Annotated in this window: 39 protein-coding genes, 1 pseudogene and 1 riboswitch (2 of these 41 cut by a window edge); of the genes and pseudogenes, 29 read left to right on the forward strand and 11 right to left on the reverse strand. The window is 46.3% G+C overall.

Annotated features, from left to right (window positions below; all coding sequences use genetic code 11):
• The 6 genes and pseudogenes from ACRRNK_RS03390 to folE all read left to right on the forward strand — a co-directional run.
• On the forward strand, positions 1-31 hold the 3' portion of the coding sequence (locus tag ACRRNK_RS03390) for a GNAT family N-acetyltransferase (RefSeq protein ID WP_433945408.1). 407 nt of this gene lie to the left of the window's left edge; only the last 31 of its 438 coding nucleotides appear in the window; its start codon lies beyond the left edge, outside the window; it ends in the stop codon at positions 29-31.
• Between the two features lie 118 nt (positions 32-149).
• Positions 150-743: a signal peptidase I gene (gene lepB / locus ACRRNK_RS03395; RefSeq protein WP_433945409.1), complete on the forward strand. Its 594-nt coding sequence runs from the start codon at positions 150-152 to the stop codon at positions 741-743.
• A gap of 33 nt (positions 744-776) precedes the next feature.
• Positions 777-1,955, forward strand: a pseudogene (gene queG / locus ACRRNK_RS03400) (tRNA epoxyqueuosine(34) reductase QueG); the annotation flags it as partial.
• Between the two features lie 79 nt (positions 1,956-2,034).
• Positions 2,035-3,072, forward strand: coding sequence for an HD-GYP domain-containing protein (locus tag ACRRNK_RS03405; protein ID WP_433945410.1), 1,038 nt, complete (start codon positions 2,035-2,037; stop codon positions 3,070-3,072).
• A gap of 98 nt (positions 3,073-3,170) precedes the next feature.
• The gene (locus ACRRNK_RS03410; protein WP_433945411.1) at positions 3,171-3,401 is read left to right on the forward strand and encodes a YneF family protein; all 231 of its coding nucleotides are present in this window, start codon (positions 3,171-3,173) and stop codon (positions 3,399-3,401) included.
• A 48-nt stretch (positions 3,402-3,449) separates the two neighbouring features.
• Positions 3,450-4,043: a GTP cyclohydrolase I FolE gene (gene folE, locus ACRRNK_RS03415; RefSeq protein ID WP_433945412.1), complete on the forward strand. Its 594-nt coding sequence runs from the start codon at positions 3,450-3,452 to the stop codon at positions 4,041-4,043.
• A 103-nt stretch (positions 4,044-4,146) separates the two neighbouring features.
• On the opposite strand, the gene ACRRNK_RS03420 is transcribed toward folE, so the two are convergent.
• Entirely contained in the window at positions 4,147-5,400 is a 1,254-nt protein-coding gene (locus tag ACRRNK_RS03420; RefSeq protein ID WP_433945413.1) for a Fe-Mn family superoxide dismutase, read from the reverse strand.
• 86 nt (positions 5,401-5,486) lie between these two features.
• Positions 5,487-6,509, reverse strand: coding sequence for an alpha/beta hydrolase (locus tag ACRRNK_RS03425; protein ID WP_433945414.1), 1,023 nt, complete (start codon positions 6,507-6,509; stop codon positions 5,487-5,489).
• Positions 6,510-6,740: 231 nt separating this feature from the next.
• Between ACRRNK_RS03425 and ACRRNK_RS03430 the strand changes: the two genes are divergently transcribed.
• Positions 6,741-7,484, forward strand: coding sequence for an IclR family transcriptional regulator (locus ACRRNK_RS03430; protein ID WP_433945415.1), 744 nt, complete (start codon positions 6,741-6,743; stop codon positions 7,482-7,484).
• 120 nt (positions 7,485-7,604) lie between these two features.
• Positions 7,605-7,913 carry a hypothetical protein gene (locus ACRRNK_RS03435; RefSeq protein WP_433945416.1) on the forward strand — a complete coding sequence of 103 codons (309 nt, stop codon included), beginning with the start codon at positions 7,605-7,607 and terminating at the stop codon, positions 7,911-7,913.
• Positions 7,914-7,994: 81 nt separating this feature from the next.
• On the opposite strand, the gene ACRRNK_RS03440 is transcribed toward ACRRNK_RS03435, so the two are convergent.
• From ACRRNK_RS03440 to ACRRNK_RS03450, 3 genes are read right to left on the reverse strand one after another with little or no spacing between them, the layout of a single operon-like run.
• Positions 7,995-9,635, reverse strand: a complete 1,641-nt coding sequence (locus ACRRNK_RS03440) for an alpha/beta hydrolase family protein (RefSeq protein WP_433945417.1) — start codon at positions 9,633-9,635, stop codon at positions 7,995-7,997.
• A gap of 43 nt (positions 9,636-9,678) precedes the next feature.
• Positions 9,679-10,779 (reverse strand): DUF1648 domain-containing protein, encoded by a 1,101-nt coding sequence (locus ACRRNK_RS03445; protein WP_433945418.1) that lies wholly within the window; start codon positions 10,777-10,779, stop codon positions 9,679-9,681.
• Between the two features lie 2 nt (positions 10,780-10,781).
• Positions 10,782-11,183 carry a GntR family transcriptional regulator gene (locus tag ACRRNK_RS03450; RefSeq protein ID WP_433945419.1) on the reverse strand — a complete coding sequence of 134 codons (402 nt, stop codon included), beginning with the start codon at positions 11,181-11,183 and terminating at the stop codon, positions 10,782-10,784.
• A 174-nt stretch (positions 11,184-11,357) separates the two neighbouring features.
• Here ACRRNK_RS03450 and cysK point away from each other — a divergent pair, with 174 nt between their 5' ends.
• Positions 11,358-12,293, forward strand: coding sequence for a cysteine synthase A (cysK, locus tag ACRRNK_RS03455; protein WP_433946793.1), 936 nt, complete (start codon positions 11,358-11,360; stop codon positions 12,291-12,293).
• Between the two features lie 342 nt (positions 12,294-12,635).
• Here cysK and ACRRNK_RS03460 read toward each other — a convergent pair whose 3' ends face one another.
• Entirely contained in the window at positions 12,636-13,817 is a 1,182-nt protein-coding gene (locus ACRRNK_RS03460; protein WP_433945420.1) for a copper amine oxidase N-terminal domain-containing protein, read from the reverse strand.
• A 155-nt stretch (positions 13,818-13,972) separates the two neighbouring features.
• Complete coding sequence (gene acnA / locus ACRRNK_RS03465) at positions 13,973-16,696, reverse strand: aconitate hydratase AcnA (protein WP_433945421.1); 2,724 nt, start codon at positions 16,694-16,696, stop codon at positions 13,973-13,975.
• Between the two features lie 328 nt (positions 16,697-17,024).
• On the opposite strand from acnA, the gene ACRRNK_RS03470 reads away from it, so the two are divergent.
• The 8 genes from ACRRNK_RS03470 to ACRRNK_RS03505 all read left to right on the forward strand — a co-directional run bounded on the left by ACRRNK_RS03470 (position 17,025) and on the right by ACRRNK_RS03505 (position 24,145).
• Entirely contained in the window at positions 17,025-18,026 is a 1,002-nt protein-coding gene (locus ACRRNK_RS03470; protein WP_433945422.1) for an amidase domain-containing protein, read from the forward strand.
• Positions 18,027-18,053: 27 nt separating this feature from the next.
• A complete protein-coding gene (locus ACRRNK_RS03475; RefSeq protein ID WP_433945423.1) occupies positions 18,054-19,148 on the forward strand; it encodes a D-alanine--D-alanine ligase in 1,095 nt (364 codons plus the stop codon).
• 2 nt (positions 19,149-19,150) lie between these two features.
• Positions 19,151-19,471 (forward strand): hypothetical protein, encoded by a 321-nt coding sequence (locus tag ACRRNK_RS03480; RefSeq protein ID WP_433945424.1) that lies wholly within the window; start codon positions 19,151-19,153, stop codon positions 19,469-19,471.
• A gap of 114 nt (positions 19,472-19,585) precedes the next feature.
• Positions 19,586-20,587, forward strand: coding sequence for a UV DNA damage repair endonuclease UvsE (gene uvsE, locus ACRRNK_RS03485; protein WP_433945425.1), 1,002 nt, complete (start codon positions 19,586-19,588; stop codon positions 20,585-20,587).
• Positions 20,588-20,678: 91 nt separating this feature from the next.
• Positions 20,679-21,449, forward strand: coding sequence for an enoyl-ACP reductase FabI (gene fabI / locus ACRRNK_RS03490; RefSeq protein WP_433945426.1), 771 nt, complete (start codon positions 20,679-20,681; stop codon positions 21,447-21,449).
• Between the two features lie 236 nt (positions 21,450-21,685).
• Entirely contained in the window at positions 21,686-22,576 is an 891-nt protein-coding gene (locus ACRRNK_RS03495) for an inositol monophosphatase family protein (protein WP_433945427.1), read from the forward strand.
• Positions 22,577-22,598: 22 nt separating this feature from the next.
• Positions 22,599-22,847 carry a hypothetical protein gene (locus ACRRNK_RS03500; RefSeq protein ID WP_433945428.1) on the forward strand — a complete coding sequence of 83 codons (249 nt, stop codon included), beginning with the start codon at positions 22,599-22,601 and terminating at the stop codon, positions 22,845-22,847.
• 17 nt (positions 22,848-22,864) lie between these two features.
• Positions 22,865-24,145, forward strand: a complete 1,281-nt coding sequence (locus tag ACRRNK_RS03505) for a stalk domain-containing protein (protein ID WP_433945429.1) — start codon at positions 22,865-22,867, stop codon at positions 24,143-24,145.
• A 184-nt stretch (positions 24,146-24,329) separates the two neighbouring features.
• Here ACRRNK_RS03505 and ACRRNK_RS03510 read toward each other — a convergent pair whose 3' ends face one another.
• Complete coding sequence (locus tag ACRRNK_RS03510) at positions 24,330-25,538, reverse strand: hypothetical protein (RefSeq protein ID WP_433945430.1); 1,209 nt, start codon at positions 25,536-25,538, stop codon at positions 24,330-24,332.
• 342 nt (positions 25,539-25,880) lie between these two features.
• Between ACRRNK_RS03510 and ACRRNK_RS03515 the strand changes: the two genes are divergently transcribed.
• Positions 25,881-28,142, forward strand: coding sequence for an alkaline phosphatase PhoX (locus ACRRNK_RS03515; RefSeq protein ID WP_433945431.1), 2,262 nt, complete (start codon positions 25,881-25,883; stop codon positions 28,140-28,142).
• Positions 28,143-28,185: 43 nt separating this feature from the next.
• The gene (locus ACRRNK_RS03520) at positions 28,186-29,643 is read left to right on the forward strand and encodes a multicopper oxidase domain-containing protein (protein ID WP_433945432.1); all 1,458 of its coding nucleotides are present in this window, start codon (positions 28,186-28,188) and stop codon (positions 29,641-29,643) included.
• A gap of 122 nt (positions 29,644-29,765) precedes the next feature.
• On the opposite strand, the gene ACRRNK_RS03525 is transcribed toward ACRRNK_RS03520, so the two are convergent.
• Positions 29,766-31,076 (reverse strand): glutamate-1-semialdehyde 2,1-aminomutase, encoded by a 1,311-nt coding sequence (locus ACRRNK_RS03525; protein WP_433945433.1) that lies wholly within the window; start codon positions 31,074-31,076, stop codon positions 29,766-29,768.
• Between the two features lie 65 nt (positions 31,077-31,141).
• A complete protein-coding gene (locus ACRRNK_RS03530; protein WP_433945434.1) occupies positions 31,142-32,185 on the reverse strand; it encodes an LCP family protein in 1,044 nt (347 codons plus the stop codon).
• A 127-nt stretch (positions 32,186-32,312) separates the two neighbouring features.
• On the opposite strand from ACRRNK_RS03530, the gene bcp reads away from it, so the two are divergent.
• Positions 32,313-32,789: a thioredoxin-dependent thiol peroxidase gene (gene bcp, locus ACRRNK_RS03535; protein WP_433945435.1), complete on the forward strand. Its 477-nt coding sequence runs from the start codon at positions 32,313-32,315 to the stop codon at positions 32,787-32,789.
• Between the two features lie 57 nt (positions 32,790-32,846).
• On the opposite strand, the gene ACRRNK_RS03540 is transcribed toward bcp, so the two are convergent.
• Complete coding sequence (locus tag ACRRNK_RS03540) at positions 32,847-33,506, reverse strand: DedA family protein (RefSeq protein WP_433945436.1); 660 nt, start codon at positions 33,504-33,506, stop codon at positions 32,847-32,849.
• A gap of 233 nt (positions 33,507-33,739) precedes the next feature.
• Here ACRRNK_RS03540 and ACRRNK_RS03545 point away from each other — a divergent pair, with 233 nt between their 5' ends.
• The 9 genes from ACRRNK_RS03545 to ACRRNK_RS03585 form a co-directional block, all read left to right on the forward strand.
• Positions 33,740-34,933, forward strand: a complete 1,194-nt coding sequence (locus ACRRNK_RS03545; RefSeq protein ID WP_433945437.1) for a polysaccharide deacetylase family protein — start codon at positions 33,740-33,742, stop codon at positions 34,931-34,933.
• Between the two features lie 93 nt (positions 34,934-35,026).
• Positions 35,027-36,013 carry an AAA family ATPase gene (locus tag ACRRNK_RS03550; protein ID WP_433945438.1) on the forward strand — a complete coding sequence of 329 codons (987 nt, stop codon included), beginning with the start codon at positions 35,027-35,029 and terminating at the stop codon, positions 36,011-36,013.
• Entirely contained in the window at positions 36,010-37,197 is a 1,188-nt protein-coding gene (locus tag ACRRNK_RS03555) for a DUF58 domain-containing protein (protein WP_433945439.1), read from the forward strand. Before ACRRNK_RS03550 ends, ACRRNK_RS03555 begins: the two co-directional genes overlap by 4 nt.
• Positions 37,197-39,506, forward strand: a complete 2,310-nt coding sequence (locus ACRRNK_RS03560) for a transglutaminase-like domain-containing protein (RefSeq protein ID WP_433945440.1) — start codon at positions 37,197-37,199, stop codon at positions 39,504-39,506. The genes ACRRNK_RS03555 and ACRRNK_RS03560 overlap by 1 nt, the downstream gene beginning before the upstream one ends.
• 77 nt (positions 39,507-39,583) lie before the next feature.
• Complete coding sequence (gene guaA / locus ACRRNK_RS03565; RefSeq protein WP_433945441.1) at positions 39,584-41,122, forward strand: glutamine-hydrolyzing GMP synthase; 1,539 nt, start codon at positions 39,584-39,586, stop codon at positions 41,120-41,122.
• A gap of 214 nt (positions 41,123-41,336) precedes the next feature.
• Positions 41,337-41,436: riboswitch (purine riboswitch) on the forward strand.
• A gap of 155 nt (positions 41,437-41,591) precedes the next feature.
• On the forward strand, positions 41,592-42,962 hold the full coding sequence (locus ACRRNK_RS03570; RefSeq protein ID WP_433945442.1) for an NCS2 family permease: 1,371 nt from the start codon (positions 41,592-41,594) through the stop codon (positions 42,960-42,962).
• Between the two features lie 567 nt (positions 42,963-43,529).
• Positions 43,530-50,768 carry an amino acid adenylation domain-containing protein gene (locus ACRRNK_RS03575; protein WP_433945443.1) on the forward strand — a complete coding sequence of 2,413 codons (7,239 nt, stop codon included), beginning with the start codon at positions 43,530-43,532 and terminating at the stop codon, positions 50,766-50,768.
• Positions 50,743-55,050, forward strand: a complete 4,308-nt coding sequence (locus tag ACRRNK_RS03580) for a condensation domain-containing protein (protein WP_433945444.1) — start codon at positions 50,743-50,745, stop codon at positions 55,048-55,050. Before ACRRNK_RS03575 ends, ACRRNK_RS03580 begins: the two co-directional genes overlap by 26 nt.
• A gap of 15 nt (positions 55,051-55,065) precedes the next feature.
• Positions 55,066-57,671 carry the 5' end (the start) of an amino acid adenylation domain-containing protein gene (locus ACRRNK_RS03585; RefSeq protein ID WP_433945445.1) on the forward strand. It continues 7,447 nt past the right edge of the window, so the window shows 2,606 of its 10,053 coding nt (coding positions 1-2,606); its start codon is at positions 55,066-55,068; its stop codon lies beyond the right edge, outside the window.

Genomic DNA, 57,671 nt, shown 5'->3' on the forward strand with positions numbered 1-57,671 from the left:
AGCGGCTACCCACACTTTATCTAGATCTTAGAATAAGTCCGAACTTTATCTCTTTTTAGGCATATCTTTCCGTTCATTGCAATTGGCGGATGGATATGCTTTTCTATTATTGTAGGACAAAGGTGAAATTAATCAGGGCGAGGTGCCGTATGGAACCCGTATTTCCATCAAGCAAAGACTCAGATGGCAGACAGCAAGCCACATCTGGCAGTCAGAGGGGGTTGCGTGCTGAACTCTGGGACGTAATCAGAACGATAGGGATTGCTTTCATTATATTGCTGCTGCTTAATATATATGTTTTTAATTTGTCGGTGGTTAAAGGACAGTCTATGGAACCGACGCTGGAAGAGAGCGAGAGGCTGTTCGTGAATAAGATAATTTACGATTTCAGAGATCCGAAGCCAGGTGATGTCGTGGTTCTGAAGGATCCAAGCATTGGGCCGGATAAGAAGGAATACCTCGTTAAGCGTATTGTTGCCGCACCTGGAGATACCGTAGAGGTAAGGGGTCACCAGTTATTTGTGAATAACACGGCGCTGAATGAGCCGTACACCGATATTCAGATTGAGGATGCGGACTTCGGGCCAGTAATCCTTAAGTCTGACGAGTATTTCGTAATGGGCGATAACCGGCATGCTGGACGGAGCAAGGACAGCCGGTATTTCGGGAATGTGAAGAAGAAGGAGATTATAGGCCGGGCCGAATTTGTATTCTGGCCGTTAACTAAGATCCGCGGCTTGTAGCGGTTGATCCATCAGGAATATGAGGTGAGAAGTATGGCGCGAGAGGAACATTCCAGGGAACCGGTAAGTTCCCCCTGGGCGGGGCTGAAGCGTGAAATACAAGATGCGGCGTCATCCCTTGGCATTGACGATATCGGATTCGCTACGGCGGACCCTTTTTTATCTTTAAAGGAAGTGCTGCTGGATCGGCGCCGCAAAGGTTATGAATCTGGCTTTGAGGAGCCGGACATTGATAAAAGAATCTACCCGGAGCTTTCGCTTGCGAACCCCGCTTCGCTCATCTCTATCGCAGTGGCTTATCCATCCAAGATGGAGAATCCGCCGAAGTCGGAGCCTGGAGCCAATCGGGGAATTATGGCTCGTTCCGCTTGGGGAAGAGACTATCATCAGGTTCTCCGCGAGGCGATGAAGAAGCTTGAGGAATTCATTAAAGAACGGGTCCCAGATGCCCGGATCGAGAGTATGGTGGATACAGGGGCACTGAATGACCGGGCGGTTGCAGAGCGCGCGGGCATTGGCTTTCGCGGGAAGAACAGCCTGATTATCTCGCCCAAGTGGGGCTCTTGGATCTATCTTGGCGAGCTGATTACGAATATTCCATTTCCTCCAGATACCCCAGTCACAGAGGATTGCGGAGAATGTACGAAATGTCTCGATGCCTGCCCGACGGGTGCTCTGGTAGGTCCGGGGGAGCTGAATGCTCAGCGCTGCGTATCCTTCCTTACCCAGACGAAGGGATTTCTTGAAGAGGAGTTCATGCTGAAGATCGGGAACCGCCTGTATGGCTGCGATACCTGTCAGACTGTCTGCCCGAAGAACCGCGGTAAGCATTGGAGCCACAGGCCCGAGCTCCTGCCAGATCCGGAGGTGGCCAAGCCGCTGCTGCTGCCGATCTTGGATATCAGCAACAAAGAGTTCAAAGAGCGGTTCGGAGAGAGCGCTGCAGCTTGGAGAGGCAAGAAGCCGATACAGCGAAATGCCTTAATTGGTCTCGGGAACTTCAAAGATCGGCTGGCTGTGCCGAAGATAATAGAAGTGCTGCATCAAGATCCGCGGCCCGAACTACGGGGTACAGCGGCCTGGGCGCTCAGCCGGATTGGCGGCCAGGAGGCTATGGATGGTCTGGAGAGTGCAGCTGAGACTGAGCAGGATGAGGCTGTGCAAGTTCGGATAAGCCGTGCTAAAGCCAAGCTTCTGGCAACTGATCTTGCCGGGGATTCCAAGCGCCCTTCAGCTAGTCCGAAGAGGAATTAGAACAGCTGCGTGTCAGAATAGTGCGGGGGGATCATGCATGAGGTACGTTAGCATAGAGGACATCGAACCAGGACAGCATCTTGGAAGAACAGTGTACTCTGCGAATGGAACAGTTTTATTGTCCAGCGGTGTTCAATTAACAGTGTTTATGATTAACACGCTTAACCGTATCGGTGTCACGATGCTGTACATCCAGGATGAACAGTACGCGGATATTGAGATTGAGGATGTGCTCAGCGAACAGACCAAGCAGGCCATCTTCAAGGAGATGAGTGAGACTCTGGAGGCCGTTCGCTCCGGCAAGGAGTGGAGTTCACGCAAGCTCAGCCTGTCCATTGACCAGCTTCTTAGAGAGGTGCTGGATCAAAAGGGTGTTCTTGTTCATCTGACCGATATTCGGACAGCGGATAATCACCAGTACCTTCACGCGGTAAATGTCTGCTTGCTGTCTTCTCTCATTGGACTTAACATGGGGCTTAATTACTCACAGCTTAAGGACCTTGCAATAGGTGCCATGCTGCATGATATCGGCAAGATTGTGCCAGTCTCAGCGGGATCCGCGGATGAGATGGGGAAATCCCATCATACCTGGCGGGGATTTGAACTGCTTAAGCAGAAAAGGGAGCTCAGCCTGCTCGTGGCTCATACAGCGCTTCAGCATCATGAGAAGCCCAGCGGGACCGGGGTTCCGCGTGGACTTATAGATGAAGAGATTCATTTGTATGCCAAGATTGTTGCTGCAGCGAACCGATATGACAACCTGATTGGAGAAGGAATGGACGGTTTTGTCGGAAAGCTGCTTCCTCATGAGGCGTGTGAGAATATGATGGCTGCATCAGAGCACGATCTCGACCGGAAGGTTCTGATCGAATTCACGCGAATTGTATCCATTTATCCCAATGGTACTTCTGTCCGGTTATCCACGAAGGAGACGGGGGTCGTTGTGCGTCAGCACCGCGGACTTCCAGGGCGTCCGGTTATCCGCATCATTCGCGGTTCAGATGAAGATTTGGAAGTGAAGGAAGTCGATTTGGCCAGCGAAACAACCCTGTTCATCGAAGCGGTTCTTATGTGATTTTCGGTTTGCCTCGTAAGGTTAAAGAATGCTATTATTAGTGAGTGCGTCCGCATGTCCGGATGCTTAGAAGAATCATAACTTAGAGGTGATCGACCGTGGTTTATGTCGTTGGTATTATTGCGCTTATCGTTGGTTTGATCGGCGGCTTTTTCATCGGTGTCGTATATTTACGCAAGCAGCTGACGAAGATGCAAAGTGATCCGCAGATGCTCCAGAAAATGGCCAAGCAAATGGGCTATAACTTAAATGGTAAGCAAATGCAGCGTGCGCAGCAAATGATGAAGAATCAAGGCGGAATGCCGCCAATGAATCGCAAGAAGAAATAAGTCAGGATAAGCCTGTATCAGGCTTTTTTTGGAAGGAGGGGGTCCAGCATGGCAGGCGTTAAAGATTACTTGAATACCCAGGTCGGGAAGAACCGGGAACAAGTCGAACACCATGTGCGTGAGATATTGAAGCTGATTGGTGAAGATGTGGAACGTGAAGGGCTGCTGGACACACCGGCCCGCGTTACCCGCATGTACGAAGAGATTTTTGGCGGTTATGAAGTAGATCCTAGAGAAGTGCTCGGGGTTACGTTCGAGGAGAACCACGAGGAGCTTGTCATTGTGAAGGACATCGTCTACTACAGTCAATGTGAGCATCATATGGCGCCTTTCTTTGGCAAGGTGCATATTGGTTATATTCCAAGTGGAAGAATAGCCGGGCTCAGCAAGCTGGCTCGTCTTGTCGAGGCGGTTACCCGCCGTCTGCAGGTTCAAGAGCGTATTACTTCACAAATAGCGGATATTATGGACGAGGTTCTTAGCCCTCAAGGGGTTATGGTCGTTGTCGAAGGTGAGCACCTGTGCATGTGCGCGCGGGGTGTGAGGAAGCCGGGAAGCAAGACGGTGACGTCTGCAGTACGCGGAACATTCCGCAGCGACGCGGCATCCCGCGCCGAGTTCTTGTCCTTGATTAAGTCCTAGGATACAGTAGCGTATATTAAGATAGTTAAGAGGAGCATGCCAAGCAGTGAATTCTGCCTTGGACATGCTCCTTTTATTCGTGTGAATAACCGGGAATCCTTGCTTAGAACGGCTGCCATTTCAGCTTGCGGGCTTCGTTATAGCGGGCAGCAACTTCGGGCCAGTATACGACTTTCCACCAATCGGCAATGTATTTCTTGCGCTCATTCTGATGTTTAAGGTAATAGGAGTGTTCCCACACATCAATGGGAAGCAGGGGAACTACATCCCACTGAGACAGGTTCTGATGCTTCTCGGCTTGCAGAATCTCCAGCCGGTGGCTTCTCGGACTCCAGACCAGAATGGTCCATCCTCCGCCTTCTACCTCTTCGGCCGCTTTGGTGAATTGCTTCTGGAAGGCTTCATAGCTACCGAAATCTCTCCGAATCTGGTCAGCGAGGGGTCCTTCTGGCCGGCCACCGCCTTTCGGATTCATGGTTGACCAATAAATCGTATGCAGATAATGTCCGGCTCCGTTGAAGGCCAGTTCCCGCTCCCAGTGCTTAACCAGGTCAAAGTTGCCAGTTCTGCGAGCCTCCTCCAGCTTCTTCTCCGCCTTATTCAGGTTGTCTACATAGCTCTGATGATGCTTGTCATGATGAATGCGCATCGTTGTCTCATCAATATGGGGCTCAAGGGCGTTGTACGGATAGGGAAGAGGCGGCAGCTTGTGGCCTCCTATCGGAACAGGCTGGTCCTGTATGCCAGCGGCAATAGGGGCATCATTCTTGGAGGCCCCAGAGATAAGTTCGGCATGGTTCTCAGGAGCGCCTGTGCCTGAATTTGGCTCGGGTGCCGTTCCTTCAGAGGCCGCCTCTCCACGGGCATATTCGATCTCCTGCTGATAAGGGTCCAGAATATGCGGTGGATGATGCACGGCATCTTCGATAACGCCCGGTCTGTTAAGTGTCTCAAGCACCCCGAGGAAATACTCGGATTCCCGAATGATATGAAGGATAACGGCGTTGGCTAAAGGAATAGCCTTTACAGCAGCGCTTTGATCCAGAAGAATATAGAGCTGGCGAACCCATTCGCGCGATTGGCGGAAGGAAGCATCCAGCAGCCGCTCAATCTGCTTCAGAAGCTCGGGATGCAGATGATCCTGCTGAACATGGATAGTATGCTGAAGCAAGTCGTTGGCTGCCTTTTCGGTTTCTTCGAATACTTTGGACCAGTCATCCAGCAGCTTGACATATGGCTGTTCCAGCGTAGGTACAATGGCTTTAATTACATCGGTATGTTCTCTCTCCTGCTGCTTCCAGAACCTGATTTCTTCCAAGATACGAACAGGCAGATAAGGCCCGTAAACGTAGAGCATATCAAGCGTACCTCCTCCAAAAATAACCTCAATAATGAAGGTATGCGGAAGAGAGTTTGGCCTATGCTACCCGTTTCGGGCCTTATTTATTCTTGTTTTTCCTTCAGATAAGCCTGCGTCTGTCCAAGAAAAGTAGAGACGCGGCGCAAATATTCTCTCGGATGCTCACGGAAGATGAGCTCATGATGGGCTTTATCCACGATCCAGACACTGGATATCTTATTCGTCTGATTGGAAGCAAGCTTCTCGGCGATCGGATAAGGTGCCTTCTCATCTTCTGTACCGTGAATGAACAGGATCGGGAAGGGATAGTCCTTCTTCTTGACTTCCTGATAAGGAATTTGACGCAGACTTGTACCGTTCTGTATGGGGAGAAGCAGTTCAAGAATTTCAATGGACGGATGCTGCGGCAGGTTCATTTTTTGACGAATGTTATGATACAACGTGTCAGGTTCAAGCAGGAATGTACTGTCCAGAATCATGGCGTCGATATCTTTGCTGACGAGGCCTGCCTGCAGCGCGGTACCTGCTCCCATGGAGAATCCCCATACGACAATCTCCTTGGCACCACGGTGTTTGGCGAGCTGAATGGCCCCGAGCAGCTGCTTGGTCTCCTTCTTGCCCCCGGTGGCCACCTCTTTGCTGTTCTGGGCGGCAAATCCATAGTCGAACATAATGACATTGAAATTCAGCCGATGTGCGTAATGAGCAAGATCGTACATAGGAATCCAGCTCTCTTCCCGGTTGGCGCCATAGCCATGACTGAATACAATCGTCTTCTTGGAATTAGTGGCGGGAATGTACCAGCCCTGCATAGAGCGGCTTCCGTCAATAGCCGGAAAGGATACATCCTCGTACTTCATCCCCTTGGCCATTAGAGGATTGGAATATAAAGGTGCAACGGTAGGATTTGAGAGTACCCATGCAATATATCCATGCAGTGCAACAAAGCAGAAAATCAAGAAAAATATAATGGACAGTACCAGAGCGACCAGTACATGCTTGAATTTGATGAAGCGGGCCCGCAGGAGCGGCGGTGTCTGAGAGCCTCCGGTCACACCGGAGGACAGGGAAGCATCGCTCCGCGTTGTAGTTGTAGTCGGGTTCATGCGTTCCCTCCTTAAGAACATTATCTATGGTGATTACCCGATGAGGGGCTATTAAATCAGCATGATTTTATAGATTATCGTATGACGGGGAATGGGTAAAGTCAATGCCGGGAAAAATGTGGGCCTTTATTGAAGGAATAGGAATGAGCTGTAGACGGAACGTCATAGTTTGGGATATACTTTATGTAACTGGGTTTCATAGAGTGAAACATTGGGGAGGGGCTTTCGGAAATGGAAGACCGGAAATTAACCGTACGTGCCGTGGAAAGGGCACTGGATATATTAATGTGTTTTACCAAAGCTGAAGATCTGGGACTTACGGAAATTTCCAGCCAGATCGGGCTTCACAAAAGCACGGTTCACCGCCTAATGGCTACACTGGAAGAGAAGGGATTTGTCATTCGGGATGCCGCTACGGAGAAGTACCGTCTTGGGCTGAGAATATGGGAGCTATCGGCACATCTGTCCCATAGCGATAACCCTGCTGTATTGCTGCTGCCTCAGTTGGAGCAGCTTCGTGACCGGCTTGGCGAGACAGTGAGTCTGTATCTTCTGGACGGTATGGAGCGTCTGCGCATCCAAGCAGTTCAGAGCAACCAGGCTATACGCAGAGTGGCTACGGTCGGAGCCCGGCTTCCGCTCTACGTGGGAGCCTCCAGCAAGGTGCTTGTAGCTTTTGCGGATCCGGGAACGCTGCAGGCCGTGTTAAACAGTCCGGACTGGCCTGCTTCGGTGGACAAAGAGGACTACATCCGCCAGATGGAGGAGATCCGCAGCAAAGGCTTTGCTACCAGTTATGAGGAACGCGAGCCTGGAGCCGCCGCCGTCTCGGCTCCGATCTTCAATCATGCGGGCCAAGCTGTTGCGGCATTGTCCGTCTCTGGTCCGGTCAGCCGCTTGTCTCCGCAGACCTTGGTCGAGTTCGGACCTGTCCTTGTACAGGCTGCACGGGAAATGGGCATGATGATGAATTGATCAGTCGCAAATGAGGAAAACTTAAGAGACCTGTATCCGGTTAACTACGGAGAGGGTCTTTTATTGAGAAATGCACCGTGCATTGGATAATTACTCCACGTTTAGAGAGGGGGAGAATTGTTGATCCTATGGTTACTCTTTTGGAGCATTGTACTGGTTGCCGGATTCTCTGTGAGCCGCGGCAAGCTGTACAGCCTTGTGACCAAAGGCCGCAGGGACATTACTCCGGGAATGGTATTGAACCGAGTTTTTAAATGGATTGGATTATATTGTTACTCCATCGCCACAGTAGGCGCTTTAAGAGAAATTGCTCCTTTAGTGGTAAATATGAACCCTTATATCCCCATGCTTAACATTATTCTGGTCTCTTATGTATTTACAGCAACGCTGATTATGCTTGTAAGACTTCGTCAGTTGAAAGTGGAATAATAACATTTTCTAAATGCATGTTTATAAAGAACCAAGGCCAACCTATTGAGGTTGGCCTTGGTTCTTTCTGTTCATTAGTACTTAGTTCTTCGAGATATTCTTCACCCAAGCCGTAATGTCATTGACCATTGATTCAGCCACATGGGCTGTTTGAGCGTATTCGGCACCAGTCGATACACCTTCATATTCACTGAGCAGATGATTGACCTTCGGATAAGATTTGAATTCTACATCCGTCCGGTTCTTCAGCTCGCTCTTCCAGGTGCTAAATTGATCCATAGGTACCTGCCAGTCATTCTCGCCCGCAAGAATAAGAAGAGGTCCCGTCTGGGTCTTGGCCACATCTACTGGTTTGTAATCCTTGAGGGTGTACCACCAATAAGCTGAACCCACCGGGAAGCTGCTTGGCAGATGATCCGGGGAATACTGCGGATCATTGAGCAGCTTGGCTACCGCCGTCCATACCTCAGCATTCTTCTCATAAGGGGCAGGGTCTCCGCCCAAGCTTTTCACACGATTGATGAGCTCTTGCTGCTGCTCCAGAGCCACATCGATGAAGGAACTGCTTGGACCGGCAAGCATGATGGAGCCTTTGATATTGCGTTCGTCCTTATCGGCATTCAAAATAAGTGGAAGGGCGAAGCCGCCTTGGCTGTGACCCGCAACGAAGATATGGGAGCGGTCAATATCTTTGCGTGTGCTGAGGAAGCGGACGGCCGAGATGGCGTCATCCACAGTCTCCTGTTTGATCGTAGCTCTCGGATTAGCTGCGGACTTGAATGTATGCTCATAGGAAATTTTATCATAGCGTAGAACAGCAATTCCCTGGCTGGCCAGACCGTTAGCCAGATCCCGAAATGGCTTCGAGCCGCCGATAGTAGAATCTCTGTCATTAGGTCCCGAACCGTGGACAAGCACAACCACCGGAGCAGGTCCACCGGACACAGGCTTGGTCAATACGCCAGGCAGAGCGAAGACACCTTCCCCAATCGTAACTTCCTCTTCTGTATAGGAAGAAGGATTAACGTAAGATGGATTTGTATAGGCTGCCATACTTGCAGGTCCAATGAACAGATCATCTACCTTTCCTTCTTTGTTCAGACGCAGCGTGTAGTTAAGCGGAGCTCCAGCCGTCTTGAAAGAATAGGTGATATTCGTATGCACGCTATTGGGAGTTACCGTTCTTGACAGCTGAGTAGTTGGAGTCCCATAGACCTGAGCATACCCTTTCCACAGACCTTGGAGCTGGGGACCGGTTATGGATAATTGGAAAGCCGGGCTCATCAGCTTCTGGGCCTGCGCAGAGTCACCTGATCTTAGAGCCTCAATAAACGAGTCCCCCGGAAGGCCAGCTTCTGCAGGGGGAGCTGTGACCACAGGGCTGTCTGTGAACCATTTGGTAACCGCATCCGGCGAGATCAGGGCCTGGTTCCGAACAACCCGTAATGTATCGGAGAGTGTAACGGGTTTGCCGTTTAATTTTGCGGTCTTCTTCCCGGCTGTCATAACAAGAGTTATGCTCTTTTTTGTAAGGGTTACGGTTTGGGTCTTTTGATTCCATGTTACTGCTGCCCCGATCCTAACCGCGGTATCCCTTACGGGAGCTATGGATGAAGAGCTCTTGGCCGCTGCACCCGCGGAAGCGGGAAGGGAGAGACTAAGTGCAATAGATGCTGCTACTGCGGTATGCAGTATTTTGATGCGTGTACTTTTCGACATCATGGTTGCCTCCTATAAATTAAGTAATATATGAGTGAATACTGACCTAGGGGGCCAGAAAGCTGATGACAAGTATAATAATCACAAATGGAGCTAATAAGATCAACCAAGCAAGCGGCCTTGCCATGTTCAGAGTCCAGCCAATGCCCATTCTTTTCTCTACAAAAAGGGAAGGGTCCTTCGGGTTATAGTACATGTTGCCAAGCTTCCAATAGGCATCGTCATTTACGGCTTCAGCACTCGAAATATCCGAAGAACGGCCGATCCGGCTGCCGCCCTGTCCGGTCTGAATAGACATAATAAGGGCTGAGATAACGATAACGACTGGAATAGTCAATGTTAAGGGCATCAGCACCTCCGGGCTAATCTGGTGGAACATGCTAAGCTGCATTAACGAGAATAGGAGGATCATGAGAAGACCTGTCATAAGCGTGAACATGGACCATTTACGCCGGAAAATAATATTTTGCTGGGCAGATGCTTCTGCTTTTCTAGGATCAAGCTGCTGTTTGCTCTTATGAATACTGCGATTCACCGTATAGAATAGGAGCAGCATGATGACCTGCATGATGTTCGGGAAGAACATGGACGAATACGACTTGTCTGCGGATCTGATCACCTCTCCGGTCAAGCTGTATTGCATCGCAATGGAATCCGGTGCTTGATCGTAATACATCCATGTCAGAAGAAAGCTTACTACGATGATAACAAGATGGATGAGAAACCATGTGTTCGAGTAGACTAGTCTTTGCTGGCGAAAGCTTGTATCGATGACCAGTCGTTCCCTGGTATGAGGTACCGCTGGCTGAGCGGCTTTATAGCGTTTCATTCTTATATAGAAGAACCCTTGGATTAAAATAATACTAGCAATGAGAATGACCAAGTAGGCGGGAAGCGCGTAACGCAGGACTTGCTCATTCATGGTGAACAGAGCTGCAGCCATCGCCAGAAATAACAGGAAATGAATGATTCCAGTTACCCAGGCATAAGATCTGCGCATCCGGCGAACAGGCTCACTGTAATACATCTCCTCAGACACGGAGATACCAAAGCTTACCGTCCTTCTGGTGAGATAGGGAGTCGCAATTAGAGCGGCAGAGATCGCCGCGAACATAATAATCAGGATTAAGGCTGAGAGCCAATACATGGTTAGATACCCCTTTCATGCTCTGTAGGTTTGAGTTCATCATAAATATGTCCTGCAATAGTTAGAAGCTGCTCCTTCGTCATTCCTCTGCAGATCGCTTCGGCAATTATGGATCTGAGCTGCCTTTGCTGCTGCTGAACATATTCCTCCGTGATCGGCGGCATGCCTTCCGGATTGATGACGACCCCCTTCTGACGATGGACCAGAATGAAGCCTTCCTGTTTGAGCAGAGTATAAGCTTTGTTCACCGTGTGGAGGTTTATTCCAATATCAGACGCCATACTTCTAACTGAAGGTAGCGCGTCTCCCGGCTCTAGGCGCCCGCTCGCGATGCCTTCTATAATCTGATTGATTAGCTGGGTGTAAATAGGGACATCAGATTGCATATCAAGTTCGATAATCATGAGTGAGGCCTCTCTTCTATCTGTTATATTTGAAATATAACAGATAGAATTCAAATTGTAAATAGGTACCTCCATTTGAGTATTAACGAATCATCCCGTATATTAGAGGGAAGTAGTTACAAATCCGATTAAATGAATTGGAAAAACACTATTTTGTGTGAAAGGGATGTACATATGCCGAAAATTGCGAAGAATTTAACGGAGCTCATTGGGAATACACCCTTGCTTGAACTCAGTAATTATGCAGAGGACAAAGGGATTCACGCTCGCATTCTGACCAAGCTGGAATATTTCAACCCTGCGGGGAGTGTGAAGGACCGTACCGGATTTGCGCTGATTAAGAGCGCGGAAGAGCAGGGCCTGCTTCACAAAGACGCGGTAATTGTGGAACCAACTAGTGGAAATATGGGAATCGGGCTTGCCTTTGCGGCCGCTGCGCTCGGTTATAAGCTGATGATTACGCTCCCGGAGACCTTTAGTATTGAACGCCGCAAGCTGATGCAGGCTTACGGAGCTGAAATTGTATTAACCCCAGCTAGTGAGGGAATGGCAGGCGCCATTCGCAAGGCTGAAGAGCTGGCAGCCGAAATTCCGAATGCGTACATTCCCCAGCAGTTCAACAACCCTGCTAACCCCAATATACATAAGACGACGACAGCTGAAGAGATTTGGCGGGATACCGACGGAGAGGTAGACATTTTTGTAGCGGGAGTAGGAACCGGCGGAACGATTAGCGGAGTAGGTGAAGTGCTCAAGCAGTATAATCCGAAGGTGCACATTGTTGCTGTGGAGCCGTTTGATTCTCCGGTGTTATCCGGAGGCAAGCGGGGGGCCCATCAAATTCAGGGGATCGGTGCAGGCTTTGTGCCTGATAACTATAATGTAAAAGTGGTAGATGAGGTTATTAGAGTCAAGAATGAGGATGCCTTCGAGACGTCCCGCAGACTTGCCCGTACAGAAGGGCTGCTGGTTGGAATATCCTCGGGCGCCGCAGCTCATGCAGCAACAGTACTTGCCGCCCGTCCGGAGAACAAGGACAAGACAATCGTGGTTGTCCTCCCGGATACGGGAGAACGTTATCTGTCTACGAATCTGTTCCAGGATGAGTAGATAGAAGAAGTTGTTTCAGGCGAAAATTCACTTGGCTGGGGCAGCTTTTTTTAAAACTAGATTCCACACCATCGCTTAGATGGGCGCTGCGAGAACGGACCATTGTTCCAATCGCTGTTGTGTCCAGATTTTCTCTTTCCTCTTAGCGGTAAAAATCCGGACACAAAGGCGACCGCTTCGCTTTTCCACAATCGTTTCGTCCTCTACGCTAGTAAGCGAAAAATAACTCTACAAGCCACAAAATGACCACAATCCAAGAGCAGCGATCCTCCCATAACAGGGGATTCGCTGCTCATTTGACATTTACGATTTTGAACACATGGACAGAACCGTCCACAGTGCTTACAGCCAATCCTTCGCTTTGACGCTCAGTTTATGCGTCTTATTATCGAAAAAGCTGCGGTACTCGAGATCAATGATCCCATCTTGCTCCCCTTTTACGATGAGCCAATCTCCGAAATAGGGAAGGTCAATCGTATTGAAAAATTCCTGATCTTCCTTGTCCAGAAGCTCATTAAGCACTTTCTTCTTGCCTGTATCAGGGTTAACAAGAGTGAGCATTCCAGTCTTGTTAGGTCTAATAAGCAGGTAATCATCGCCCATGCCTTCCACGCTGTAGAGCTCATTATATCCGCCAAGCTTCACTAGATCGTATTCTTTTTCTAAAGACCCATCCTTGGGATTAAGCATTTGAAGCTGTTTTCCATCTGTTAAGATCGGGTGGTCCTTGAAGCTGGAAATGTTGACACTATCACGCTGGAGGTATTCTACAGATGACTGCTCTAGCACTTTATTATCTTTGATATATAGAGCTGTGTGAATGGTATGCACCATTGGATCGCCATAATTGTCCGACACGGTAACAACAAACTCTCCAGTCTGCAGGGTATCGACTCTAACGTCAACAATATCAACAGAGTGTTTCTTGAAGTCTATCTTGCTTGTAAGTATAGCAGCCTTGGAACCTGACGTGTATTGATAGAGCTGGCCGGTCGATTTGTTAAACCAAAAGGCATTTGCAGTGTTATCAGGGGAACGTCCCATCTCCACGTTATATATTTCTGGGTATGAAATGGACGCCTTTCGTTTTGATCCTGTCCAGCCCACCTGGGCTCCCAGGGACTGAGCAATGAATCGAAGCGGAACATAGACTGAGCCATTCCTCATAATGGTTGGAGCTGTTAGCTGGGTAGCTTGTCCATTAAGTCTTGCGGACTGGCTGCCAGGCTTCAATTGTACGGTATGCCTTGGTGCATAAATAGACACTTCCTTGGCTGCTTCATTCCAGATCACAACAGTCTTAAGCATATCCGATACCAGGCGAAGAGGCACATATACTCTTCCTCTGGAATCTAAGAAAGGAGCCTTATCGGACTCTACTATTGATCCGTTAAATTCAAGTTTGATCGTCTTGTTAGAGGAAGACGACGCTGCTGAGACGGGGCTGCTGAGAGCTGCCAGACTTCCGGCTGTCAGAGCGAGTGATAAGCTTACCCGGTACAACCGATTTAGTAATTTTGACATATGAATGATCAAATCCCTTCCAGTAATATACATATTTGACGCTTACCGAAAAGACATAGTTGCATAGTTCTGTAAGAAAGCGAAAGAAAAAAGCCTGCAACCCAGGGATTTAATTCCCGAGTTACAAGCTCTTTCTTTAATATTCTTAGTTATTCTTAGTTCGCTGCAGATTCTTTGATCATCTGGCGAAGTACAGTTTGCAGGATACCGCCGTTATGGTAGTAATCTACATCAACCATGCTGTCCAGACGGGCAACTACCGTGAACTCGAACTGAGTTCCATCCGTGCGTGTAGCGACCACAGTCAAAGTCTGTCCTGGCTTAACTTCATTGTTAATGCCCAGAATATCGAACGTCTCTGTTCCATCGATACCGAGCGTCTTCCAGCTATTGCCTTCCTGGAATTGAAGCGGAAGGACGCCCATGCCGACCAGGTTGCTGCGGTGAATACGCTCAAAGCTCTCAGCGATAACCGCTTTGACACCTAGAAGGAAGGTACCTTTGGCTGCCCAGTCACGGGAGCTTCCTGTACCGTACTCTTTACCTGCGAGAACGACAAGATTGGTACCATTGCTTTGATAGTTCATCGAAGCATCATAAATGGACATGATCTCATCGGTTGGAAGGTACTTGGTCACGCCGCCTTCGGTCCCTGGAGCGACTTGGTTACGGATACGAATGTTCGCAAACGTACCACGCATCATGACTTCATGATGACCGCGGCGGGAACCGTAGGAGTTGAAGTCCTTGCGGGCTACGCCGTGATCGTTAAGGTACAATCCAGCCGGGCTGGTAGGTGTAATGTTACCTGCTGGAGAGATATGGTCCGTTGTAACGGAATCGCCAAGCAGGGCAAGTACACGCGCGCCGCGGATTTCTTCAATATCCTGCAGACCGTCTGCAAGCTTCTCGAAGAACGGAGGGTTCGCGATATAAGTGGATTTCTCGTCCCACTCATACAGTTCGCCTTGCGGTACAGGAATGGAATTCCAGCGTTCGTTCTGTGTAAATACGTTCTCGTATTTGCTTCGGAACATGGCAGGGCTGACGGATAAGCCGATCGCATCTTTGATTTCTTGCGATGTTGGCCAGATGTCCTTCAGGTAGACCGGGTTACCTTCCTGGTCATGACCCAGCGGATCGTTCTGCAGGTCAATGTTCACGGTTCCCGCAAGAGCGTAAGCCACAACGAGCGGAGGTGAAGCCAGGTAGTTGGCTTTGACCTGAGCATGAACACGGCCCTCAAAGTTACGGTTACCGGAGATTACAGCCGCTACAGTCAGATCATTGTCTGCAATAGCCGCGCTGACTTCATCCGGAAGCGGACCGGAGTTACCGATACATGTAGCACAGCCGTAGCCGGCAACATGGAAGCCAAGCTGCTCCAGGGAGTCGATCAGACCCGCCTTCTGAAGGTATTCTGTTACCACGAGGGAACCAGGAGTCAAGCTGCTTTTCACATAAGCTGGCTTAGTCAGACCGCGTTCTACGGCTTTCTTCGCGAGCAAGCCTGCACCCAGCATAACGCTAGGGTTGGAAGTATTCGTACAGCTCGTAATCGCAGCGATGACAACCGCGCCTGTACCAAGCTTCGTTTCGCGTCCATCCGGATGCTTCACGTCAACGGTCTTGGCGATCTTCTCATCGCTGAGGCCGTAACCGCCTTTTTCCACAGGAGTACGAATAATATCGTTAAAGTTCTTCTTCATATCTGTCAGTTCGATGCGGTCTTGAGGACGCTTAGGACCTGCAAGGCTCGGTACCACAGAAGCAAGGTCAAGCTCAATCAGATCCGTGAACTGTGGATCTTCAGTTTCGCTGGTACGGAACATACCTTGAGCCTTGTAGTAGGCTTCAACCAGAGCCACTTGCTCGTCTGGACGGCCTGTGCTGCGGAGGTAGTTCAGGGTCTCGTCATCAACCGGGAAGTAACCGATTGTAGCGCCGTATTCTGGAGCCATGTTAGCTACAGTTGCGCGGTCAGCAAGGCTGATATTGGCAAGGCCTGGTCCGTAGAACTCTACGAATTTACCAACTACGCCTTTTTTACGAAGCATTTCAGTAACGGTCAGGGCAAGGTCGGTTGCCGTTGCACCTTCAGTAAGGCTGCCTGTAAGCTTGAAGCCGATAACCTCAGGAGCTACGAAATACAGGGGTTGACCAAGCATACCAGCTTCGGCTTCAATACCGCCGACACCCCAGCCTACCACACCAAGACCATTAATCATGGTGGTATGGGAATCCGTACCTACGAGGGAATCCGGGAATACAACAGTCTCCCCGTCAATTGTCTTCGTAGCTGCCACGGAAGCGAGGTACTCCAGGTTAACCTGGTGAACGATACCTGTAGCCGGAGGAACAGCGCGGAAGTTGTTGAACGCGGTCTGAGCCCAGCGAAGGAAACGGTAACGTTCTTCATTACGTTCGAACTCTACGTTCATGTTATATTCAAGAGCTTCAGGAGTACCAAAAGCATCAACCATGACAGAGTGGTCAATAACGAGGTCAACCGGTACAAGCGGGTTGATCTGTTTTGGATCGCCGCCAGCTTTCTTCACGGTATCGCGCATCGCCGCCAGATCGACAACCACCGGTACGCCGGTAAAGTCCTGCAGTACGATACGTGCGGGAATGAAAGGAATTTCCTTGTTGCTGTCCTGACCTTCGGTCCAGTCGGCAATTTGTTTCACATGCTCTTCCGTGATAGCCCGGCCGTCAAATTGTCTGACCGCAGCTTCAAGAAGTACTTTAATGGAGAAAGGAAGCTTGGAGACATGGGCGAACCCTTGATCTTCAAGTGCCTGCAGATCATAGTAACGGTACGATTTGCCGTTGACGTCAAGACTGCGGGCTGCAGAGTACTGATCTTTAATGGACATGTAGTTGACCTCCTAAAAATATTGCGCGAAGTAAGCAGTGAGAATCCGAATGTAGAGGTATTCAGCCGTGCTTTTTCGACTTAGTTTCATTAGGTGAAACATAATTTCAAAATATTATCTTATTTAAGTATACCGCTTACTTTGAAGTGAGTAAAGTATTTTTTATTGGTTAAAAGCACGTTTTAAGCGGTTTTTCAGAGGGGAAGATCCGGCTTATCCAGCCTAAACATACTGACTGCTGTCTGCTCATATAAATGAAGAAACAGAGGAAGGCCTATTTGGCATGGACGGCCTCTCTGATGTGGATTTGTGAAGGAGGCATGAAGTCATGGCGGAAGAGTGGAAAGGCGCATTATCCGCTTATATACACCAGCAGAACAAGGATGAGGTGGATTTCCGTCCCAATGCTGTACCCACGATCGTCACGGATCTGGATTATTTGATTCAGCGGGGAGAGAGAAGAGAGGCGTTGTCCGAGTGGTACGATAGAAGAAGGGCCATTCCCCTGCGGAGTGAGACCAGGGCCAAGCTGCTCAGGGAACTTACGAACCGCCAGGATGAAGTTCAGGTGGATCTTCAGCTTCACCGGACCATTTATTATGAGAAAGGAGGGGTCACCCACAAGGAAGAGCGCATTGATGTGGAGCGGCTGACCCTCCAGCGTGAGAACGGAGACTGGTCTATTATTCGAGTGGACATTCAGGTAGCCGAAAGGCATCCGCATACGGGGCTCCCTTATACTGCCGAGGATACAGATCTTGAAATTCCCCGTTCATTAGCTAGTCCCTATTTGAATCGTGAGGTACTAGGGTTTGGAGGGCAGGGAAGGGGGAGTGCTTATAATAGGGCTGAAGCCGCCGCCTACGCCGACCGCTGGTGGAACAGCGCCAACCCGGAATTTCAGGAATTTGCGGTAGACTGCACGAACTTCATCTCTCAAAGCCTCTTTGCAGGCGGAGCCCCAATAAACTATACTGGAAAAAGAGAATCGGGCTGGTGGTACAAGGGATACGTTGGTGCAAAAGAAGCCTGGAGCTTCAGCTGGTCTGTTGCGAACAGCCTGGAACGCTACCTAAGCGGAGGCGGGCTGGGTGCCAAGGTTGTTGACCGCCCGCAGCAGTTGGATTTAGGCGATGTAATTATCTATGACTGGGATGGCAATGGCGCTTATGAGCACAGCACAATCGTAACCGCATTCGATGCCGGGGGAGCGCCGCTGGTGAATGCCCATACCACGAACAGCAAGCACCGGTATTGGGATTACCGCGACTCTTACGCCTGGACGAAGAATACGGTATACCGCTTCTTCCATCTTGCAGACCGGTTCTGATCATAATTAAGTGAAGAGAGGTTAACCATGGGACAGGATAAGTTAACCGTCGGTCTGATCTACGGCGGTAAGTCTGGCGAGCATGAAGTGTCGCTTCAAACGGCCTTCGCTGTGATGAATGCTTTTAACTATGATAAATATGAGGTGCTTCCTTTCTATATTACGAAGCAGGGAGAATGGAGAGTCGGAGGTGTGTTATCGGCTCCTTACGGTGAGCTCGGTGACCTGCGTCTCGAGAATGGTGCAGGCAATACATCCGATGCTATTCAGCAGCTGTTCAGCAAGCTGGCTACGGGCCAGGCTGCTGTCGATGTCGCCTTCCCGCTGCTTCACGGCACTTACGGGGAAGACGGTACAATACAAGGCTTGTTCGAGATGGCGGGTCTTCCTTATGTCGGTGCCGGCGTCTTATCTTCAGCGGCAGGAATGGACAAAGCAGTAATGAAGAAGCTGTTCGCCGATGCTGGCCTCGACCAGTGTAAATACTGCTATTTCACTGGTGCGCAGTGGGAGCGTAACACGCATACGCTTATTCAGGGGATTGAAGAGAAGCTTGGGTACCCATGCTTCGTCAAGCCTGCTAACCTGGGCTCAAGTGTAGGGATATCCAAAGCTTCCAATCAGGAAGAGTTGAATAAAGCCGTGGCTTATGCGCTTCGTTATGACACCAAAGTAGTGGTGGAGGAATTTGTGGAAGCCCGTGAGATCGAGGTCGGAGTACTCGGCAACGATGAAGCTGAAGCTTCCGTTCCTGGTGAGATTGTATCTTCGAGCGAGTATTACGACTATCAGGCCAAATATCTGGATGGCAAATCCCAGATGGTCATTCCTGCTGAGCTGGATCCTGAGGTAGCAGACCGGATTCGCGACCTCGCTGTGAAGGCATTCAAGGCTACTGAGGGCAGCGGTCTATGCCGTGCGGACTTCTTCCTGAAGGCAGACGGAAGCCTTCTTATTAATGAAGTGAATACAATGCCTGGCTTCACTCCGTTCAGTATGTATCCGCTGCTCTGGAGAGAGACCGGTTTATCCTACGAAGCGCTGCTTGATCGTCTGATCGAGCTGGCTCAGGAACGATTTAACACGAGACAAAACTTAGATTTCAATAACGGAGTGAATTAATTATGGGATTCCAAACTGAATTCAATTCCGTCTGCAAGTTCAAGAACGAGCAGGAGCTGTACGAACTGCTGGAATATGGACGCGGTAAAATGGTTAAATCCGGCCTGCGGGTGTTCCCGACCGGACAGAAAGTCATTGCCTACACGCCGGACAACCGTGCTGTTGCCATCGTGAAGATTCTCGGCTGTATCGCCGAGATTAACTTTAACGGAGACGAAGTAACCGAGGTGGAGATGTCTCTTGTCCGCCCTCTGAATGAAGAGGAATCGCGGATTCAGACGGCACTTGCGTATGAGATGTTTTTTGGTGAACATCAAGGGTAATCTTATAATGAATGATTATTCCTGAATTGAGGAATAACACAAGAGAAGACCGTTAATCCTGTGAGGATTAACGGTTTCTTTTTCATCATTGAAGAGATGCAGGTGAGTATATAAATGATTGTCCGTTTTGGTTATGTGGCCATGTCCACCGTCGTGAAGAACGCTTCCCCGTCCAAGACCATGACCTATAAGAGCTTCGGGCAGCTGGCTGACCGGGAGGCGGCACTTCGCAGACTGGAGCATGTGGCTGCTGAGAATCTTCATAACACACTTCGGCTGTTGAAGCACAATCGCGCTTATCATATTCAGGTCTACCGTTTCTCTTCCAAGCTGATCCCGCTTGCCACTCATGGGGAGCTGAGGGACTGGAATCCATTCGCTGCACTTAGAGACGATTTCCGTGCTGTAGGAGATTATGTGAAGAAGGAGAAGATGAGGGTGTCTTTTCACCCGGACCATTTCACTGTTCTCAGTACACCTCGTCCAGAAGTGCTGGAGAGTTCGATCAGGGATCTGATGCATCATGTGAGCATGCTGGACGCCATGGGCCTGGATGCGAGGGCGAAGAACAACATCCATGTGGGAGGAGCTTATGGAGACAAGAAATCTGCGGCAGAACGGTTCGTTCAGAATGTGAGCGCGCTGCCGGACAAGCTTAAGATGAGGCTGACCTTTGAGAATGACGACAAGACCTTCAATGCTCCTGAGACTCTTGAGCTGTGTGAACAGCTTGGCATTCCAATGGTTCTTGATATTCATCATCAATGGGTGAATAACGAGGGCGATGATCCCGCGGAGCTGTGGCCCCGTATTCTGAAGACATGGCAATCCCCGTTCGCACAGGCTGATTCAGAACCAGGCAATCCTCTGCCTCCCAAGATTCATGCATCCAGCCCGAAGAGTGAGCATGATGCAAGAAGCCATGCAGATCATGTGGAGGCAGGCCCGCTGCTGGAATTCTTGCGCCGGATTGCGCCTGTTACGGAGAGGCTTGACGTGATGCTGGAGGCGAAGCTTAAGGATGGGGCGTTGTTTGACTTAATGGAGAAGCTGGCGCTATATTCCGGCGAAGGTGTTCATATTATTAATGAGGCCTCTGTGGAGATTAAGCCCTAAGCTCTGGGCGGCCAGCCTTGAAAACTTCAGGGAAATAAGGTAAGTTGGACGTAAGATGCGTGTCACACGCGACTGAAGGAGGACTTATTTAATGAGCAATTTATTGGAAGGCAAGAATATTATTATTATGGGTGTAGCCAATGACCGCAGTATTGCTTGGGCTATCGCTCAGAGCTTGGCGGCTCACGGAGCCCGCCTGGCATTTACATATGAGAGTGAACGGGTAGAGGGCCGTGTACGCAAGCTGGCCGAGACGATTCCGGGTTCCCTAATCCTGCCGTGCAATGTTACGGTTGATGAAGAGATTGATACACTCGCAGAGACGCTGAAGAATGAATTTGGCGTACTGCACGGACTTGTGCACAGCATTGCTTTTGCCAAAGCGGAAGATCTTGCAGGTGAATTTGCGGACACGTCCCGTGAGGGCTTCGCACTTGCGAATGACATTAGCGTGTTCTCCCTGGTGACTGTGGCCAAGCGTCTCTCCCCGCTGATGACAGAAGGCGGCAGCATTATGACCATGACATATATGGGTTCAGAGCGTGTAATGCGCAACTACAATGTCATGGGCGTGGCCAAGGCGGGACTCGAGGCTTCGGTTCGTTACCTGGCTAACGATCTCGGGCCGAAGAATATTCGCGTTAATGCGATTTCTGCGGGGCCTATCCGTACCCTTGCTGCTAAGGGCATCAGTGATTTCAACTCCATCCTCAAGCAGGTTGAAGAGAAAGCGCCGCTTCGCAAGACAACAGAAACAGCAGAGGTTGGTGATACAGCCATGTTCCTTCTGAGTCATTTGTCCAGAGGCATTACAGGTGAAGTTATCTTTGTAGATGGCGGTTATAATATCGTCGGAGCTTAAGCATATGTTAATAAAAGGTTCGTTACCGGGTATGTACAAGTTAAGACCCGGGAGCGGACTTTTTGTTCCTCATGGTATGGATGGCTTATCCGGACCATTAATGGATGTTTGTTCACATTTGCTAAATAAAGGCATCTTTCTGGTGTGGATACGGTTGACGAATTGCTCCTTGTTCAAGTAACGTATAGAGTGAAAGAAAAAAAGGAAAAATTTAGTAGATTAATACAGAAAGTAGAGTGAATGATTTGAACCGGAATGTGAACCAGAGCCATGATCAAGACCAAGTTCCTTATACAGTCAGCAGTAAAAGCCCAACAGCCGTAGCGATCAACGCTGCTGCCAAGACCGGGGAGTGGATCAAGACTAGACTCGGTAATCACAAGGAGCTCCACACGAAGCTTTCTCCGCAGGATCTTGTTACGGATGTGGACAAAGGAGCCGAGCTTATGATCCGTAAGCTGATCCTGACGCACTTCCCGGATCATGAATTCTTGGGTGAGGAAGGAATTCAGCCTGGCCCTGAGGCTTCTGCGGAGGCGCTTACCGCGTATGAAGATGCGGAATACCTGTGGATCGTGGATCCCATTGATGGGACTACGAATTTCGTGCAGGGATTTCCAGGCTTCTGTGTATCCATCGCACTCGCTCATCACGGAGAAGTCATTGTAGGTGTAATCTACGACCCTATACGTGACGAACTATTTGTGGCTGAGAAAGGCAAAGGAGCTTATATGCATGGGAATCCGACAAGGGTGTCGGGAGATAAGGATCTCGCGGGCAGTGTGATGGCCATCGGGTTTAATCCTGAACGGGACTTTGCCCTGCCGCTTAATATGAAGGGTATCGAAGCTTTGGCAACAAGAACACGGAGTCTGCGTGCGATAGGCTCGGCAGCGCTCCATTTGGCTTATGTGGCCGCTGGGCGGATGAGCGGTTATTATGAGGTTGGGCTTAACTCATGGGATATTGCTGCGGGAACGCTGCTGTTGCAGGAGTCCGGTGGTAAAGTGACAGACACGAAGGGGAATCCTTATCACCTTGGTGTTCGCCACATGCTGGCCACCAATGGGCTTATTCATCAGGAACTCCTGCAGGTCATTGAAGACGCTGGAGCTACAGGATTATAATTCTCTAAAGGGGGTTACCAGGATGAGTGAGGACAAAGAACTTGAACGTCAGCTAAGCGAGCTGCTTACTGAGGAGGCTGAACCTAGTGAGGAGGAGCGCCACGAGGAAGAGCGCAGACGGCTCTCGCCCAAGTATGAAATTCGCATTCAGACAGAGCTTGACCCCATTGTGGAGGAGACCCTCAAATACCGCAGTCTCGCCAAGGAAGTCGACGGGCGTTATGATGACTATTTGAAGAAGACCAGGAAGACAGATAAGAAATCGGAATAACTGGGAGCGTGTATTTGTTGAATTTACGGGCAGTTAACAAAAAGCATATCCTGAGCGGCGTAATGTCGCTCATTCTAATGATTGCAGGAGCTGGTTCTGCTGCCGCGGCGGCGGGCGGAACGGTACAGACTGCAAGCCCGGGCAGCTACAAAATTGTAGCCTTGGGGGATTCCATAACTGCGGGCTTCGAGCCGGCTATGGTCACGCAGGCTAACCCGAAGGCCTATGGGTATGTGGATCGGCTTCAGGAGCAGGGGCTGTTCCGGGGACGTACACAGACCGTGAACTATGGAATACTCGGATTAAAGACCGAGGGCCTAAGCCACTATGTTAAAGCCATTAAGGAAGGACGAACCTTGGCTCCCGATGAGATTCAGCCTGCTCTGGTTGACCCTAGGTCAGCCTCGTTCGGGCAAGGAACCGCCGCGGCCAAAGCCGATCTGCAGGGAGCAAGTCTAATTACCATTACTATTGGGGGTAATGATGTATCGCAGGTGATGGGGGCCGCTGCTGAAGGCGGGGCAGCTTCCAGCAATCTGGATACCAGTGTTGCCCAGCTGCTGGCAAATTATAAAACTAACGTAAGCCAGACATTAAGTGATCTAACGGAGCTGAATCCGAACGCGCAGATTGTGATCGCGGATCAATATCAGCCTGTACCTAAGCTTGCCGGTGCTGCCGCTTATGAGCAACTGGAGAAAGTTGCGGACGCTTTTACCGCATCGGTTGACGCATTGGCAGCGGAATTCACAGCCAAGGGCGCCAAAGTCAAGGTGGCCCACGTAGCTAAAGAGTTTGTGGGTAGTGAACTCTCCTATACCCACATTATGGAGAAGGATATTCATCCTAATCAGTTCGGTTACGAGGTGATTGCCAAAGTATTCGCCAAAGAAATCTGGGGAGAGTACCTGCAGCCCTCTACTACCCGGTCCAGTGATGTGCCGCTTACGATTATTGTGAAGGGCAAAGAGATCAGCAGTCCCTATAAGCCGGTCGTCAAGAACGGTCAGACCTTTGTAGCCATCAAGGATATTGTTACAGCTATAGGTGCCGCTACGGCCTGGGATAATCGCACGAGCAGTGCAACAATCAGCAGCGGAAACCGCAAGGTTGTCATTCCGGTTGGTTCCAAGACGATCAAAGTAGACGGAAAGAGCTTGGCTACAGCATCCCCAGCCTACTTGAACAAAGTGGGCAAAGAGACGAAGACCTATGTACCGCTCGCACTGCTTGCTCAAGGCCTTGGACTGGATGTGCAGTACAGCTCACATCTAAAAGTGGTATTTATTAATCCTTAATTGTGCTAGATGCAAGTAGAATTGCATTCCTTCTTATAAATAAGAGCCGTTCACGTTATGGGGTCAGTCCCTTTAGGTGAACGGCTCTTTATTTTTTTTATATGGACCCGCTATGAACCAGAGCTACTTCATGCCTTAATTATTTCATGTTATTGAATATTAAGCTTACCCTGTAGTCTCGCTGCTATTCTGATATGAAATAGAGCCCCAGGGGAACAGACAGGAAGGGCTGGATCATTGTAGTTAAGGTGAACGATGACGCACTGCTGATGATCCGGGTCTGTTTGTTCCCATAGCTATAGGACTTCACAGGTCCATTGTCGATCCGGTAATGAACATATCCGGTTGATTCACTGCGGGGAGCTGCCCCGTAAAGGGTATGGATATTTGCTTGACCAGATGAATTCTGAATCTGGATATTATAGATGAGATCGGTGAACCAGTAGGAACCGCGCTGTTTGTTATTTTTCCCGACCACTTCAGCAGGTGATTTCAGGGGCTCACCTTGCACATTCCAGCTCGTAGTCAGACGCTCCTGCTCGCCGGAATAGGCAAGGGGCTCAGAGTCGCTCACCTTGATATATTTAGCTGGAGAGTCTTCTTTAAGCTGGACCTTTAGGTCGACCCTACGGGCTGAATATTTCAGCAGTCCACGATAGTCGTCGCCGGTTTTGAAGTCAAAGTTGGTCTGGGCAATCCGAGGACTTGCGGCATAGTCCTCAAGCTTGGCGCTGCCATTATTCGTAACAATATCCGATACAATAACGGTCTCACTCTGTCCTGTCTTCACATTGACGGCACGGAAATCCCCAATATAATTCATGACTTGGTAAGGGGCTATAGAGGTGGAATAAGGCAGCACATAAGATTTACCCGGAGCAATTGTAGCCAGATAGGTTCCGCCAGTACCCGCGGACTGATTCAGGAACTGCTCGGTAGCCGACTTCAGGCTAGTAACCGGATCGGCTGAGCTTCCACTAGAATATCCTTTGCGTTTGATATAGAGCTTGACTGGGTTTGCGGCGGGATTTTTGACATGCATATAGAACGATACCAGCTTCTTGGTTGCATTCGTATGGACAGACCAGAAGCGGAAGCTGCCCTTCATCCGGTCACGGTACAGGGTATTATTGACCTGAACAACCTTGGAGCCGTCGGACCGATTGCCTTCGAACAAGGTCTCGGGCGCATTGGAAGCGAACACGGGAATACCTTCCTGCTTGAACGTGATTTGGTCGGCTGAGCCATCCTTTTGCAAGATCTGCACAGCCGTGTCGGGACGGGCGACAGTGTCAGTTAAGGATACATCCCCAGCCGCGAAGAGGGCAGAGGAAGGAAGAATCATAGCAGCAATGACAGCTGAGAGTAGTAAGGTTTTACGGAATGATTTCACAGGATACCTCCGGGTAGAATAGATTTTTAACGTTCATCAGTTCATTCAGTATAGACGCTTGGCTCAAGAAGAAAGTTCCAAGTAATAGAATTATTTTCCACACGTTCCCGCTGCTATTCCCCTACGAAAGCGTTAGCATCTCTCGCTGGGCCTGGTCAGTAACATACAATAGGCCACTCAATAACTTAACAATCAGCTAAAGTTCTCTTGGACTCAAGAGAGCTTGGTTGGTTATTTTTTACGTTCTTTTTACAATTACTGGATTCGACTTCATATGGAGCAAACATATCAGGTCTATGCTAGTAACTAAATATCTTTATTAGAAAGGTAGTGGGTGACGAAATGAAATCTTCTAAGTCTAAATTTATTAAATGCTTGGTGCCTGTCCTTGGACTGGCTTTGATTCTGCCCATAGCTTCCATTCCCGTGTCTGCAGCAGCAGGCCCGGTGGCCGCTCCCGTTAGCGTGAGATCCGTTGAATTTGTAGGCATGGATGCCCCCGCTACAGCGGAGCAAATGGCTCAGGTCTATACCAAAGCTTCCGTCAAAGTAACCTATTCGGATAATACCGAGAAGACTTTCCCGCTAGCCTATAACAAATTGTTCAAAACTACGGATTCCATTGGAGGAACCATCGCCGGAGTTGCAGTAGATTCCGCAGGAAAGCCCATTATGGACACGAGCGTTCCAAACAATCCACAGCCTTACGTATCCGATGATCCGGACTCCAACAGTCTGCTTCAGGTTCAAGGCGCTCCCGCTACTGGCTTGGGCGGCAATCCGCTGTCTCTGATTACTCATTATGAATACATCACCCATAATCAGGCTGGCAGCTCTGCATATGGAATTATTCCAGCCAGCATGAGCCATACGATTATTGACCAGAACAAGACGACGGGCGAGTTAACCCCTGTGAAACTGTCAAAAGTGGATTTCTCAGGTGTAGACGGCCTCTGGATTCCATGTAACGGTTCCTTAACTCCATGGAATACGCATTTGGGCAGCGAAGAATACGAGGCGGATGCACGGGCGTTCGAGGCCGATCCGAAGCAGACTTATGTGAATCCGTTCGTTCAGAGCTACTATCAGGATCAGACCAAGACTGGGAACCCGTATGCCTACAACTATCTGACAGAAGTGACGGTGAACAAAGACAATTCCACTTCGGTAGCCAAACACTACAGTACCGGCCGTTTCTCCCATGAGCTGGGTAAGGTTGCGCCTGACCAAAGAACCGTCTTCTTCGGAGATGATGGCGGGAATACGATGCTGTTCCTGTATGTTGCCGACAAGGTCGCAGACCTTTCCTCCGGTTCTCTGTATGCGGCCAAATGGATCCAAAAGAGCGCAGACAATGGCGGTTCGGCTGATCTTCAGTGGATTAAGCTTGGACATGCTACAGATAGTGAAGTGAAGTCCTATATTGATAAAGGGCTGAAATTCAGCGATATCTTCCTGACATCCGACAAAGCAGCTGACGGATTTAAAGCAATCAAGACCTATCCATCGGGTAAGGTTGAATATTTGAAAGTAAAACCAGGCATGGAGCAGGCCGCAGCGTTCCTGGAAAGCCGTCGTTATGGCGCTCTGCTGGGTGCAACTTCCGAATTTAACAAAATGGAAGGCGTGACGGTGAACGCGAAGGACAAGAAGACTTATATTGCGATGTCCTATGTGGAGAAAGCCATGGAGAAGGATACCAAGGGAACGGATCCTGCCGATGATATCCAGGTTAATAAAATTTCCTCCGGGGTTACCTATGAGCTTTCGCTTAGCGGAGGACAAAAGGACCGTGATCAGGCTGCGATCGACAGCAGCTATGTTCCAAGCTTCATGAAGGGTCTCGTCTGGGGCGAGGATCTTGCTCAGCCGGATGCCAAGGGCAATAAGGCGGCTGATGACAAGGTGGCGAATCCGGACAACCTATCCTACTCCGAGTCCCTGAGAACCCTATTCATTGGTGAAGACAGCGGAATGCATGCCAATAACTATGTATGGGCTTATAACATTGATACAGGCAAGCTCTCTCGTGTGCTGAGCACACCAGCTGGGGCGGAAGCGACAGGGCTTCAATTTGTAGAAGGCCTAAACGGCTTTAACTACGTGATGAGTAACTTCCAGCATCCAGGGGATGAGATGATTGTTGCCGATAACCTGAAGGCTGCGGTGGAAAGCAACATCAACCAAAATTTTAATAACAAATCTGCAGGGGTTGTGGGCTATATCTCTGGAGTTCCTACAGAGCAGCAAATGCTGGACGCAGTCGCTAAGGAGACGAAGCCCGAACCATCGGAACAAGAACCAGCCAAGCCAGAGGCCCCTTCCACATCTAATGGTCACGATTCTTCCAAGCCCGGCGTGCAGCCGACAGGGCTGATCGGTATCCGTCAAGCTGCTAAAGCCGCGGGGATCTCCCTTACGTGGAATGCGAAAGCCCATGAGGTTGTATTGGTTAAAGGCAAGCACAAGCTTGTTATTCGTGTGGATGCTCAGACGGCTGTATTGGATGGACAGACCATCAAGCTGCCGCTGAAGACTGTAATGAAGAAGGACTCTGTCTATTTCTCAGCAGCCGTATTCCAGCAATTCGCACAGCTTAAATAATAGTTATTCACGCAATACGCAAGCAGCAGAGGAGAAATTCAAAATGTCAAAACGATCCGGAGAAACTTCCCGGCTAGGTAAGGTCAAGGCTGCGCTGATGCTTTTAACCATGGTGTCCAGCCTTTTAAGCGGCGCCGTCTCCGCCCACTCAGATAGCGGCGGAACCAGCATGAGCGGAATGGAAGCCAGTGAGGCAGGGACTCGGATCAGTGTTAACGGGCATATGCTCACAGCACAGGCTCATATGAATGATGACCTTACGGATCTCCGGGTACCCCTTCGGGATGTAATTGAAGCGCTTGGCCTGCCATTGAAATGGGATGCCATACATAAGGCTGTGCTGATTGGACAGGAACAGGTTCCTTCGACCATGCTGGACAGTGCTGAGATGAGACACCATGCCCAGATGGGACATATTGGACTGTATATTCACGGTCAGCCTGCCAAAGTGGATGCAGACCCCATGATGATGAAGAACAGCGTGTATGTTCTGGCTGAAGACTTTGCTCAGGCTATGAGCCTGAAGTATACGTATGACGCAGGCGTTCATCAGGTTAAATTCATGACTCAGGCTGCGGCTGATCAATTCACAACCGAGCAGAAGCAGGTTGAGGATGTCCTAAACGGGGTAGGGATGGTGCCGCATATCACAGCGGACGGAACCAAAGAATTTACTTTGACCGCAGGGCTGCATGACTGGGCACCGCTGCAAGGAGTTCTAACTACGGCCTGGACCTTTAACGGTCAGGCCCCGGGTCCGACGATCCGGGTGACCGAGGGGGACCGGGTGCGGATTGTGTTCAATAACAATCTGCCCGAGCCTTCGACGGTGCACCTGCATGGCCTGCTTTTGCCGAATGCAATGGATGGGGTGCCTGGATTGACCCAGCCCGCGGTCCAAACGGGCAAGTCGTTCAACTATGAATTCACGGCCAGCCATGCGGGGACATTCATGTATCATTCGCATTACGATGATATGAAGCAGATCGGCTCGGGCATGTACGGAGCGTTCATTATCGATCCGAAGCAGCCGGTGAATGCCGCGGATAACGGAGGCACGCTGACTGACAATACGAAGACGGATCATGATTATACGATGCTGCTGTCCGGCTTTCATATCAATACTACGATGGAGGGGGAAGAGGATTACTATACGATCAACGGCCGCAGTTATCCGGATACCCCTCCGATCGAAGTGAGGCAGGGAGAAATCTCACGGGTTCGTCTAATTAATATTGACACGATGGAGGTTCATACGATGCATCTGCATGGCATGGATTTCTACGTAGTCGCCCGCAATGGCAGCCCGTTAACCAATCCAGAGAGAATGAACAACGTGATGCTGGGACCAGGTGAAACCGTAGATTTGATGTTCCGTGCGGATAATCCGGGGAACTGGTCCTTCCACTGCCACATTCTGGACCATACGATGAATGGGGAGTCGGATATGTCAGGTGGAGAGATGGGCGGCCTGGTTACTCTAGTGAAAGTGAAGCCGTGAATCTCTCAGATATGATATTAGAGAAACTGGAGCGGGAGAAACCAATAGAATAGTAGATATATAGAAGAACCCGCAGGCCCTCAAAGGCCGGCGGGTTCTCTCTTATGAACGTAATGATGGATCTAAGCTTTCAGCTTCCGGAAGGCATTCTCCGCGGCTTCCAGTGTAAAATCAATGTCTGCGTCCGTATGAGCCGTGGTCAGGAACCACGCTTCATACTTCGAAGGCGCCAGGTTCACGCCTTGGTCCAGCATATGGCGGAAGAAGGCGGCGAACATTTCGCCATCGGTATTCTGGGCCTCGTCATAATTCGTTACGGGATGGTCGCAGAAGTGGGTCGAGAAGGCGCCGCGGATCCGGTTGATGGTAAGCGGCACCCCGTGGCGGGCGGCGGAAGCGCCAAGGCCTTCCGTCAGCCGCACAGCCAGGCGCTCCATCTCGTCGTAGACGCCCGCGCCTTGCAGCACCTCCAGGCAGGCGATGCCTGCCGAGATCGAGGCCGGGTTGCCCGCCATCGTACCCGCCTGATAGGCTGGTCCGAGCGGAGCAACCTGCTCCATGATCTCCTTGCTGCCGCCGTAGGCGCCGATCGGCAGGCCTCCGCCGATGATTTTGCCCAGCGCCGTCAGATCCGGCTTGATGGCTTCATGGTCCGCGAGGCCCGCGTAGGTCTGCGCGGACCCGTAATGGAAGCGGAACGCGGTGATAACCTCGTCATAGATGACGAGGGCGCCGTACTCGCGCGCTAACCGGCAGAGGCTGCTTAGGAAGCCTTCTTCCGGCATGACCATGCCGAAGTTGCCGACGATGGGCTCTACCATGACGGCTGCGACGTCATCGCCCCATTTGTCCAGAGCTTCTTGTAGCGCTTCGGTGTTATTGAACGGTACGGTAATGACCTCATGCGCGATGCTGGTCGGAATTCCCGCGCTGTCCGGAATCCCGAGTGTGGAAGGCCCGGAGCCCGCGGCCACAAGCACTAGATCGGAGTGCCCATGATAACAGCCTGCGAATTTGATAATCTTATTTCGCTTCGTATAAGCCCGGGCTACGCGGATGGTTGTCATTACGGCTTCAGTCCCTGAGTTGACGAAGCGGACCTTGTCCATGGAAGGGATGGCTTCCTTGAGCATCTTGGCCAGCTTGATTTCAAGCTCGGTCGGTGTTCCATACAGCACCCCATTAGCCGCTGCGCGGGTAATGGCTTCCGTGATATGAGGATGTGCGTGGCCGGTAATAATCGGCCCGTAAGCAGCGAGGTAATCGATGTACTTGTTACCGTCCACATCCCAGAAGTGCGCCCCCTGGGCTTTACTCATAAAAACAGGCGCCCCGCCGCCCACCGCTTTGAACGAGCGGGAGGGGCTGTTGACGCCGCCAACAATATGTTTCAGTGCTTCTTGATATAAATGTTCTGATTGATTCCGGTTCATACTATTAGGACTTCCTTTCTATTGTGCAGCGCTTAAGCTGCTGTGACTCTGAAGCATCCAGTCTATCATTTTGAAGCTTCAGAAGTGGTGGAGCTTGATGAATTGTCGTTGCTGTTCGAGACGGTTCCGGACTTAGGTGTTTCGGTATCTAGAGTTCCGTTCAATACTTTCTGAACGTACTCTTTCAATTTCTTCTCGTTTTTGACTCCGAGAACAGAACCAGCCGAAGTATTCTTCTCCTCCAGCAGATCCATGGGCGGAATTTGCTCGCTGCCGCTCATCTGACTGTCGTAGCCGACCGAAGCCAGCTTCCACATATCATTAACTGACATATTAGTGTCAATGTAAGGGTTGATTTTCTCCAAAATGCCCGGCAGGTTCATAATGGAGGTTGTGGATTTCATTTTATCGGCAACGGCCTTGAGGAAGTTCCGCTGGCGCTCTGTCCGGGTGAAATCAGACATGGCATCGTGGCGGAAACGGACATACTGGAGAGCCGTCTTCCCATCCAGGTGCTGCATTCCTTTTTTCAGGTCGATATCATATTCGTGCTTATCAGCGGCACTGACATAATGCATGTCTTTCTCTACGTTGAAGTCAACTCCACCAACCGCGTCGACCAGGGCAATGAAGCCTTGGAAGTCGGTATAGACGTAATATTGTATCGGAATTCCGAGCAGATCCGAGGCCGTCTTCATAGCCGACTCAGGACCATGTGTAATCGCTGTGTTGATCCGATCCTGTTTGTCTTGACCCGCAATGTCGACGTAAGTGTCACGCATAATGGAGAACAGAGACCCCTTCTTCTGCACCGGGTCAATGGAAGCTACGAGCATAGTATCGGAACGCGGGATCTCCCCTTTCTTCAGACCACGGGCATCCACACCCATCATGAGAATGTTAACACGCTCGGTGCCTTCCCACTTTGGAGGAGCTGCCACTTTGGTTTCTGTGGGCGAGAGCTGGCTGAACGGAGAATTCTCTCCCACCTTGTGAAAGTTGTTCACTTGATTATAAATGGCTACAAAATAATAAGTTGCAAAAGCAATAACCGCAACGAGTACAGCGGCAATGGACCATATAATCGTCCGTTTTGTCCTTTTAGTCATCACATTCTTCCCTTCGAACCAATGGTTGCTCTTTAGCCTAATCGGTATTTACATTATAATTTCTTTTATAATTACAATCAATTTTCCTGAATTTCTACAGGTTAAGACAGAGAGGGGCTTCACTATAGTGTCAGAACAGCAGCAGGTTCATCTGGGTCAGCGTGTACCCGATTTCACCCTACCTACCACTTCCGGAGAGAATATAAGCCTTAGTCAGTTCCGGGGAAAGAAAGTCGTCATCTACTTTTATCCTAAGGATTCAACCCCGGCATGCACACAGCAGGCATGCGACTTCCGAGACAGCACGGACTATTTTGCAGCTAAGGGTGCCGTAGTGATCGGGATCAGCGCGGATGACTTGAAGTCCCATCAGAAATTTGCGGACAAACACGCACTGCCATTTCCACTGCTTGCGGACACAGACAAGGAGGTCAGCCGTCTGTTCGGAGTATGGCAGCTGAAGAAGATGTATGGCCGGGAATTTGAAGGCATCGTGCGGTCCACTTTTCTGATTGATGAGCGGGGCGTTCTTATTAAAGAATGGCGTAAAGTTAAAGTCGGCGGACATGTGAATGAGGTTCTTCAAGCTATAAGTGAATCATAGTCAAAAGAAGGGAAGACCGGTCCGTGCCGGTCTTCCCTTCTTTTGAATTTTCAGCCTCTAATCCATCTTGGAGGCTTTCGATTTATTCTTGGATTTGCTGAAGACTCTTGCAGTTATCCCTTTAATCGCCTTGCGGTAGCGGAATAGAACGATAATCATAATAATCCCTACTAAGGCAATCGCCGCAGCAGCAGAGTAGGTAGCCGCCAGATGGAACATCTTGTTCCACTGAGGACCGAATATTTTCCCGATCCCAATGAACAGAACGGTCCAGAAGAGCGCGCCGGAATAGGCGAACATGGCGAATTTACGGAACGGCAGGGCAATAATGCCGGAGAAATATCCCGTGAAATGGCGGACACCAGGGATGAAGTATCCAATGAATATCAGCGTATATCCATATTTTTCGAACCAGTACCGGGTAACCTCCAGCTTTTTGGGGGGAAGGAAGAACCATTTTCCATATTTATGGATAAATGGAAGGCCTGCCTTACGCCCAATCCAGTAGGTAATCGTGATTCCAAGCGTTGTCCCCAGAAAGGCAAGGAGGATCAGGAGTTCCCAGTGAAGCATTCCCTTGTAGGACAGATAACCTGCATAGGCCATCGTAGTCTCACCCGGAAAGGGCAGGGCGATAAATTCAAGAACGAGTCCAATAAAGAGAACAAAATAACCATGCTGCTCAAATATACTTTCAAGATATTTAAGAAAATCCATATGCTCACTCCAGCTCCGATCTGCATTCAAAGTTCTGAACTTTATTCTATCTACCAATAGTCTATTTCCAGATGTACCTCCATATAATCTATCAAAAGCTATTTCATTTCATAGAAACCGATGGAGGTTATTCAATGTACAGAACATTTTTGCACGTATTGAAGCGTTTATATGTACCTGCACTCTTGGTGCTGCTTATTTTTGGAATACTCCGATTTGATCTTCAGCCTCCCATGAAATCTACGGTTTTCGCACAGGAAGAGTTTCATACAAATTCGTCCTCAAGTCAAAGCTCCGCACAGCGAATATCTGTGGCAGCGCCAGCGGCTCCTGTGACAACAGCCTCATATAAAAAGCCAACGAGTAAGAAAATGGTTTATTTAACTTTCGATGATGGACCGACCAAACTGACGGATCAGGTGCTGGATATTTTATCCAAGAACAAGATCAAGGGGACTTTCTTCGTACTTGGAGAGCAAGCGCAGCGGTACCCGGAAGTCATCCGCCGCATTGCGGATGGTGGGCATGTCATTGGCAATCACACCTTTGATCATGAATATACGAAGCTTTACCACAATTTTAGCGAATTTTGGGGACAAATAAAACAAACCGAGGAAATACTCAGGAACATCACCGGTTCAAGGCCAGATCTGATCCGGGCTCCAGGAGGAACCTTCGGCCATTTCGATCAAAATTACTTTAAGCTGCTGGATCAGGGCGGATATACGGTGTTTGACTGGGATGTGGATACCCGGGATTCCTCCCGGAAAGGAGTACCCGCATCTGAGCTTATCCGCAATGTGAAGCAGGCGAAGCTGAAAGACCAAGTCGTTGTGCTTATGCATGATGGAGCAGGGCATGAGCAGACCGTGAAGGCACTGCCCGAGATTATTTCTTACTATAAAGCACATGGATACGAATTTGGCACGTTATCTTCCAAGGTGAAGCCGGTCCAATTTTCCGTCCACGTCAGTGCTGTATATAAAGGAAGAGCCCAGCCTACGGAGAAGTGGATTACCGCCCACGTAACGCCTAACGCTGCATTATTCAAGCATGCGGCTTCGCTTATATTGCAGGCCGGAGGGGTAGAGACCGAGATGAAGAGCGGGGAATATGAATTGTCATCCGGACACTATCTGGTGCCGCTTAGAGCAGTGCTGGAACGTCTTGGCGCCACGGTGTTATGGAGCAATACACAGCAGTCGGCGCAGGTGTCCTGGGGGACACGTACACTTACGGTAAGGACGGACTCCAATAGAGTAGAGCTGCGCAGGAAGGGAGACCAGATGCCCACAATCTATCAAATTCCGCTCACATCGAGAGATGATGCCATCTGGATTCCACTACGGAGCCTGCTTGAGTTGCTCGGCCATCCTATTATTAAAGCTGCTGCCGGTCCTGATAATTATAAGGTCATAGCCTTGTAGAACGAAGGAAGCGATAAGCATTCCGATGTCTATTTCCGGAGGAAACTGGTGACACTGTTTACTAGATTCCTTTCGGATATGGAGGTTATGAACTTGTTAAATTCTTTCCCGCTGTCCCATGGCCAGACGACGGATCTGCTTGAACGTCTTGTGAGCCGGGTGGATCAAATAGTGATCGGCAAGAGACATGAAATTGAGCTTATCATTATCGCTATGCTTCAGGGTGGACATGTGCTTCTGGAAGATATCCCGGGTGTAGGGAAAACGACCCTTGTCCGTGCCATAGCTGCCAGCCTTGGAAGTTCCTTCGGACGCATTCAATTCACTTCGGATGTCATGCCTTCAGATGTGACAGGCGTAGCTGTCTACCATCCTCATTCCGGGGACTTTGAGTTCCGTCCAGGCCCTGTGCTCTCGAATATCGTCCTTGCCGATGAGATTAACCGGGCGGCTCCTCGAACGCAGTCCGCACTCCTGGAGGCCATGGAAGAGCGCAGAGTTACCGTGGATGGGGTAACCTATAATCTGCCAAGGCCCTTTCTGCTGCTGGCTACACAGAACCCGCTGCAGTTCGAGGGAACTTACCGCCTTCCAGAAGCTCAGATGGATCGCTTCTTGATGCGGATTTCCCTGGGTTACCCCCAGCCTGAGCAGGAGGTCGATATGCTCGGTCGTCATCAGGCCGGCTCTCTAGTTGAAGAGATGAAGCCGGTCCTGCTCGCTGAGGAAATGGCCGGAATGCAGCGTATGGTCCGAACGGTTCTAGTAGACGATTCTATTAAGCGCTATTTGGTTTCAGTAGCCGATTTGTCCAGACGGCATCCTAAGACTTCTCTAGGGATCAGCCCGCGTGGGACACTAGCCTGGATGGGAGCGGCCCAGGCTCATGCTTATTATCAAGGCCGGATGTATGTGATCCCGGATGATGTGAAGGCGGTAGCCGCTGCCGTGCTCGCCCACCGGATCGTATTAAGCCCGGAAAGTAAGCTGGCCGGGCTCAAGGGTGAGGAATTGGTCCACGAATGGCTTAGCAAGACCCCTGTCCCTATGTCATCTGGCTCCGCAAAGGCTTCGTCATGAGAGTCTCCATTGTGCCATGGCTCTGGACGTCGGCTGCTTCAGCTCTTCTGGTAACTGTTTATGCGGGATATGGTGGACCGTCAGTGGTATTTCTTCTCTTGGCAATCGGGCTAATTATGCTGCAGGGAGCTCTTGTCCAAGCCTGCAATCCAAGACTGGCAATGGTCAAGCGTGAATGGTCCAGAGTCCGCTTGGAGGCGGGGGAGAGTGCTGAGCTTTCCCTTCATATTGAATTCAAGGGAGGCATCCCTCCCCTATGGATTAAAGTCCACGATCCGCTGGCTGTCCGTGCCGGCAGAACGAGTGGATTTGTTATGTTTACAGGATTCCGGCGTCATGTTGTACTCAGGGGAACCGTAAATGAGCTTCGCAGAGGCGTATATACGGCAGAGAAGCTGAGAATCATCTATGGGGATCTCTTTGGATGGTTTGAACGCACACTTTGGGTTGAAGCCGAAGGCTCTCTGACCGTTATTCCCAGGACCTCAAGTCTGCGTATTTCTGGAGAGATCGGAATACTTGGGGAAGGTGAATCTCAGCAGCAAGGGATACCGAGAGGCGAGAAGGGGGATTTACTCAGGGAATATAGACCAGGCGATTCGTGGAAAAGCATTCACTGGAAAGCCTCATCCAGACGCGCCGGCTTATTATCGCGGTTGCCAGAAGCCGGCGGCCCGGCTGAGCGGATTATTCTGCTCGCGACCGATCCTGGGTCATATTCGCCCTTAGCCGAGGAATTTGAACTCGCCGTATCCTGTGCGGCGTCTTTGCTGCGGACGGAGATCTCTGCTGGCAGAAAGGCTGATCTGATCTGTGGCAGTGCAGAAGGAGGAAGAAGCTTCGACTGGGAGCCGGAGCGAGAGGAAGGGATGAACGTTCTCGCGGCTGCCAGCCTGGATACGAGTATCCCTGGAACCAGCCTGTTAATTGAGACCATTCAAGAGCACAGTCACAAGTTCATTACTTTCATTATTGGAAGGCTGACTCCGGAGATTGCCGCTGCTGCTGCATCTGCCGCTGCTCGGGGAATCCTGCTGGAAATTATGATAACCGGTAATGAAACTTGTGCTCCCGAGCTATCGGCGGAAATATTAGATCAGCTGCTTCTCTCGGGGGTTCATCTTTCGCCGGGGGCGGTTCTTGACCGGGATACAGAACTTCTTGCCAAGGGGAGGTCATCTTAATGCGAAAGGATGGATTATCCTCAATTACAGGTGTGCCCACCTTCAAGAGCTTAGGAGAACGTCTGATACTATCTCTGTTTATCTTCGGTCTATTTCGGGAATGGCTGTCTCCGCTACTTAGATTGCTCGGGCCTGATGGTGAAAGACCCCTGGATTTGTTCCATGTTCTGACGATTCTGCTATTGGTGGCGGGATGCCTGAGTGTACCTTTTGCCATATTCACAATCATTCCACCCCTGCTGTGCATAGGCGGTTTGATCTACCTGTATGGTGGGGCCGAGGGGATAGGCTGGATTTCGGATTGCATCCACATCTTTATGGAGGATATTTCCGGAGTTTTGAACACGGGAAGGATTGCAGCATTAAGCCCTGAGATGCGAATGTTCGTCTTGTTGTTAGGCTGGGCTCTTCTTGTTGTTTCAGTCCAAATGCTCGCGCTGAGCCGTCAAAGTATTCTGCTGTTCTTCTGTGCAACGGTGATTTATTTACTAAGCTTGGAGCTGGGCCTCGGTCTTCATACTTACTGGGGGCTGGTCCGCACAGTCCTGATTGGCTTATTGCTTCAGGCAGTACTGCATACCCTCCATATTCAGGAGGAAAGCAGTGATGAAGAACCCGGTGCTGTCAGCCCTCCAAATGGGAGATTCCGGACAGCAGGATTCGCGGCCGGTATCACGGCGGTCCTGGGCGGAATTATTGGCGTGGCAACAATTGTGGGAAGTCTACCCATTCAGCCTGCGAAGCCCCTCTCACTTCAGCAAGCTGTAGCCAGCATGGAGGCCTGGACACAGACGGAACTAGCGGCATCCACTCGCGGGCATAATAACTTATCGGGCTACGGTAATAATGATAGTGATCTCGGGGGTCCTTTAACACTTAATAACAAAGTGTTTTTCACAGCCACATCGCCGTATCCTACCTATTATCGGGGGGAGAGCAAAAGCACCTATACAGGTCGTGGCTGGACTCAGCAGGATCAGGAGACTTCGCCGCTCTCTCTAGATGGACGTATCCCTTCAGAAGAATCTGTACGTTCGGGAGGAGAAGAATTAATCCAGTCCATTACCTTCAAAGAACCCCAGACTGGCAGGGTTGTCTTAGTCGGAGGCGGGATTCCGGTGAAAGTGAACAGGCTTACCAATGGGAAGCAGGATCTTCCTTTCCATAATTTAATGACCTTTCCGGATTCCGGCTTGATTCAATACAGCAATGATACAGAGAGTCAGAACATACATGCCAGCAGTGCGGGATCATCCCATTCACCAGATGAGCTCTTAGGCTATGAAATTACCGTACGGGAACAGAAAGAATCACCCGATGTCTTGAACAGATCGAAGGGGGAGGACCCTGTCTCTATTTCGAGCATGTACAATGAACTGCCTGATACCCTTCCTAAGGAAGTTAGGGATCTAGGGGATAAGCTGACCAAAGGAAGCAGGAGCCGTTATGAGGCTGTGAAGTCGGTACAGTCTTATTTGAAAAACAACTATAAATACAGTCTTGATCCGAAATCTCTGCCTTCAGGTCAGGATTTCACGGCAAACTTTCTATTTGTCCAGAAAATCGGGTATTGCGACCATTTCTCCACAGCCATGGCCGTGCTTCTCAGGACGCAAGGAATACCGGCAAGATGGGTCAAAGGATTCGCCTCCGGCCAGAAGAGCGAAGAAGATCCTCATCAATTCACAGTCTCGTATTCGGATGCGCATTCCTGGGTTGAGGTGTATTTTCCAGGTGTGGGGTGGGTGCCCTTTGATCCAACACCAGGCTTTGAATCGGCCGGAGCAGCAACACCTGCTTCGCTCATTGTGAAGGATACAAGTTCCTATGGAAATCTGGTTAATCAATTAGGGAATGCTGCTTTCTACAGTATGAGATCCGCTCTAGTGGTCATTTCGGAAATAGAAGACTGGTTACCACATCCGCTGCTAGCTGTGGCCGCCCTATGCCTGGCTGGATCCATATATTTGATCGTTCGTGCCCTATGGCCGGCTATTTCTGTATGGATCAGAACGATAGAGCTGCCCTCAAGTTCGGGACACCGCCGGTTTCCTCAGCGGGATCAGCTGCTCCTAGCATCTGACAAGGCTTGGAAGCAGCTATACGGCACATATGGCCCCCGGCCGGCGGGGGTAACAGGAAGGGAGTATATCGAGCGTATTCCTGGATTAGATCCGACACAGCGGGACCATCTTAATCATTTTTTACACGTATGGGAATCGTTATATTATGGAGCGGGTGATCTTGACCGCATGTCAACAAAGTCCTTTCTGGAGCAATGCCGTCAGGTGGGGGCTTGCCGGGGGTGAATCTCTTCCCGATCTTCCTTGACGATTTGTTTTGTCGTTTCGTATAATAAGACCCATGAATTGAGGGAGGCTCGGAAATGAATAAGCCAAATGAAATGATTGTCGTTCTGGACTTCGGAGGACAATATAACCAGTTAATAGCTAGAAGGATTCGCGATCTGGGTGTGTATAGTGAACTTCTTCCTTACAACACACCTGTTGAGCGGCTGCGGGAGCTTTCACCGAAGGGGATTGTATTCTCAGGCGGTCCTACAAGTGTATATGCGGAGAATGCCCCGCATGTAGATCCAGAGATTTTCAACCTGAATGTTCCGATCTTTGGGATTTGCTATGGCATGCAGTTGATGGCTCAGCAATTGAACGGTAAAGTCGAACGTGCGGCCAAGCGGGAATATGGGAAAGCTGACGTGAGCTTCGCAGAGCATTCCGCACTCACCAAGGGTCTTGAATCCAAGCAGACTGTATGGATGAGTCACGGGGATCACGTGGTGGAGCTTCCTGAAGGATTCCAGATCGATGCGTTCACTGACCATGCTCCAATAGCTGGGTTTAGTAACCCTGATCGCCGACTGTATGGTGTACAGTTCCACCCAGAGGTTCGTCACTCTGTGCATGGTAATGAGATGATTCGTAACTTCCTGTACGAGATCTGCGGCTGCGAAGGCAACTGGACGATGGGTACGTTCATCGAAGATACAATCAAGGATATTCGTGAACAGGTTGGAGACAACAACGTGCTGTGTGCTTTGAGCGGCGGCGTTGATTCTTCAGTCGTAGCGATTCTGCTCCACAAAGCCATTGGGGACAAGCTTACTTGCATGTTCATCGATCATGGTCTTCTTCGTAAAGGTGAGGCCGAAAGTGTAATGGAGACCTTTGTCGGCAAGTTCGACATGAAGGTTGTGAAGATTGATGCCCGTGAGCGCTTCATGTCGAAGCTTGCCGGTGTAGATGATCCTGAACAAAAACGTAAAATTATCGGTAACGAGTTCATCTATGTGTTTGATGAGGAATCCAAGAAGTTCGATAACTTCAAATTCCTGGCTCAAGGAACGCTGTACACGGATATCGTAGAGAGCGGTACTGCAACTGCACATACGATTAAGTCGCATCACAATGTTGGCGGTCTGCCGGAAGATATGGATTTCGAACTGGTTGAACCACTCAAGACTTTGTTTAAAGACGAAGTTCGCAAAGTAGGCGAAGAGTGCGGCCTTCCAAAAGAGATCGTATGGAGACAACCGTTCCCTGGACCGGGTCTGGCCATTCGTGTTCTTGGTGAAGTCACTGAGGAGAAACTCAAAATTGTGCGTGATTCCGACTTCATTCTTCGTGAAGAGATCGCTAAGGCGGGACTTGATCGTGAGATCTGGCAGTACTTCACAGCTCTGCCAAATATGAAGAGCGTTGGTGTTATGGGTGACGCGCGTACGTATTCCTACACTGTAGGTATCCGTGCCGTTACTTCCATCGACGGTATGACCGCCGACTGGGCACGTATCCCTTGGGACGTGCTGGAGAAAATCTCCGTTCGTATCGTTAACGAAGTAGACAACGTTAACCGGATCGTGTATGACGTGACTTCCAAACCACCGGCTACGATCGAGTGGGAATAGAATAAATTCAGTAAGAGCAGTCTCTGGCAATCAGAGGCTGCTCTTTTTATTTTATTTAAGGCAAATCACGAACAATATTTTAAATAAGGCCTTTAATATTCGTAATTTATATTGACAAGCACTTCGCTCGGGCCTACAATAAATCAAGTAATGTGTGTTTATACGATTTATAACGAGGATTTTCGACAATAATAAAATATATATGGAATGCACTAGTACAATCCATATAGCTTTTCGTATAATTCCGGGGATTGGCCCGGTAGTTTCTACGAGGTCACCGTAATGATCTGGCTACGAAGGGAAAAGGTGCTTTGACTTAAGAAGCAGGATATGCTTAAAGCTTGCAGTTAAGCGAGCTACAAGGCTGCTGCTGCTTCCACCTTTTCCTCCAAGCATAGAACCCGGGGACAGTTGGTTTCCCGGGTTTTTTGTCGTCTATGACTCATTTCTAAGGGGGAGAATTTCTACAATGGATCGGTTCTTTAAGCTGAAGGAACATGGAACGAATGTAAGAACAGAAGTGATCGCAGGGATTACCACTTTTATGACAATGGCTTATATTCTGGTAGTCAACAACATCTTCTTGGGTCCAGGCGGAGCAGGTATTCCGGCGGATGGCGTATTCTTTGCAACAACAGTCGGTGCTGGTTTGATTACAATCCTGATGGGATTGTTCGTTAACATCCCTATTGCCCTCGCTCCTGGTATGGGCTTGAATGCTTACTTTATGACAGTCGTTCTTAGTTCCAATGGGGCAATTACCTGGCAGGCTGCACTAGGTGCGGTATTTATCTCGGGGATTATCTTCTTGATTCTGACGGTAACAAAAGTAAGACAGCTTTTAATTAAAGCCGTACCGACCAGCATTAAGTCAGCAATTACAGTGGGAATTGGTTTGTTCGTAGCGATCATCGGCTTCAAAATGAGTAACCTCATGGTTGCCAATCTGTCTGGAGTGAAGAATCCTACCCAGACCGTACCAGGAAGCAGCATGAACTTTGCACTTGGGGATTTCGTTCATAACGCGGATGTTCAGCTTACATTAATCGGTTTGATTGTTATCGCTATATTGATGGTCCTTCGCGTCAAGGGAGCTTTGCTGATCGGAATTATCCTTACAACCTTGATCGGAATTCCAATGGGAGTTACACATACTGAAGGTTTGTCCGGTGCACACTGGATCCCAACGCTGGATAATCTGGCTGTAGGTCAGTTTGATCTTGCGGGTGCTTTCAAAATAGGTTTGTTCGAGATCGTATTTATCTTCACTTTCGTTGAGTTGTTTGATACTTTCGGTACGCTAGTTGGTACAGCTACTCGCGCTGGACTAATGAAGAACAAAGAAGAAGGCGAGAAGAAAATCGGTAAAGCGATGCTTGTTGATGCCATAGGCGTAAGTACAGGGGCAGTTCTTGGTACGAGTACAATTACTTCTTATGTCGAGAGTACTGCTGGTGTAGCGGAAGGTGGGCGTACAGGTCTTACCTCTGTAACTACCGGAATCCTGTTCCTTCTTGCTCTGTTCATCTCACCGCTAGCAAGTATCGTACCATCGGCAGCAACTTCACCTGCTTTGATTATCGTTGGTGTTCTTATGATGTCTCAGGTACGTAATATCGAGTGGGATGATTTCCTTCATGCATTTCCGGCATTCCTTACGATTGCCTTGATGCCTTTCACCGGGGGGATCGCTAACGGGATTTCAGCGGGTATTGTCTCCTATGTCGTCCTGGCCCTGTTTAATAACCTCTTTACTAAAAATAAAGTTCAAATCCATTGGTTGATGTGGATCTTGGCCATTTTAATTATATGCCGCTACGTATTCCTCGGGGCTGCATAAAAGTCTATATCTGAAAGGAAGGTACAGTTCCTCAATATGTGAGGAGGCTGTACCTTTTTTTGCATGGTTAGAGTATCGCGATGAAAGGCAACATGGGTAATCTGACTTGGGTTATATTACACTTAATTACTATATTTGGAACATCATAAGTTTTATGGAAAAATATAAAAGTAGTAAATATTTACCAGAATAATTCGTTTTATAACGTTGACAAAAGAATTAGTGCCATCTATTATTAAAATATCCTATAAAGTTAAATAAAGGATAAATTATTCCTATTAGACAAATTTTATAGAAAGATACAAATAATTACTTATTTACAAAATATGTAGAAAATTCTCGCATTTAGTTGTATCAAGTTGACTGTTCTTTAGACAATTGAAGCTTCATTAAGAGAAGACACGATATGGATTTGAACTTCTCTTCAGAATTGACTGTTGAGTCCAAGACATCGTCACATGGTATGAATCCGCCCAAAAAGGAAAACGTTTTCATTTGTGATTTCGAGCAAATTAATGTCATTAAATAAGCAATAAATTTTAATGAAGGGAATGTGAACCTGGGGACATGGAAAAGAATTTTTGCGATGACCAAGAGATTTTTGATGCAACAGCAGAAGAGACACAACTATTTTTCTTACGGGAAAGGGCTACACCTACAGATTTATATACGGAGACATGGTGCTTCGAACTTGAAAGGCCAATTGAGAGAGATCGATTAGAGGATTCAATAAAACAAGTGATCGAAATGAATCCTGCTCTGCGTATGAATTTTTTCATGGAAAATGGGAAGATAAAGAAGAAAGTTAATTGTAGCAGTCCGCTAGTGTCCGTTCATCGGAGTGAAGAGGTTTTAATAGATGATCTTATTGAACAATTAAAAACTTATCCCTTTGATTTAATACATGAGCCATTAATACAGTTCCATATTTGGATGAATGAGTTAACAGATGAAAAGTACTTGATAATTAATTCACATCATATTGTTACAGATGGTTGGACGAAGAATTTACTACTTGAAGAGCTTATGGATGGGTATTTCAACAAATCTGAAGGTGAGCTGCCAAAGAAAACTTTCATTCCTCATAACAAGGCATTGAATCAGAGAAAAAAAGAAAAGTATGAAGAGTATTATGAAAAAATCAACGATATACCAAATAGAGTGAACAAATACGGGAAAGTACAACAGAATTATTCCGGGTTCACCAAAACAATTGAAGTTAAGCCAGATGTAATTGAGGAAATAAACCAATTCTGTTCAGATAATCGAATATCGATGTTTTCTTTCTATTTAGGTAGTTTTTATTCGTATATTTGTACATATAGTGGCGAGCAGCGAATGAGAATCGGTGTCCCATTTGCGAATCGACAAACAGAACAAGAACAAAAAAGTATGGGCTATTTTGTAAATATCCTTCCATTCGGTTTAGACGCAGATATTTGTTCTTTGGCACAAAATCAAGGTGAATTTTATCACTTTATTCAACGAAATGTTCTACAGCTCTCAGCGTTTCAAATGTTTACTTTTTCAGACATCTCCAGATTATTGGATAGTGATGATCGTCAACCATTCCGTACTGTATTCAGTTATCAAGAATCACATAGCTTTAATGGAATCAAAAAAGAAATCAATACGAGTCAGAATGGTGCAAAGTTCGAATTAACTGGAAATGTTAAAAAGATGGGGGATCAAGTTTATCTTGAATTTGAATTTTCTGACGAGGTTTGGACCCCGGAAGAGGGAGCTTATTTCATTCAATGTTTTGAAGAATGGCTAATTAAATCCCTTCGAGGACAATTAATAGAGGCTGTAAATAATCCATTACCTTCCTTAAATCAGAGAATATTATCTGGCTTGGAGAAGGAAGAGCCCTCAGTTGCTACAATCTTTGAGAAATTTATGAATGCGGCTCGGGAGCAGGAGAATAGAGCTGCCATAATTACAGAACAAGGCGTAATTACTTATAGAGAATTAGTGGATAAAGTGAACCTTTATGCTAGAGCGATTGAAAATTTGCAAATAAGAGAGAATGATTTTGTTTCCTTACAGCTTGAACGAAGTCCGCAAGCTATTGCCATAATGTTAGCATTAACTAAGAATGGAATTACATATCTTCATTTAAGTCCTTACTATCCAGAAGAGAGAACTAAGTATATCGTCTCAGATAGCCAAACTACTGTGATTATCACGGATGACAGCGAAAAGAAACTAGAAGCACTCACAGGAGTAACTACATACACTATAGCGGAATTAGAAAACGATTTATGGTCTGACCAAGTGATAAGTCAGGATAGACCTAAACATACAAACGATATTTTTAGTCTAATTTATACTTCTGGAACGACTGGACAACCCAAAGGCGTGAAAATAAGCCATCAAAATATTTTGAATTACTGTTCAAACTTTAATGAATTTGGCTTTACTGTAGAGGACATCTTCTCCCAATGTAGTTCCTTTACATTTGATGCGTGCCTCTTTGAAGTATGGTTTCCGTTACTGAACGGTGCAAGCATTCGGATCATTCCAGACCCCGTTACAGACGAGAGAAATTGGAGATTTGCCGGGGTAGCGAACGCACCAACGATCTCTTTTCTTACAACGGCTTTATTTAATTCTTTTGTGGAAAACGGAAGTATTCTTCATTTTTCAGCCACCAAAAAGATATTTTTCGGTGGAGAAGCTGCTTCGAGTAAATTTATAAATAAAGCCTTGAAATTGTTAGAGAATACCAATTTGTATAACGCGTATGGGCCGACTGAGAATACAACCTATACAACTCTATATCCAATTTCTAGAGACGAAAATCAATTACTCTCCTTAGGGAGTCCAATAAATAATGTTACAGTAGGGATTCTTGGCACAAGTGGTCAGCTAATGCCAGTCAACTGCATGGGTGAGATCGTTATTGCCGGGAAGAGTTTGACAGAGGGCTATTTCAACCAAAATGAATTAAACGAAGCCAAGTTTATCTTTTTGCAGACAGATAAGGGGATACAGCGTTTCTATAAGACAGGGGATATCGGAAAAATTGGCTTGGATAGCCGTCTATATTTTCAATTTCGGAAGGATAGACAGGTTAAAATTCGTGGGTTCAGAGTTGAACTGTCTGAAATCGAGACCAGTGCGCAACAAATAGAAGGCATAGAAAAGTGTATCGTTTCTTTTGAAAAAGAAGGATTAAAAGGATCGTTAACACTTTATTATGAAGGAACTATAGAGGAAGAGGCAGTACGACAAGCGGTTAGTGAAGTTCTGCCTGCTTATATGATTCCTAATGAAATCATTCGAGTTGAAGAGATTAAGTTAACCGTCAATGGGAAGGTCGATAAAAAATCTATTGATAGAAAAGAAAAGGCGCAAATATGCCAACAAGAAGAATGGACCTCGCTTGAACGAGTGATCGGCGACAGTATTGAGGAGAATATCGGGACTAAAGGATTGAGAAGGACAGATAACTTTTATGAGATCGGTATTGACTCCATTATTTCTATGCAAATATGTGCAGGTTTGCAGGCACATGGACTTCAAGTATCGATTCCTGAATTGTTCCAATATCAATCCATACAGTCTCTGGCAAGATATTTAGAAAGCAAGGGTACGGATACAACAACGGTATCTCGACCTACTGCTTGGAAGAGCAATAAGCTCTCACCAATTCAAAAATGGTTTTTTGATTCTGAATATGCGAATCCATCACATTGGAATCAATCTGTTGTCATCAAGATGGAACCACGAATTACAAAGGAAATGGTAATTGCATCTTTAAGGCAAATTATTGATCATTACGTTATTTTCCAGTCCTATTTCCAACAGGTGAATGGCCAATGGGAACAGTTTATTAAAGTTGATGAAAAAGAATACTTTATTGATAGTTTTGTTGTTGAGGATGAATCTGCAATTGAGGATATTATTGCTCGCCAACAAAAAAGCTTAGATATCGGGCGCAAAATTTATCAGTTCTCCATAATTCAAAACGAGGGCAGTTTAACTGTTCATATGGCAGCACATCATTTAATAATAGATGGGATCTCCTGGAGAAATATTTTAAGGAATTTGTCTCATTATTTAAATGACACACCAGATTCAAGACAACCCGTACTGGAAAGTAGGACGTTTAATGAATGGGTGGAGTATATCGATAACTACTATGTCTCCCCAGAGATTGCTAGATACTGGGGTAAGGTCCATGAGACTGATGAGGTAAAAGAGTTCGGTCTGTATCGAGAATACCAAGAAGAGATGCTCTCTTTCACTAAAACACAAACACAAGAATTAAAGGAACTGGTTCAGTCAAAATTATTTGGTGATATGGAGGCTACGCTGCTTGCGATCACTTCACATGCCTTATTTGAAGTTTATGGTTGGCAGCAGCCAGTCACTGTTCAAATGGAAGGGCATGGAAGACCTACTAATGATGCAGGATTTACTACTACAATCGGATGGTTTACAAGTATCTATCCTTTGACAGTGATTAAGGATGAAACATTAAGAAATACCATTATTGGCTTGCATAATCAAATATTGAATATTCCGAATAAAGGGATGGATTATCAGCTCTTAAATCCTATCAGTTTCCACTCCGATTGGACGTTCAATTACATGGGTGAATTTGATTCCAAAGGATACTCAGGGTTTGAAATTGCTTCTCTGTTTCGGACAGATGATTTTGGAAGCGACACGAGAGCCCCATACGATTTATCTATAGTACCGATTATTTCAGACGGACGTCTGGAAGTTAGAGCATCATATAACGCTGAAGGATATGATAAAGAATCTATTAAGCAATTCTTATTCATATTTGAGAATATGTTAGGACAGCTTTTGAAGGAAGAAATTCCTGACTATCTACCTACTACTCCATTACAAAAGGGCATGCTGCTTCAAAGCATGAGAAATCCAAATTCGGGAAATTATATTATTCAATGGCACATGCTGGCAGAAGAGTTGGATTTGAATCGATTACAAAGCGCAATTTCCCGGCTAATCAAATTTAGCCCAGCATTACGCAGCACATTTATGATGATTGATGGAGAAGCTATTCAAGTAGTGAGGAATGTAGAAGACATTCAACAGCGCAGTGTAATTAAATTTATGGACTGGTCAGATCTTTCTCTGGATCAGGCTGAATCAGAATTGAATCAGCTTCTAAACATACAACGACGACAAACCTATGATTTCATAAATGGGCCATTATTCCGCTTCAGTGTAATCAAGCTAAAGACAGCATTTGTGCTTGTTTTTGAACACCATCATTTGATTTTAGACGGCTGGAGTATGACCTACCTGTTTGAGAATTTATCGGCATTTTATGACACTCCAGAACTAAATAATGAGATTTCAGATAGTTATATGACCATGAAAAAACTAATGAGGAAGTCAAACCTAACCCCAAATTTACAGAATTGGGAAGGGGTTCTTTCGAATTATACACCTGTTGAGTTTCTTAATTTGAATCATAAACATGATAGCAGCAATGTTATTATGCATGATTCGATTGATGAAGTTAGTGGAATCTATGATTATTTGAGAACCCATAAGATAACCATGAATCAATTCTTTCAATTGGTCTGGAGTGTAACGCTGCTGCAGCTGTTTGGCAGGGATGATGTGTTATTTGCTGTGACTAGTTCAGGAAGAAACTCGTTTAAAAAAGACGAATTAGGGACAATAGGAATGTTTATTTCCACATTGCCTTTTAGAGTAAAGCTTCCTAGCGAGCAAGCTACAATGGAGCAGCTAATTGAAATTGTTCGAGATAATGCGCATAAAATACAAGAATATGATCGAATTTCGTGGATTGAAATCGCAGACTACTTTGGTGAGGATCCAGAGATTCAAATTGGTTATGTTTATGAAAACTACCCTATTCACTCGGATTCAGGAACATTTTCGATGGAGAAGTTCCAAGGTAAAGAGCAAGTGGAGTTCCCTTTAGCTATTTCGATTACTGAAAAAGTAAATAGAATTGAGTATGAACTTCATGCACAAGAGAATTATTTTAACGAAGATATGTTAAAGAGCACTAATTTAATAATAAAGAAGATCATCCAACACTTACAAAGTGGAGTAGAAGATTATGCGAGTCTTGTTGAATTGTTACACTGCGATTCAACGATATTCCCACAGAGTCATGAGCAGGCAGCATCAGAAAAAGTCTTTTCAGAAGAAATCGTTAATTATTTCAAAAAATATTCAAGCAGAACTTATATTCGAAATATTAAGAAGTCCATGACATATGGAGAGGCTCTTGAAATAGTGGATCAACTAATTCAGATAACTCAATTATCTGAAGGAGATGTGGTTGCTGTACTGACTGAGGATCGAGCAAAGATGACCATTTATGCTTTGGCTTGTTTTGTGTCAGGTGCAACTTATGTTCCTTTGTCCAGCGAATTTAACAAGGAGCGGATTGAGTATATTCTTCAAGATTCAAAAGCAAATTGTGTATTCACTGAGCAAGGTGCTTTCACTAGGTTGAGCTTCGATAAGGACGTAAACAACCATGCCTACATCATCTATACTTCAGGAACAACGGGCACACCAAAAGGAGTAATTATAACACAAGAGAACATTCAGAATTCAATAGAAGCTCTTTATTCAGAAAATATAGTAGATATGGAAGATATTTATTACCAGAACATCGCAATGACGTTTGATCCATCTATAATGGATATTCTTCTGCCGCTTTACTCTGGGGCGTCAATCTATATTTCTGAAGAACGACTTTACGGAGCAGAGATGGAACGAGTGCTTAGTGAAGAGAAAGTAACCATTTTTACCGCAACACCTTCATTATTACGAGTTCTTGATCTGAATGGGTTGCCTTGTCTAAATAAATTAATAGTCGGTGGTGAGCAATTAAGGCGCTCTGATCTGGAGAATGTACCGGGTAGCACAGTTATTTACAATATGTATGGTCCGACAGAAACGACGATTGTAGCTAGTATTTTTGAAATTAATGAGAAGAATAGACAACACTATGCAGCATATCCAATTGGTAAAGTTTTGAAGAAACTCAATGCTTATAGTTATTCTAGCAAGGGTAAGATGCTGCCATTTGGAATGCCTGGAGAGCTGGTCCTTGAAGGCTCGCTAGTTTCAGCCGGTTATACAAATCCGTTATTAAACGAACACCGATTTGATAACACTCTTGAAAAAGAGAACAAGAAAAAATATTTAACGGGCGATATTGGATATATTTCTAGAAATGAATGTATCTCGTTTATCGGCAGAAAAGACAGACAAGTCAAAATTCGAGGCTATAGGGTTGAATTGAACGAGATAGAGCAATCCATTTCCACTTTATTTGAGGCAAATAATTATCAATTGTTGATGAATGAAGAAAAGACTACATTGTTGTTAGCCTATCTTGGGAACATGTCCGAGGATAGGGTGCGAAATCAATTGAAGGGCCTTTTACCCGTGTATATGGTCCCATCAGTCATTAAAGGTGTGGATGAATTTCCTCTTCATTCCAACGGAAAGATTGATTTCAATGCTTTACGAACAACTTTGCTGCAAAATACTCAGCAACCGAGCGATCCGATTATGGGCACCTCATTAATACAACAAGAGCTGGGTGAAATTTGGAAGGATATATTGAATATTTCTAATCTATCACTTGAAGATAATTTCTTTGAAATAGGCGGCAACTCACTTCTAGCTATTCAGCTTGTTCGCAAAGTTAACGAAAAAACTAACTTTAATGTGACCATTCAACAATTATTTGGCGCGAATAGTTTTGAAGAGTTCGTTAAAGAAATTGAAGGTGGTGTTAAAAGTGAAGAAAACTATATTCTCTCTTAGTCCTTTACAGCTTGGAATATGGAGTCGTATTCAACTTTATGGGGAAAACGGCGAGTATGAGATTCCTTTGTTATTGGAGTTGGATCTAGATGTTTCATCAAAAGAGATTGAAGACGCACTAAACAGCCTGATTGAGTATAATGCGGCTTTACGCGTGGAGATCGTTGGAGGACAGCATCCTCTACAAAAAATAGAGTCGTATAAACCTGTGGAATTATGGGTTGAGGAAGTAGAAGATTCCAATCTAAATGAGTTATTGAAAATATATATAGAGCAGCCAATGTCAGTAATGACATCACTGACTAATTACAAATTGTTTAGAAGTAAAGAGCATCAAATTTTGGCTTGTAAGTTTCATCATATTATAGCGGATGGTCATTCAGTAAAGACTTTCGAGAATGAATTATTGGATGTTCTTTCTGGAAAGAGACCAACGAAAGATAAGCAATTATATGAAAACTATTTAGAAAACAGTCTGTCTAAAAGTAATGGGCTCGAGAATGATCACTTTTGGGATTCATATTTACAGCAAGCTACTGAAAAATTTGAATTTCCAAAACAAAGTCCCTTGGATTTCACAGAAAGAAGTTTAATTAGAACAAAACTAGACATATCCAAACAGCAGCTGGCTGAATATGCTCTCAAGACTGGAAGCAGTTTATTTGCTACCAGTCTGGCAATTTATCGAATGTTCGTTAGTCGTTTCTTTGGCAAAGAGAACTATTCCATTGGTATACCGGTATCTACCAGAAGAAGTGTAGAAGACGAAGAGACCTTTGCTTTTATGGCCAATGTGCTACCTTTCATAACTCCATTGGATTTTAATCAGACCTGTATAACCTATCAACGTAAAATTCAAGAAACAGTTCTTAACCTGATCTTGAATTGTGAAATTCCCGCAGCCGACTTGCAGAGAAAAGTGGGACAATCGAACGGCATTTTGTCAGATAGACTATTCGAAACAATCTTTGATGTAACGGAAGAAAGCGATAACGATTATCTGCTTCTAGCGAAGCAAACATCTAAGGAATCTGAGTTTCCTTGGATCGTTAACTATATTATCAAAGGAAACGACATTTACTTTGAAACAAATCATGACAGTTCGATCTGTCCACCATGGTTTATGGAGGAAATACATGTATCTTTTCAAACCTTTATCCATGCAGTATTAGAGAATCCCAATAAGCAAATTGGCGAGTATCCAATCATGAATAAAGAACAAGAAAGCTTGATGCTCTTCAAAGGAAACATAGATCACTCACAAAAGTTAAATTCGCTTGATAAGGATGATCTATTCGCAAAAGTTGATCCAAGTAAGGAAATGATTTGGTATCAAGGAAAGTCTATTTCTTTTGAAAGGCTTGAATACTATTCGGAGCAATTCGGAGGATTTTTACAGAAAAATGGTATAAGCGAAGGAGCAAAGTTCGTTGTTTGTACAAAGAATAAATTGATTGGAACAATACTGTTTTATTGTATTCAAAAAAATAAATGTTGTTATATTCCTATCTCCAGCGTTATGCCAGAGAAACGGATCGAAAGTATTATCGAAGAGGCGCAGCCGCTACTAGTATTTACAGATTTTCTGGAAATCAAATGTGATCGTATTCAAGTCATAAAAGAACTCACTGATTTAGGCGAGCTTTCTCCATTGGCTAGTTATCACATTAATGATCAATCTAGATATATGGCAAATATATCGTATGTTATCTTCACTTCAGGTTCTACTGGAAAGCCAAAAGGAGTCCCTATCTCCTATGAGAATTTAGCAAGCTTAGTTGCTGAATATCAAGGATATTTTGATGTGTCAAAAACAGATGTCGTTGCACAGGTTGCAAGTTTCTCCTTTGATGCAAGTCTGTTCGAAATGACTCTGGCCTTTTGTAGTGGAGCAAAAATTGCGATTTTTGATGAACAACAGGGGTATGAAAAGTTCCCTCAATTTACCAGAGAATTACAAGTAACGCATTTTCTTTTGACACCTGATTACTATGCAATATTAAATTTTTCCGAATGTGAGAGTTTAAAATGTGTTCTTGTTGGGGGAGCTCCTTATCGACATAATCCAACTGTTCCACAAAAGGTGACTATTTATAATGCTTATGGGCCAAGTGAGGCAACAATCATGTGTTCTCTTGAAAAGATGAATGCTGGAAGCGAGCCAACGAGCATTGGACTCCCCATGGGCAATTCCGGAATAGTACTGATTGATGAACGTGGAGAGCTTACTCCTCATGGATTATCAGGAGAAATTTGCATAACCGGTAGATCTGTTTTCTCAGGTTACTTAGATTCATTATTGCCTTCTTCTCTTATTACAACGAATCTGGCGGAGAAAGAATATACATTCTATCGAACTGGTGATATTGCTTATTTCAACGAAAATTGGCATCTGCAATTTATTTCAAGGAAACAAAACATGGTGAAAATTCGAGGAAATCGGGTTGACCCAGAGGAAATTTCTCAGTTAATTATGACTAAAAGCAAGGTATCCAATGTAACTACAATTGTTGAAAAGGATCACTTATTCACATTTTATGTTGGTACAGATACGGAAGAGGAAATTGGGAGAATGGTTCGAGAATATCTGCCATCGTATATGATTCCAAAACAGATTATTCGTCTTGAAAAGATTCCCTTGAATGTGAATGGAAAGTTAGATAAAAGCGCACTAACAGCACGGATTATAAATGATAGTGAGCAATCGAATTTAAATGAAAGAAATAATAGAACGAGTTCGTTTAATACGATTATTTTGGATGTATTCAAAAAAGTGTTAGAAAGTGAAGAGGTAACTCTTCAATCCAACTTTTATGCTGTAGGCGGAGATTCTATTCGTAGTATTCAAGTTTCTAATGAACTGCATAAAATCGGGCTGCGTGTCTCCTCGTTGGACATTATGAAATGTCAGACAATTGGAGAACTTTGTGAAGGTACTCTAGATTCCAAACGAAACTTTGATCAAAGAGAAGTAGTTGGCGAAGTGGAATTGTTACCGATTCAAAGGTGGTTTTTCAGTCATAATTTCTCGAATATTAACCATTGGAATCAATCTGAAATATTCAAAGTAAGTGGAGCGTTTAGACAAGAAGACTTTATAACAGTGTATAAACAAATTCGTTCGAAGCATGATGGATTGCGGAGTCAGTTTATTCGCAAAGTTGATGGTTATGTGAATCACATTAGATCGAATTTGCAGGAAGATCTTGAAAGGGAAGTATCGTTCTACAATGTTCCACAATCTATTACCCATAGCTCAATCCATGATTGGAAGATGGAGACCATCAATCAACTTCATCAAGAAATAAATATTGAATCCGGACTGCTTTCGAGGGTTGGAATATTTCAGTTGGACGATGAAAACTATGAGATTGTTTGGATCCTGCATCATTTAATTTGTGACAATGTAAGTTGGATGATTTTAAAAAATGATTTCATGCATGGACTTGAGATTGTTCAAAAAGGAGAGCCGGTAGTATTAATTGAGAAGACAACTAATATAAAAGAATGGGCAGAGTATCTGAAAAATAGAAATGTAGAGACTGAGATACGTTCAAGATGGCACAATTATTTACCGGACAAATCTGTTTTGACAAACGGAATAACTGATAACAACAATAAAGAGCCTTTTACGGCTCACTTATATGAATTAGATGATAAGTTGGTACAAACGGTACAGAGCTTTGCTGAAAAAAGAAGAATAGCTGTTGATCTATTGCTCTTCCTTCTATTTAGTAGAAGTCTCTGCAATTATCTTTCTACTGAAGAAGTTTGGGTAACAAGGGAGTTAAATGGCCGAACTGAGCATCCCCAGCATATTCAATTGAATCAAACACTTGGCTGGTTCACCTCCATGCATCCTGTAAAAGTTGTTAATTTTGATGACATCCAGGAGTTTGTTTCGATGAATCAATTTGATATCGAGAAGAATTCAAATATTGCGTTCGATTATCAGTTTATGGAACCCATCTTTGAACTTCCGAATATCTCATATAACTATTTAGGTCATTTACCAGAAGAAATTGATGTTACGCGATTCACGAGCATTGCTGATATTAATTCAATGGACTTTTTCGATGAAGTAGCTTTGAACATAGGTATGCAGAATCACAAGCTGATATGTGTATTCCTAGCTAAAGAGAACAATCGTGAAATGGTGGAAAGTGTAATTGAACTACTTAAGAAGAACATCCAACAATTGTCTGACGAAAATGAACAAACGAAAAACGTTTTTGGTATTTCATCAAGCACATTGATTGATTTGAATGAATTATTTTTATAAAGAGGTGAACTAATTATGAAAATACTAGCTGCTTATCCAATGACGGAATTACAACGTGGAATCGCTTATGAATGTGAATTACACGCAGGTGAAGATGTATACGCTAGTCAAGCGATTATTCATCTAAACTATGATGACTTGGCTTGCTACAAAAAGGCTTGGGAGCAGATTATTAATCAATATGAAATTTTCAAAACAAAGTTCATTTTTGGTGACTTAAAGGAAGATGTTCAGGTTGTTTTAAGTGAAGGAAGACTGGATTGGAGAAATACAACTTGTGCTGAACAAGACTTAGAAGAATTGGCTCAGAAAGAAAAAGGGCGGTTAACAAAAGTATCGGATTTTCCTTTGATGTGTTTTGTTCAAGTGTCTACTGAAAATGGAGTTTATCTAATTTGGACATTCCATCATATTTTGCTGGACGGTTGGAGTATGTCTCTAACATTGCAAGCCGTGGATCAAGCCTACGATAGTTTGCAAAAAGGTGAGGATGCAAGTTCTATCGTTAACACTGCTTACAGTGAGTATATTTCATGGAAACTTACAAATACAAACACCAAGTCAGAATCTTTTTGGACACAATATCTTTCAAATTGTAAAGGATTTGAATTCCCAAGGATGTCCAGGTACTCTGTTTCGAGTACCTTTGATGAGGTGAAAGTTGAGGTAAGTGCAGCGAAAAAATTATTATTGGATTATTGTAAAAAGCATCAAATTTCTCCAGCGATTTTTTATCAGACTCTCTGGGCAAGCATCCTAAGTATTTATACAGGGAAGCAAGAGATCATATTTGAAGTTATTGATTCAGGACGTTCAAAAAAATCGGATGTTGATCTGGAAAAAATAATTGGTCTGTTAATTGAAAAACATCCTAAAAGGGTTTCGATTTCTCCTACTCAACGTTTTGTGGATTTATTAAATTCAATCAAGATGGATGATTTATCAATAAAAGAGCATGATTTTCTCTCTAATACCCAAGCGAAAACAATCATGGGGTTAACTACAGCGGATAACTATTCGAATACGACTTTTGTTTTTGAGAACTATCCTTCAACACAGGGAGAATCACGCTTTGATATTGTCAAAGGTTCCGAAACATCCACTAGTGATTTAACTTTTTCTGCTGGGATTATGGGTGACTCGGTGGTAATGAAGGTGATGTTCGCAACAGATGTCATGGATAGAGATCAAGTTAGTATTTTATTGCAATCTATGAATAGATGGATCGAGTTTCTCCTTCATTCCGATGAGACACTCACGGTTGGCGCATTATTTGATCAAATTCCAACAAGTAGAGTCAATTCAGCGATCCAACCGTATCCAAAAGAAGCAACGTTTTTTGAACTAATCTCCAAAGTATCAGAGGATTTTCCTGAAAAAATAGCTATTTATGATCAGAAGAGAGCTGTAAGTTATCAAGAACTTGTAGAAGAGGCAGTATCTCTTATTAATTCGTTATATTCCATACATATTGATGAGGGCAAAAGTGTTGCATTACATTTACCAAGGTCAGCAAACTCCATTGCTCTAATGATTGCCCTTCAGTATTTGGGGATTCCATATACTTATTTAGATGAGAAAAACAATCAAGAGAGACTTGAGTATATCCTTCAAGATGCGAATGTGGGTTTGATTTTAAAAAGTGAGGATAGCTCTAGTTTAAATATATCTCTATCAGTCAACTGTGTATCTATCAGTGTGCCCGAGCTGGTTGATCAGCCCAAAACAGAAACTTCGCTTCCAACAAGGAAAAATAATAAACCTGGCTTTTGTCAATTAATATATACTTCAGGTTCAACTGGACAACCAAAAGGAATAGAAATGACTTCGGAGAACATCATTTCTTTTGCTATTAATAATGGTTTTTATTCTGTAAAGCCAGACGACAATTTTGCTCAAGCAGCTTCAATTGCATTTGATGCAAGTATTTTTGAAATTTGGCTGCCTTTATTGAATGGCGCGGCGGTAACGATTATTCCTGATCCTGTATTTGATATTTTCAATTGGAGCCGGAACATTGATGAATATCAGATTACAACAGCTTGGCTTACTTCGGGTCTATTCAACACTTTTGTAGATTTGGACTTCTCAAAGATTAATAGTCTCAAGAAGATTTATGTAGGAGGAGAAGTAGTCTCTCCAAGTCATATCAAAAGAGCAATGTCTGTCACTAAGGAAACAAGATTCTATAATGGATACGGGCCGACCGAAAATACTACCTTTACCACAACATTTGAAATTCCTAGAGATTTCGATTCTTCGAAGCCAATCGCTATAGGGAAGTTACTAGCAAATTCAAAGGCAATGGTCCTTAATGAGGTCAACCAACCAGTTCCTATAGGTGTTCCAGGGGAGTTAGTTGTTAGTGGTAGTGGGCTAACAAATGGTTATCGTAATAAAAATGAGCTAACACAAAGAGCATTTGTTGAGATGAATTTTGAAAAAGAGTCATGTTTAGCATATCGTACGGGTGATATTGTTTATTTCGATGGGGAACATTTTTATTATGTTGGTCGAAAAGATAAGCAAATTAAGTTACGGGGATTTCGTATAGAGTTAGGCGAAATCGAGTATGCACTAAATCAATTAACTGGAGTAAAACAATCAGTTGCTGTTCTGGA

The sequence above is a fragment of the Paenibacillus sp. SN-8-1 genome (assembly GCF_050995535.1).
In the GTDB taxonomy this organism is placed as follows: Bacteria; Bacillota; Bacilli; order Paenibacillales; family Paenibacillaceae; genus Fontibacillus.

What these genes read in the sequence shown, in the direction of transcription:
- folE (WP_433945412.1), top strand. Translation starts at nt 3,450, where the DNA reads ATGGCAGGCGTTAAAGATTACTTGAATACCCAGGTCGGGAAGAACCGG.
- ACRRNK_RS03460 (WP_433945420.1), bottom strand. Translation starts at nt 13,817, where the DNA reads ATGTCAAAATTACTAAATCGGTTGTACCGGGTAAGCTTATCACTCGCT.
- ACRRNK_RS03480 (WP_433945424.1), top strand. Translation starts at nt 19,151, where the DNA reads ATGGGATTCCAAACTGAATTCAATTCCGTCTGCAAGTTCAAGAACGAG.
- ACRRNK_RS03530 (WP_433945434.1), bottom strand. Translation starts at nt 32,185, where the DNA reads ATGACTAAAAGGACAAAACGGACGATTATATGGTCCATTGCCGCTGTA.
- acnA (WP_433945421.1), bottom strand. Translation starts at nt 16,696, where the DNA reads ATGTCCATTAAAGATCAGTACTCTGCAGCCCGCAGTCTTGACGTCAAC.
- ACRRNK_RS03540 (WP_433945436.1), bottom strand. Translation starts at nt 33,506, where the DNA reads ATGGATTTTCTTAAATATCTTGAAAGTATATTTGAGCAGCATGGTTAT.
- lepB (WP_433945409.1), top strand. Translation starts at nt 150, where the DNA reads ATGGAACCCGTATTTCCATCAAGCAAAGACTCAGATGGCAGACAGCAA.
- uvsE (WP_433945425.1), top strand. Translation starts at nt 19,586, where the DNA reads ATGATTGTCCGTTTTGGTTATGTGGCCATGTCCACCGTCGTGAAGAAC.
- ACRRNK_RS03440 (WP_433945417.1), bottom strand. Translation starts at nt 9,635, where the DNA reads ATGATGTCGAAAAGTACACGCATCAAAATACTGCATACCGCAGTAGCA.
- ACRRNK_RS03575 (WP_433945443.1), top strand. Translation starts at nt 43,530, where the DNA reads ATGGAAAAGAATTTTTGCGATGACCAAGAGATTTTTGATGCAACAGCA.
- ACRRNK_RS03470 (WP_433945422.1), top strand. Translation starts at nt 17,025, where the DNA reads ATGGCGGAAGAGTGGAAAGGCGCATTATCCGCTTATATACACCAGCAG.
- cysK (WP_433946793.1), top strand. Translation starts at nt 11,358, where the DNA reads ATGCCGAAAATTGCGAAGAATTTAACGGAGCTCATTGGGAATACACCC.
- ACRRNK_RS03500 (WP_433945428.1), top strand. Translation starts at nt 22,599, where the DNA reads ATGAGTGAGGACAAAGAACTTGAACGTCAGCTAAGCGAGCTGCTTACT.
- ACRRNK_RS03405 (WP_433945410.1), top strand. Translation starts at nt 2,035, where the DNA reads ATGAGGTACGTTAGCATAGAGGACATCGAACCAGGACAGCATCTTGGA.
- ACRRNK_RS03545 (WP_433945437.1), top strand. Translation starts at nt 33,740, where the DNA reads ATGAAATCTACGGTTTTCGCACAGGAAGAGTTTCATACAAATTCGTCC.
- ACRRNK_RS03420 (WP_433945413.1), bottom strand. Translation starts at nt 5,400, where the DNA reads ATGCTCTACGTTTACGGGCCTTATCTGCCTGTTCGTATCTTGGAAGAA.
- ACRRNK_RS03570 (WP_433945442.1), top strand. Translation starts at nt 41,592, where the DNA reads ATGGATCGGTTCTTTAAGCTGAAGGAACATGGAACGAATGTAAGAACA.
- ACRRNK_RS03525 (WP_433945433.1), bottom strand. Translation starts at nt 31,076, where the DNA reads ATGAACCGGAATCAATCAGAACATTTATATCAAGAAGCACTGAAACAT.
- ACRRNK_RS03555 (WP_433945439.1), top strand. Translation starts at nt 36,010, where the DNA reads ATGAGAGTCTCCATTGTGCCATGGCTCTGGACGTCGGCTGCTTCAGCT.
- ACRRNK_RS03445 (WP_433945418.1), bottom strand. Translation starts at nt 10,779, where the DNA reads ATGTATTGGCTCTCAGCCTTAATCCTGATTATTATGTTCGCGGCGATC.
- ACRRNK_RS03425 (WP_433945414.1), bottom strand. Translation starts at nt 6,509, where the DNA reads ATGAACCCGACTACAACTACAACGCGGAGCGATGCTTCCCTGTCCTCC.
- ACRRNK_RS03450 (WP_433945419.1), bottom strand. Translation starts at nt 11,183, where the DNA reads ATGATTATCGAACTTGATATGCAATCTGATGTCCCTATTTACACCCAG.
- ACRRNK_RS03560 (WP_433945440.1), top strand. Translation starts at nt 37,197, where the DNA reads ATGCGAAAGGATGGATTATCCTCAATTACAGGTGTGCCCACCTTCAAG.
- ACRRNK_RS03430 (WP_433945415.1), top strand. Translation starts at nt 6,741, where the DNA reads ATGGAAGACCGGAAATTAACCGTACGTGCCGTGGAAAGGGCACTGGAT.
- fabI (WP_433945426.1), top strand. Translation starts at nt 20,679, where the DNA reads ATGAGCAATTTATTGGAAGGCAAGAATATTATTATTATGGGTGTAGCC.
- ACRRNK_RS03520 (WP_433945432.1), top strand. Translation starts at nt 28,186, where the DNA reads ATGTCAAAACGATCCGGAGAAACTTCCCGGCTAGGTAAGGTCAAGGCT.
- guaA (WP_433945441.1), top strand. Translation starts at nt 39,584, where the DNA reads ATGAATAAGCCAAATGAAATGATTGTCGTTCTGGACTTCGGAGGACAA.
- ACRRNK_RS03475 (WP_433945423.1), top strand. Translation starts at nt 18,054, where the DNA reads ATGGGACAGGATAAGTTAACCGTCGGTCTGATCTACGGCGGTAAGTCT.
- ACRRNK_RS03515 (WP_433945431.1), top strand. Translation starts at nt 25,881, where the DNA reads ATGAAATCTTCTAAGTCTAAATTTATTAAATGCTTGGTGCCTGTCCTT.